General features: G+C 42.7%; 54 protein-coding genes and 2 pseudogenes (1 of these 56 running past the window's edge). 20 read left to right on the top strand and 36 right to left on the bottom strand.

Annotation, left to right across the window (positions count from 1 at the left end; all coding sequences use genetic code 11):
- Positions 1 to 448 precede the first annotated feature (448 nt).
- Positions 449 to 1,075: pseudogene (locus CA600_RS04095) on the bottom strand (hemolysin family protein); the annotation flags it as partial.
- 441 nt (positions 1,076 to 1,516) lie between these two features.
- Here CA600_RS04095 and CA600_RS04100 point away from each other — a divergent pair.
- The 4 genes from CA600_RS04100 (at position 1,517) to asnB (CA600_RS04115) (ending at position 8,174) form a co-directional block, all read left to right on the top strand.
- Complete coding sequence (locus CA600_RS04100) at positions 1,517 to 3,520, top strand: peptidoglycan D,D-transpeptidase FtsI family protein (RefSeq protein ID WP_094869057.1); 2,004 nt, start codon at positions 1,517 to 1,519, stop codon at positions 3,518 to 3,520.
- Positions 3,521 to 3,723: 203 nt separating this feature from the next.
- Positions 3,724 to 4,776 (top strand): C39 family peptidase, encoded by a 1,053-nt coding sequence (locus tag CA600_RS04105; protein WP_256989721.1) that lies wholly within the window; start codon positions 3,724 to 3,726, stop codon positions 4,774 to 4,776.
- A 21-nt stretch (positions 4,777 to 4,797) separates the two neighbouring features.
- Positions 4,798 to 6,117 carry a D-alanyl-D-alanine carboxypeptidase family protein gene (locus CA600_RS04110; RefSeq protein ID WP_094869058.1) on the top strand — a complete coding sequence of 440 codons (1,320 nt, stop codon included), beginning with the start codon at positions 4,798 to 4,800 and terminating at the stop codon, positions 6,115 to 6,117.
- Between the two features lie 188 nt (positions 6,118 to 6,305).
- Positions 6,306 to 8,174 (top strand): asparagine synthase (glutamine-hydrolyzing), encoded by a 1,869-nt coding sequence (gene asnB, locus CA600_RS04115; protein WP_094869059.1) that lies wholly within the window; start codon positions 6,306 to 6,308, stop codon positions 8,172 to 8,174.
- A 12-nt stretch (positions 8,175 to 8,186) separates the two neighbouring features.
- Here asnB (CA600_RS04115) and CA600_RS04120 read toward each other — a convergent pair whose 3' ends face one another.
- The gene (locus CA600_RS04120; protein ID WP_094869060.1) at positions 8,187 to 9,590 is read right to left on the bottom strand and encodes a sensor histidine kinase; all 1,404 of its coding nucleotides are present in this window, start codon (positions 9,588 to 9,590) and stop codon (positions 8,187 to 8,189) included.
- Positions 9,577 to 10,335 carry a response regulator transcription factor gene (locus CA600_RS04125; RefSeq protein WP_256989722.1) on the bottom strand — a complete coding sequence of 253 codons (759 nt, stop codon included), beginning with the start codon at positions 10,333 to 10,335 and terminating at the stop codon, positions 9,577 to 9,579. Before CA600_RS04125 ends, CA600_RS04120 begins: the two co-directional genes overlap by 14 nt.
- A 211-nt stretch (positions 10,336 to 10,546) precedes the next feature.
- Between CA600_RS04125 and CA600_RS04130 the strand changes: the two genes are divergently transcribed.
- The 8 genes and pseudogenes from CA600_RS04130 to CA600_RS04160 form a co-directional block, all read left to right on the top strand.
- The gene (locus CA600_RS04130) at positions 10,547 to 11,911 is read left to right on the top strand and encodes an MATE family efflux transporter (protein ID WP_256989732.1); all 1,365 of its coding nucleotides are present in this window, start codon (positions 10,547 to 10,549) and stop codon (positions 11,909 to 11,911) included.
- A gap of 28 nt (positions 11,912 to 11,939) precedes the next feature.
- Positions 11,940 to 12,584, top strand: coding sequence for a TVP38/TMEM64 family protein (locus CA600_RS04135; protein WP_179281523.1), 645 nt, complete (start codon positions 11,940 to 11,942; stop codon positions 12,582 to 12,584).
- A gap of 57 nt (positions 12,585 to 12,641) precedes the next feature.
- Positions 12,642 to 13,640 carry a tagatose 1,6-diphosphate aldolase gene (locus tag CA600_RS04140; protein WP_256989733.1) on the top strand — a complete coding sequence of 333 codons (999 nt, stop codon included), beginning with the start codon at positions 12,642 to 12,644 and terminating at the stop codon, positions 13,638 to 13,640.
- 121 nt (positions 13,641 to 13,761) lie between these two features.
- Positions 13,762 to 14,112 (top strand): TraX family protein, encoded by a 351-nt coding sequence (locus tag CA600_RS31505; RefSeq protein WP_218832583.1) that lies wholly within the window; start codon positions 13,762 to 13,764, stop codon positions 14,110 to 14,112.
- On the top strand, positions 14,027 to 14,482 hold the full coding sequence (locus CA600_RS31510; protein ID WP_256989723.1) for a conjugal transfer protein TraX: 456 nt from the start codon (positions 14,027 to 14,029) through the stop codon (positions 14,480 to 14,482). Before CA600_RS31505 ends, CA600_RS31510 begins: the two co-directional genes overlap by 86 nt.
- A gap of 109 nt (positions 14,483 to 14,591) precedes the next feature.
- A complete protein-coding gene (locus CA600_RS04150; protein WP_094869063.1) occupies positions 14,592 to 15,689 on the top strand; it encodes a hypothetical protein in 1,098 nt (365 codons plus the stop codon).
- A gap of 119 nt (positions 15,690 to 15,808) precedes the next feature.
- On the top strand, positions 15,809 to 16,120 hold the full coding sequence (locus CA600_RS04155; protein WP_094869064.1) for a metal-sensing transcriptional repressor: 312 nt from the start codon (positions 15,809 to 15,811) through the stop codon (positions 16,118 to 16,120).
- 221 nt (positions 16,121 to 16,341) lie between these two features.
- Positions 16,342 to 16,683, top strand: a pseudogene (locus CA600_RS04160) (tyrosine-type recombinase/integrase); the annotation flags it as partial.
- A gap of 804 nt (positions 16,684 to 17,487) precedes the next feature.
- Here the strand turns inward: CA600_RS04160 and CA600_RS32155 are convergent.
- The 13 genes from CA600_RS32155 to CA600_RS04220 form a co-directional block, all read right to left on the bottom strand.
- A complete protein-coding gene (locus tag CA600_RS32155) occupies positions 17,488 to 17,646 on the bottom strand; it encodes a putative immunity protein (protein ID WP_373455874.1) in 159 nt (52 codons plus the stop codon).
- Positions 17,642 to 17,860: a hypothetical protein gene (locus CA600_RS31515; RefSeq protein ID WP_218832756.1), complete on the bottom strand. Its 219-nt coding sequence runs from the start codon at positions 17,858 to 17,860 to the stop codon at positions 17,642 to 17,644. Before CA600_RS31515 ends, CA600_RS32155 begins: the two co-directional genes overlap by 5 nt.
- Positions 17,861 to 17,875: 15 nt before the next feature.
- Positions 17,876 to 19,753, bottom strand: coding sequence for an asparagine synthase (glutamine-hydrolyzing) (asnB, locus tag CA600_RS04170; protein ID WP_094869065.1), 1,878 nt, complete (start codon positions 19,751 to 19,753; stop codon positions 17,876 to 17,878).
- A 145-nt stretch (positions 19,754 to 19,898) separates the two neighbouring features.
- Positions 19,899 to 20,834 (bottom strand): alpha/beta fold hydrolase, encoded by a 936-nt coding sequence (locus tag CA600_RS04175; protein WP_094869066.1) that lies wholly within the window; start codon positions 20,832 to 20,834, stop codon positions 19,899 to 19,901.
- Between the two features lie 280 nt (positions 20,835 to 21,114).
- Positions 21,115 to 21,339 (bottom strand): DUF896 domain-containing protein, encoded by a 225-nt coding sequence (locus CA600_RS04180; protein WP_042188496.1) that lies wholly within the window; start codon positions 21,337 to 21,339, stop codon positions 21,115 to 21,117.
- Between the two features lie 62 nt (positions 21,340 to 21,401).
- Complete coding sequence (locus CA600_RS04185; protein WP_256989724.1) at positions 21,402 to 21,818, bottom strand: MarR family winged helix-turn-helix transcriptional regulator; 417 nt, start codon at positions 21,816 to 21,818, stop codon at positions 21,402 to 21,404.
- Positions 21,819 to 21,964: 146 nt separating this feature from the next.
- A complete protein-coding gene (locus CA600_RS04190; protein WP_094869067.1) occupies positions 21,965 to 23,062 on the bottom strand; it encodes a sensor histidine kinase in 1,098 nt (365 codons plus the stop codon).
- Between the two features lie 83 nt (positions 23,063 to 23,145).
- Positions 23,146 to 23,784 (bottom strand): ABC-2 transporter permease, encoded by a 639-nt coding sequence (locus CA600_RS04195; protein ID WP_094869068.1) that lies wholly within the window; start codon positions 23,782 to 23,784, stop codon positions 23,146 to 23,148.
- A 17-nt stretch (positions 23,785 to 23,801) separates the two neighbouring features.
- A complete protein-coding gene (locus CA600_RS04200) occupies positions 23,802 to 24,437 on the bottom strand; it encodes an ABC-2 transporter permease (RefSeq protein WP_094869069.1) in 636 nt (211 codons plus the stop codon).
- Positions 24,430 to 25,299 (bottom strand): ABC transporter ATP-binding protein, encoded by an 870-nt coding sequence (locus CA600_RS04205; RefSeq protein WP_094869070.1) that lies wholly within the window; start codon positions 25,297 to 25,299, stop codon positions 24,430 to 24,432. Before CA600_RS04205 ends, CA600_RS04200 begins: the two co-directional genes overlap by 8 nt.
- Entirely contained in the window at positions 25,296 to 25,676 is a 381-nt protein-coding gene (locus tag CA600_RS04210; RefSeq protein WP_094869071.1) for a GntR family transcriptional regulator, read from the bottom strand. The genes CA600_RS04205 and CA600_RS04210 overlap by 4 nt, the downstream gene beginning before the upstream one ends.
- A 161-nt stretch (positions 25,677 to 25,837) precedes the next feature.
- Positions 25,838 to 26,515: a succinylglutamate desuccinylase/aspartoacylase domain-containing protein gene (locus CA600_RS04215; protein ID WP_094869171.1), complete on the bottom strand. Its 678-nt coding sequence runs from the start codon at positions 26,513 to 26,515 to the stop codon at positions 25,838 to 25,840.
- A gap of 133 nt (positions 26,516 to 26,648) precedes the next feature.
- Positions 26,649 to 27,947, bottom strand: a complete 1,299-nt coding sequence (locus tag CA600_RS04220) for an alpha-glucosidase/alpha-galactosidase (RefSeq protein ID WP_094869072.1) — start codon at positions 27,945 to 27,947, stop codon at positions 26,649 to 26,651.
- 254 nt (positions 27,948 to 28,201) lie between these two features.
- On the opposite strand from CA600_RS04220, the gene CA600_RS04225 reads away from it, so the two are divergent.
- Complete coding sequence (locus tag CA600_RS04225; RefSeq protein ID WP_094869073.1) at positions 28,202 to 29,065, top strand: AraC family transcriptional regulator; 864 nt, start codon at positions 28,202 to 28,204, stop codon at positions 29,063 to 29,065.
- 11 nt (positions 29,066 to 29,076) lie between these two features.
- On the opposite strand, the gene CA600_RS31695 is transcribed toward CA600_RS04225, so the two are convergent.
- From CA600_RS31695 to CA600_RS04235, 3 genes are read right to left on the bottom strand one after another with little or no spacing between them, the layout of a single operon-like run.
- Entirely contained in the window at positions 29,077 to 29,208 is a 132-nt protein-coding gene (locus tag CA600_RS31695) for a GrpB family protein (RefSeq protein WP_256989725.1), read from the bottom strand.
- A 14-nt stretch (positions 29,209 to 29,222) separates the two neighbouring features.
- Positions 29,223 to 29,378, bottom strand: coding sequence for a GrpB family protein (locus tag CA600_RS31700; RefSeq protein ID WP_256989726.1), 156 nt, complete (start codon positions 29,376 to 29,378; stop codon positions 29,223 to 29,225).
- Positions 29,375 to 30,598 (bottom strand): MFS transporter, encoded by a 1,224-nt coding sequence (locus tag CA600_RS04235; RefSeq protein WP_094869074.1) that lies wholly within the window; start codon positions 30,596 to 30,598, stop codon positions 29,375 to 29,377. Before CA600_RS04235 ends, CA600_RS31700 begins: the two co-directional genes overlap by 4 nt.
- A gap of 177 nt (positions 30,599 to 30,775) precedes the next feature.
- Here CA600_RS04235 and CA600_RS04240 point away from each other — a divergent pair, with 177 nt between their 5' ends.
- A complete protein-coding gene (locus CA600_RS04240) occupies positions 30,776 to 31,555 on the top strand; it encodes a GNAT family N-acetyltransferase (RefSeq protein WP_094869075.1) in 780 nt (259 codons plus the stop codon).
- Between the two features lie 24 nt (positions 31,556 to 31,579).
- Positions 31,580 to 31,897 carry a DUF4190 domain-containing protein gene (locus CA600_RS04245; protein WP_094869076.1) on the top strand — a complete coding sequence of 106 codons (318 nt, stop codon included), beginning with the start codon at positions 31,580 to 31,582 and terminating at the stop codon, positions 31,895 to 31,897.
- A 72-nt stretch (positions 31,898 to 31,969) separates the two neighbouring features.
- Here the strand turns inward: CA600_RS04245 and CA600_RS04250 are convergent, their stop codons facing one another.
- The 13 genes from CA600_RS04250 to CA600_RS04310 all read right to left on the bottom strand — a co-directional run bounded on the left by CA600_RS04250 (position 31,970) and on the right by CA600_RS04310 (position 49,987).
- Positions 31,970 to 33,154, bottom strand: coding sequence for a response regulator (locus CA600_RS04250; protein WP_094869077.1), 1,185 nt, complete (start codon positions 33,152 to 33,154; stop codon positions 31,970 to 31,972).
- Positions 33,135 to 34,916: a cache domain-containing sensor histidine kinase gene (locus tag CA600_RS04255; protein WP_094869078.1), complete on the bottom strand. Its 1,782-nt coding sequence runs from the start codon at positions 34,914 to 34,916 to the stop codon at positions 33,135 to 33,137. Before CA600_RS04255 ends, CA600_RS04250 begins: the two co-directional genes overlap by 20 nt.
- 77 nt (positions 34,917 to 34,993) lie before the next feature.
- On the bottom strand, positions 34,994 to 35,917 hold the full coding sequence (locus tag CA600_RS04260; protein WP_256989727.1) for a carbohydrate ABC transporter permease: 924 nt from the start codon (positions 35,915 to 35,917) through the stop codon (positions 34,994 to 34,996).
- Between the two features lie 17 nt (positions 35,918 to 35,934).
- Entirely contained in the window at positions 35,935 to 36,825 is an 891-nt protein-coding gene (locus CA600_RS04265; protein WP_094869079.1) for a carbohydrate ABC transporter permease, read from the bottom strand.
- A 76-nt stretch (positions 36,826 to 36,901) separates the two neighbouring features.
- Entirely contained in the window at positions 36,902 to 38,275 is a 1,374-nt protein-coding gene (locus CA600_RS04270; protein ID WP_094869080.1) for an extracellular solute-binding protein, read from the bottom strand.
- Between the two features lie 180 nt (positions 38,276 to 38,455).
- Positions 38,456 to 39,646, bottom strand: coding sequence for a Ger(x)C family spore germination protein (locus CA600_RS04275; RefSeq protein ID WP_094869081.1), 1,191 nt, complete (start codon positions 39,644 to 39,646; stop codon positions 38,456 to 38,458).
- Complete coding sequence (locus CA600_RS04280) at positions 39,639 to 40,742, bottom strand: GerAB/ArcD/ProY family transporter (RefSeq protein ID WP_094869082.1); 1,104 nt, start codon at positions 40,740 to 40,742, stop codon at positions 39,639 to 39,641. Before CA600_RS04280 ends, CA600_RS04275 begins: the two co-directional genes overlap by 8 nt.
- A gap of 35 nt (positions 40,743 to 40,777) precedes the next feature.
- Positions 40,778 to 42,469: a spore germination protein gene (locus CA600_RS04285; protein WP_094869083.1), complete on the bottom strand. Its 1,692-nt coding sequence runs from the start codon at positions 42,467 to 42,469 to the stop codon at positions 40,778 to 40,780.
- A gap of 179 nt (positions 42,470 to 42,648) precedes the next feature.
- Positions 42,649 to 44,847, bottom strand: a complete 2,199-nt coding sequence (locus CA600_RS04290) for a DEAD/DEAH box helicase (RefSeq protein WP_094869084.1) — start codon at positions 44,845 to 44,847, stop codon at positions 42,649 to 42,651.
- Positions 44,844 to 46,163, bottom strand: coding sequence for an ATP-binding protein (locus CA600_RS04295; protein WP_094869085.1), 1,320 nt, complete (start codon positions 46,161 to 46,163; stop codon positions 44,844 to 44,846). Before CA600_RS04295 ends, CA600_RS04290 begins: the two co-directional genes overlap by 4 nt.
- Positions 46,164 to 46,178: 15 nt before the next feature.
- Positions 46,179 to 47,783: a TerB N-terminal domain-containing protein gene (locus tag CA600_RS04300; protein ID WP_094869086.1), complete on the bottom strand. Its 1,605-nt coding sequence runs from the start codon at positions 47,781 to 47,783 to the stop codon at positions 46,179 to 46,181.
- Positions 47,784 to 47,925: 142 nt separating this feature from the next.
- A complete protein-coding gene (locus CA600_RS04305; protein WP_179281530.1) occupies positions 47,926 to 49,128 on the bottom strand; it encodes an MFS transporter in 1,203 nt (400 codons plus the stop codon).
- Between the two features lie 91 nt (positions 49,129 to 49,219).
- Complete coding sequence (locus CA600_RS04310) at positions 49,220 to 49,987, bottom strand: DUF1836 domain-containing protein (RefSeq protein WP_094869088.1); 768 nt, start codon at positions 49,985 to 49,987, stop codon at positions 49,220 to 49,222.
- A gap of 113 nt (positions 49,988 to 50,100) precedes the next feature.
- On the opposite strand from CA600_RS04310, the gene CA600_RS04315 reads away from it, so the two are divergent.
- A complete protein-coding gene (locus CA600_RS04315) occupies positions 50,101 to 51,426 on the top strand; it encodes a hemolysin family protein (protein ID WP_094869089.1) in 1,326 nt (441 codons plus the stop codon).
- 30 nt (positions 51,427 to 51,456) lie between these two features.
- On the opposite strand, the gene CA600_RS04320 is transcribed toward CA600_RS04315, so the two are convergent.
- The 3 genes from CA600_RS04320 to CA600_RS04330 are packed head-to-tail and all read right to left on the bottom strand — an operon-like array spanning position 51,457 to position 52,828.
- A complete protein-coding gene (locus CA600_RS04320) occupies positions 51,457 to 51,996 on the bottom strand; it encodes a GNAT family N-acetyltransferase (protein WP_094869090.1) in 540 nt (179 codons plus the stop codon).
- 24 nt (positions 51,997 to 52,020) lie between these two features.
- The gene (locus tag CA600_RS04325; protein ID WP_094869091.1) at positions 52,021 to 52,449 is read right to left on the bottom strand and encodes a GNAT family N-acetyltransferase; all 429 of its coding nucleotides are present in this window, start codon (positions 52,447 to 52,449) and stop codon (positions 52,021 to 52,023) included.
- A gap of 25 nt (positions 52,450 to 52,474) precedes the next feature.
- On the bottom strand, positions 52,475 to 52,828 hold the full coding sequence (locus CA600_RS04330) for a VOC family protein (protein ID WP_094869173.1): 354 nt from the start codon (positions 52,826 to 52,828) through the stop codon (positions 52,475 to 52,477).
- A 161-nt stretch (positions 52,829 to 52,989) separates the two neighbouring features.
- Here CA600_RS04330 and CA600_RS04335 point away from each other — a divergent pair, with 161 nt between their 5' ends.
- Positions 52,990 to 54,336: a TrkH family potassium uptake protein gene (locus tag CA600_RS04335; protein ID WP_094869092.1), complete on the top strand. Its 1,347-nt coding sequence runs from the start codon at positions 52,990 to 52,992 to the stop codon at positions 54,334 to 54,336.
- 61 nt (positions 54,337 to 54,397) lie between these two features.
- Here the strand turns inward: CA600_RS04335 and CA600_RS04340 are convergent, their stop codons facing one another.
- Entirely contained in the window at positions 54,398 to 54,673 is a 276-nt protein-coding gene (locus tag CA600_RS04340) for a hypothetical protein (RefSeq protein ID WP_094869093.1), read from the bottom strand.
- A 177-nt stretch (positions 54,674 to 54,850) separates the two neighbouring features.
- Between CA600_RS04340 and CA600_RS04345 the strand changes: the two genes are divergently transcribed.
- The 3 genes from CA600_RS04345 to CA600_RS04355 form a co-directional block, all read left to right on the top strand.
- Positions 54,851 to 56,083: an aminopeptidase gene (locus CA600_RS04345; protein WP_094869094.1), complete on the top strand. Its 1,233-nt coding sequence runs from the start codon at positions 54,851 to 54,853 to the stop codon at positions 56,081 to 56,083.
- A gap of 50 nt (positions 56,084 to 56,133) precedes the next feature.
- Positions 56,134 to 57,363, top strand: a complete 1,230-nt coding sequence (locus tag CA600_RS04350; RefSeq protein WP_094869095.1) for an aminopeptidase — start codon at positions 56,134 to 56,136, stop codon at positions 57,361 to 57,363.
- Positions 57,364 to 57,585: 222 nt separating this feature from the next.
- Positions 57,586 to 57,671 carry the 5' portion of a hypothetical protein gene (locus tag CA600_RS04355; protein ID WP_042128123.1) on the top strand. The gene runs 97 nt beyond the window's last position, so the window shows 86 of its 183 coding nt (coding positions 1-86); it begins with the start codon at positions 57,586 to 57,588; its stop codon lies beyond the right edge, outside the window.

Genomic DNA, 57,671 nt, shown 5'->3' on the forward strand with positions numbered 1-57,671 from the left:
GTTCCACGCGTACCCATCCCGAACACGACCTTTTTAGCCTTCCACCGCCGGTGGTACTTGGCGAAAGGACTTGAGACTAGATCGACGCCAAGCTAATCTAAAGCATCTCCTTAAGGTGATGCTTTTTTGTTTTAATGTTCGAAGTAAGGTGAAAAGTACAAATCATAATGTTGTCATCTACTATAAAACCTAGAAAGTGTCTGAAGACAAGAAATTGGCCTCTTTGCCGATTTGATATTAAGCAAAATAGGATGTGATAAAGTATTTAGAAAGTTTAGTCGTTTTTTTTCAGTCTGTTATGACAGAGGCAGAGAATTTAGAGGCTGTCATTGTTACCTTAAAGAAATTGACCTTTGAAAGTGAGAGTAGAATTTATCTAGTCTGTGGGAGCTACGGTGGTTTTGTTTCTACGATTGTGGGAGCCAGAAGAAGAGATAAGATTAAGGAAGTGGTTTTGATATTCCAGCTTAGTTTCATTCAGCTCACCGCCTTCGAAACTTTGGGCCATAATGATCCGCACTTCTTCTTCCGAGTAATGCTCTTCATGCCCGACAGGTTTGACTCCAAACAGACGAAGAATTACCCGCGATGTTCCATTCAACGCCACAATAAAAGGATGCATGATTTTGCCGAACCAATACAGCGGAGGTGAGAGAAGCAGCGTCAGCTTCTCGGCGAACTGGATGGCAAGCGTCTTCGGCGCCATCTCCCCGACAACCACATGTAGAAAGGTAACAAAAATAAATGCAATCGCATAGGACGCTACGGAAGCGCTCGCTTCGGATAAATTAAATAAATCGAAAACCGGATACAAAATACGTTCTACTGTGGGCTTGCCAATAGCTCCAAGTCCTAGAGCTGTAACTGTAATCCCGAGCTGACACGCGGATAGATAATAATCCAGATCACCGACGACTTTTTTAGCAATAATAGCCTTTTTATTTCCTTCATCAATCAATTGTTCTATCCGTGACATTCGGATTTTAACGGCAGCAAATTCCGATGCTACAAAAAAAGCTGTCAATACAATTAACACTGCAAGAATAAATAAATTCATGATCGTTATTAAGTCCAATCCTTCCCATCTCAAAGAGGGACTCACCTCCAAATTGTAGTCAGATTACACTTCTTAATCCGCTAATGGGTTTAACAAAAGTACCGTCTGAGGCGGATCAATTCAGGAGCACAATCCATTTGCAAAATCGCCTTCCCATTATTGTTCAGCCCCCCCTCGAAATATATACGAAGGAGTATAACATAAAAGCACTTAAACCATCCAGTTGTACGTCATGGTTTGGTAAGTCGGGTGATCTCTCACTCTTCTCTTATTCCCCCAAGAAAAGATGTTGTAATACTTTCTTCACAAGATCTTCAAATCCATCTCCTACTATTGTAAATAGAGGTTAGTTATTTAGGCCAACTAAGGAGGTGGAAAGATAGTTTTACTATGGACTTTAAGAGCTGTCCTGACCTCACCTAAGCTTCATGAAACTCTATACTATAGTGAGGAAATGTGATGACAAAGTTTAATTTCAGCATAAAGAAAAATTCAAATCCCAAGAATCATCTGCATCTACGTATTAATATTTTCTTTTTTGGCGTATTCATAATCTTTTCAATTCTACTCATTCAATTGACAGTTCTACAATTTGTGGAAGGACCTGTAATGGCTGAGCAAGAGAATATCAGTGTAACAAGGACGGCTCCTTTACTCCCTGTTCGTGGGACGATATATGATTCTACTGGGCAAACGAAGCTGGCTTATTCTGAACCCTCGTACTCCTTGTATATTACTTTATTTAAGAACTATAGTGAACAGAGCGGAGGGTCACCAAACCCTAATCGAAAAGAGATTTTGGAGTTAGCAGAGAAACTGAGTAAAGTCTTCCAGCAGTTAAAAAATATAAACACCGCTGATTATAGTGTAGAACAAATTATCGAAGCTATGGACTTAGAGTATAAACAGGCCCTTGGCTATACTCCCAGACTCATAAAAAGCGGACTTTCGAATCAAGAAGTAGCTTATTTTATGGAGAATAAAATGGAATATCCCGGTGTGTCAGTCGTAGAAGAGACGATCAGAAAATACGACCCGGATACAATAGCCGTTCAGGCGATCGGATATCTGAAATCCTTCAAAACATCAAAGACCACTGTCAAGTATAAAGAACTCGATAGATTGAATGCCGAACAAACGGATCCTGGACTGATCTACTCTGAACTCGAAGATGTAGGCGTATCAGGACTGGAAATGCAGTATCAGGATTTGCTGCGCGGAAAAAATGGTTTTAAGCAAATTGCTATTAATGCCGTTAATTTGCCGGAAGAGGGTTCGCTGCCTGTTACACAACCGCCGATCAAAGGATACGATCTCGTCTCCACTCTTAATAAAACAGTTCAATTGAAGACTGAACAAGCTATCATAGATCAGTTGCAATGGTTGCAGCGAACGCCCGTATCCGGGAAGCTCCACCCCAACGCGAAGACGGGCTATGCAGTTGCCATGGAGGTGGAAACCGGAAACATAATCGCTATGGCAAGTATGCCAGATTATGATCCTAATGCCCCTTGGGATTATGAGAAGATCAAGTATATTTATCGCAATGGAACAGTGGAGTCTTTTCCACCAAATGATTCAGGACAGCATCCTGAATCCACTGTGCTCCTAGGTTCAACGATAAAACCGCTCAGTGTTCTAATCGGACTTAATGAAGGCTTAATCACACCAGGTACTACGTATATGGATCAAGGATATGCTGAATTCGGTAGGGATAATTCAAGAGTCCGTAATTCGGGAGGCAAAGCTTTTGGCTTGTTGACTCCTGTAACTGCAATTAAGAATTCATCCAATGCATTTATGGTTGACTTAATTGGCGAACAATTGTGGAGGAAATACGCAGATCAGTCAGTGGAAGTCTGGGATAAATATATGAAAGAATTCGGTCTAGGAGTGGAAACCGGGGTAGATTTGCCGCGAGAGTTTAGAGGACGAATTGAATATAACCAGAAAAACCAATCTCAGCTTTCAAGTATGGCTTTCGCTTCGTTCGGGCAGCAGGGTAAATATACAGCGTTGCAACTTGCACAATATACAGTGATGCTTGCCAACAAAGGTAAACGAATGGAGCCTCATCTCGTTAAAGAAATCCGAGATACTAACGGAAGTGTCATTCAAACCATTGAGCCGAAAATCTTAAACGAGGTTTCGTACGAAGATGAGTTATGGCAAACGATTCACCGTGGAATGGCTACGAATGTAGACAGCGCATTTCAAGGGTTTCCTTATGATTTCGCCAGAAAGACCGGAACATCCCAACAAACGATTTATAAGAATGGTCAAGCTATAAATGTGGAGAACGGAGTTTTCATCGCCTTTGCACCAAGAGAAAATCCGAAGCTTGTAGTTGCTGTTGTCGTTCCTGAAGGTGGTTACGGTTCACAAAGTGCAGCTCCCATTGCACGGAAAATTTTTGATGCTTATGATGCGGTGTTCGGATTAACTATGTCGCCACAAAGTTGACCAGTGATCTGAAAGACCTCAAGATAAGAACACAAATGCAGACTCTTTATGAAAACCGCGTAAATCGCGGTTTTTTTATTACTAAAAATCACTCGGGCTCCCCCCGGAAAAGATGTTGTAATAATTCCTTCACAATATCTACAAAGTCCATCGTTACCCTTAGAGATGTACGCTCATTACACTGCAAAGATAGGTGGTTTTGATTGCCAAAACAAAATAAGAACAAGGCTTGGTTACAGCATTTCATGTTAGTGTTAATCGTCTTAATCGCAGTTATCGTAACTGAACGTTTGCTTCAACCCAAAGAGCTTGTTATGCCGCAAAGCGAATCTTCATATGTGAATGAATTAGAGAAAGAAGCAGACAACACTTTTGCTGTGTATAGCGGGTCTACATTTGTAAACAGCTATACTACGCTAGGAGAAGCTATTAATTATGCTGAATCCACTCGATTAGCATCAGTCCGAGAAAAGGGATCTAATGCTTTACTGTGGAACAATTACCGTCCGTATTTGGTATACCAGAGTGAAATACTTGTGGCTGATTTTTCAGAATACGCAGAGGCTGTACAGTTCGCCAGAGGTAATCTGGGAACTCGTGTGTACCATGTCAGCAGTGAAAAGACAATATGGACCCTACAACCATTGCCGGCTCAGGTCCAGCCCCTTGATGCCGTACTAGTTAACCAAATGCCGGAGCTGCCGCGGGGTTGTGAGGTGACGAGTCTTGCGATGCTACTAAAACATGCTGGAATCGAGGCGGATAAAATGATACTTGCAAAACAAATTCGCAAAGATCCGACACCGTATTCCAAGATTAATGGTTCAGTTACATTTGGCAATCCTTACGATGGCTTTGTCGGCGATATGTACTCCTATGATAATCCGGGATACGGCGTCTACCACGGGCCGATTAAAGATCTGGCTGAGATGTATTTGCCTGGGCAGATCATTGATATGACTGGCAGCAGCTTTGACGATATGCTGGTTACTCTCACTCAAGGGAAGCCTGTGTGGGTTATAGCCAATACTTATTTCACTTCGTTGCCTATTGAGATGTTTGAAGAGTGGGATACCCCAAGTGGTCCAATCAAGATTACCTACAAAGAGCATTCCGTGCTCCTAACGGGCTATGATGAACGCTACATTTACTTCAATGACCCTTTGACCGAAGTGATTAACCGTAAAGTGAAGATCAACTCGTTTCGTGAAGCATGGGAGCAAATGGGCAGACAAGCCATTACTTATTCGAATTGAGACTAAAGGAGTGTACATCAAGTGTTAACCTCAAAAATTAAAACATACGTGATCCCAGCTCTAGTGTTTGTCAGCTTATGGGCAGCCTTTTACACAGGACCCTACGCCGTTGTATCAGCTAACGCCCATACACCCGCACCTGTCCGAAGTCTATCGCTACAGGCCAAATCGGCCATCCTTCTTGAAGTAGAGACAGGACAGATCTTATACCAGGCGAACGCAGATATCGCCTATCCGCCAGCCAGCATGTCTAAGATGATGACGGAGTACATCGTGCTTTCCGAAATCAAGGGCGGACGGTTAAACTGGGAGGATCAGGTGGCCGTTTCAAAAAGAGCCCAGGATACTGTGGGATCCAAGGTGTTTCTAGCGGAAGGCGATACACATACCGTTAGAGAATTGTTTACGGCAAAGGCAGTGGGGTCGGCTAATGATGCGTCAATCGCACTGGCTGAACATATTGCCGGCAGTGAAGAAGCCTTCGCCATGAGAATGAACGTTACTGCAAAAGAACTTCAGTTAACCAATGCCCACTTTATTAATGCCACCGGTTTAGGCAGGGGGGATATGAGCGAAGAATACCGTCCCACAGAAATTGAAGGTGAGACCGTGATGTCCGCACGTGATGCCGCCTATCTGGCATTGGCCATACAGCGCGAGCATCCCGATTTTTTCGAAATCTCCAGCCTTCCTTCATACCAGTTCAAGGCACGTGATGCCCAGCCGATCATTAACTACAACTGGATGCTGGAGGGGAATTCTTCCATAACCTCACTTAAAAACTATGCTTACGAGGGTCTGGACGGTATGAAGACAGGTTACACAGATCAAGCGGGTTATTGTTTTACGGGCACCGCCGAGCGGAATGGTATGCGGCTAATTAGCGTTGTCATGGGAACAGCTTCTGAGTCCATGCGTTTTGTTCAGACTCGGAAACTGCTCGATTATGGATTTGGCCAGTTCGAACGAAAGACGATTCTTGCAGAGAGAACGGTTCTGGAAGGGTTAGAAACCGTAAAAGTATTTAAAGCCAAGGAAAAAGAAGTAGGTCTGGAGACAGAGGAGGACCTAACTCTGATGACCATTAAAGGAACAAACCCTAAATTAACAATAACTGCCGAATTCGTAGATGAAATTGTAAGAACAGCTCCTATTCCAGATGGAACAGTTCTTGGGAAAGCAACAATTACGTATATAGATGAAACAGGTCAAGAGATCAAGTCAGAGATGAATTTGTTGTCTAAAAACCAAGTGGATAAAGCAAGCTGGTTCACTTTGATACTCCGTTCAATCGGAAATTTCTTCAATAACCTAAAGGATTCTTTAATGAATTTATTCTAAATCGGTGTTGTATTCAATAAGAGGATTTCAGCTCTCATTACGTGGTGCTGGAGATCCTCTTTTTTTTATGTCCCGTCCGTGAAGAAATTGTGGAGAATCGTAAGCACAAATGTAATCAAACCATCACGGTTTGTTCAAATACACTCCCTAAAATAAAGAAGAGATAACAAGTTAAGGAGTGCTAATTTATGTGTGGAATTACCGCTGTATATAATCGAAATCAAGTGCCTGTACAAGCCCAGATGCTCAGGCAGATGATAGAAATCATCAATCACCGCGGGCCTAACGACTCCGGTATTCATTTAAATGGGCACGTAGGTCTTGGTTTTCGAAGACTAAGCATCCTTGACCTGGAGCACGGCGCACAGCCGATGCACAATGAACCGGGCGAAATATCCCTTATTTTTAACGGAGAAATTTACAACTACCGGGAGCTGCGTGAATCACTACAGAGAGAGGGACATCACTTTCATACAGAGAGCGATACCGAGGTTATTCTCAGGCTGTATGAAGCCGAGGGTGAACACTTCGTCAAGCGGCTGCGAGGAATGTTTGGACTGGTCATCTGGGATCAGAGACAGCAAATGTTGCTGGTAGCCCGTGACCCTTTCGGAATCAAACCTATTTATTATTCTGAAACACCCAGTGGGTTCATGATTTCCTCAGAAATCAAATCCCTCCTGGCATCAGGTAAGATCGACAGAGAAGTGGATGGGCAAGCCTTCTCCCATTATCTGACCTTTCAGTACGTTCCGGAACCGGCCACTATGTTTAAAGGCATTAATAAGTTGATGGCTGGAAATATGCTTGTTATTAAGCAAGATCAAATATTCATAAAACCTTATTTCAAGGCATCATTTTATGCAGAGGATATTGTTACTTTTCCGGAGTTGGTAGAGGAGACGCGCGCTGTGCTGATGGATTCTGTTCAGATTCACCGGAACAGCGATGTGCCCAGAGGTGCCTTTCTGTCAGGAGGTATTGACTCCAGCAGCTTGGTGGGGATGCTCCAGCGTCTGGAGCCTACCCGAACCTTCTCCGTAGGTTTTGATGTTCCTGGATATAGTGAACTGGAGCTTGCCCGTAAGACGGCAGCGCATCTGGGTACAGAACATTATGAAGTATCGGTAAGCGCTCAAAGCTACCTTGAGGCGCTTCCGCGTATGATTTGGCATATGGATGAACCGGTTGCCGATCCTTCAGCGGCGGGTATTTACTTTGTTTCCGAGCTGGCCAGCAGGTATGTCAAAGTGGTTTTTTCCGGCGAAGGAGCAGACGAATTTTTCGGCGGCTACAATATCTACCGGGAGCCGTTATCCCTTAGAATGTTTAACTATATGCCAGCCGCAATGCGAAAGCTTGCCGGTGCAATTTCGAAGGGAATGCCGGCAGGAATGAAAGGAAAGAGCTTTTTAGAGAGGGGAAGTTTGGAGCTGCAGGAACGCTTCTATGGTAATGCAAAAATATTCCACGATGCTGAAAAGGGAGCAATAATGCCCGATAATCTAGCAAGAACTTTCCAGCGTGCACAAGAAGTGACCTTGCCGCTATATGAAGCTGCTGCTCATTATGACGACATTACTAAGATGCAGCATATTGATATTCATACCTGGCTGCGGGGAAATATCTTAATGAAAGCAGATAAGATGTCGATGGCACATTCTATTGAGCTTCGGGTTCCCTTTGTGGATCCTCGGGTTTTTGATCTCGCATCCCGTATCCCAAGCAAATACAAAGTGAATAAAACAACTACCAAGCTGCTTCTACGGGAAGCAATGAAGGATTTCGTACCTCCGGATGTGCAGAGCCGTAAGAAACTAGGCTTTCCGGTTCCCATCCGCATTTGGCTCAAAAATGAATGGTACCCTTGGGCTAAAGAGGTTATCGGCTCTGCTGATGATATTCCATGGATAACTACAAAACAAGCGTTGGGTATGCTCGAAGATCATCGGGCAGGCAAAGTGGATGCCAGCCGCAAGCTATGGACAATTTTGGTGTTCATCTTATGGCATCAGATGTATATTACTGCTCCAACGACTGTACCTGCTCTGCACTAAAAGAGGTCCGTTTCACGAAATAAGCGGGATGAGCACCTTAAAAGTGGTCCCTGATCCTTCTGTGCTATCCACAGTAATTTGTCCCTGATGCAGCATTACAATTTCTCGTGAGATAGCCAGACCCAGTCCTGTACCACCGGTCGTTCGCGATCTTGATTTTTCAACACGATAAAGGCGTTGCCAAATATGTGGTAGTTCATCCGCAGGAATTCCGATGCCTGTATCCTTGACCATAATAACAGCCTGACCATTACTGGTGCTAGTAGAAACCGTGATTCGCCCGCCGGAAGGGGTATACTTTCGCGCATTTTCAAGCAAGTTAATCACGACTTGCTGAAGGCGCCGTTCATCTCCCTTTACATAGACAGGTGATGAGGAGGGCTGATAATCAAGTTCTATTCCATGCTGTTGTATGGAATCCGACATAAGTTCCAAAGCATTTTGCATGACTTTGTCTACGGACGTTCGATCAATAACCAGTTTAAATGATCCTTGTTCCATGTTTGCTAGTTCGAATAAGTCCTGAACGAGTCTTTGTAACTGAATACTCTGGGTGTAGAGAAGCTGTAAGTACCGCTCCTGATCCTCCTGGTTCTGTACCAATCCATTCTTCAACACCTCTGAGTAGCCTTTCATATACGTTAGCGGTGTGCGAAGCTCATGGGAGATATCTGCTAAAAATTGTCTTCGCTGCTGTTCATAGTGTTGAATATTAGAGGACATCCGATTAATAGCATGGGATAATTGTGCAATTTCATCAGAACCACGAGGCTCCAGTTTCCAATCATAGATGCCTTCAGAAATCCGTTTTGTTATTTTGATCATTCTCAGCAACGGCTGCACCAGCTTCCGGGATACCAGAAGGATAATCAATGCCGATAGGACAAGCACAACTGCAGCGACGCCTATAAATGTATTGTTTAATGTCTTAATCGCTGTTTGAATGGGGACGGTAGGACTGAACATAAAGACTCTGCCAATCGTCTCTCCACTGGAAACAATGTCTGCTTCGGTCACAAAGTTAGGCTCATTCTTCCAATCAGAGTTTAACACCGGGCCATGAAAATCAGCACTCGTGCCATGGATGATGATTCCTTGCAAGTACTCAGGGGGGAGAGAGGCAGTCCCCTCCGAAGAGCCCAGTAAAGCGTTATCCCGGTCCAGTATCAGCAGGAGATTGTCCGTCTTGCTTTCTGTGAGCAGCACATGGTTAATTGTCGTCATATCAAAATGCTCACTTAACACAGCAGCATAACTTTGATTTCGGTGGATCTGTTCGTTCAGCACATCATCTGTGTAGAAGCGGATAAATAACATATAGAGCACACTTTCAATGCAAAAGAGCAGTACCATAAACATTATGACAAGTACAGAGCCAAGTTTCAGAGGAATGCTATTTAATTTAATTTTTCTCATTACAAATATATCCCGTACCCCAGATGGTCTTGATGACGTCATGCCCGGGGATTCCGGCCTGAGATAGCTTCTCCCTTAAATTTTTGATGTGCGTATCGACGGTCCGATCGTCGTTGATGGATCTCGTCTTCCACAGCAGCTCGAGGATATCTTCCCGCTGAAAGATTCGTTCTTTATGGCTCAGAAACAGCTTTAGGATCGAGTATTCCTTTGGGGTCAAAGCAATCTCCATGTCTTGATAGAACACCTGGTGAGTCTTCAAATTCATCTTCAGATCACGGAAGGTTAACTCTGATTTGGCGGGTAAAGTGGAGATTGACTGTACAGGCTTGACTATCATGTGATTCTGCTGCTGTACAAATTCCTGTCTGCGGAAAATAGATTCCATACGGGCGATAAGCTCTTGATGCTCAAAGGGCTTGGTTAAATAATCATCGGCACCGATTTTCAGGCCGACGACTTTATCTACCGTCTCTTCGCGGGCGGTTAGCATGATAATAGGAACGGTTGAAATTTGGCGGATTGCCTTGCATACATCAAACCCATCCATAATCGGCATCATGAGGTCCAGGATCACCAGATCGAAATCTGCTACAGTAATTCGTGACAATGCTTCTTTACCGCCGGCTGCGGATTCGGTGGAATAACCTTCAGCATGCAGATAAAGCTGCAGTAGCTCACGCATAGGAGCTTCATCGTCGATAATTAGTATTTTTTTATGATTTTTGCGGATAAATACGGACACGGCTTGAACCTCCTTTGTTTCTAGTGTACCCTGCATTTTCGAAGAATTTGTGAAGATAATCCTTGTAATCATCATATTTAGTTTTTTTAGAAGCACAAATAATCTAAATATTGTACCACATCACCTTTTGAAAGAATTTCTCTTGACAACAACCCCCCCGGGGGGTTAGTTTTTTGGTATGTATTTATTCCAGAGAGCTTAGAAAGGAACGATTGATGTGGCTAGGATAATAGAAATAACAGACACTACACCAAAAGAAAAAATTAAAATCATTTTGGCGCTCGGTGTACCTGCGATGATTGAAAATCTGCTTCAAACGGTGGTGGGATTTGTGGATACATTGTTTGTATCCAGAATCGGGCTAAATGAGGTTACGGCTGTCGGCGTTTCCAACACGATTTTGAATGTTTACATTGCTATTTTTCTCGCCATCGGTGTCGGAACTTCCTCCATGATAGCCAAACGTGTTGGCGCCGGGAAGATGAAAGAAGCTAAACAAGTTGCTCGTCAATCTACGTGGCTAGCTGTGTATGCCGGAATTTCATTTGGAATTATAACCTTATTTTTCGCTGAGCCGCTACTACGCATTATGGGAGCCGAGCCAGAAGTACTCAACAGCGGCGTCACTTATTTTCGTATTGTTGCCGTACCTTCCATATTTATTTCCTTAATGACTGTGTTCGGCAGTATCTTGCGTTCAGCTGGTGATACCAAAACCCCGATGAAGGTGGGGATCTGGGTAAATGTAATCCACATCGCTCTTGATTACATCCTGATCTTCGGACTAGCCGGCATTCCGGGGATGGGGATTGCCGGAGCGGCGTTAGCCACAGTTCTGGTTCGGATTCTTGGTTCCATTGCACTGTTCCATTACATCCGGAAGTCACAGCTGTCTTTCTCGCTGTTCAAAAAAGACCACAACGAGTTCACTAAACCGCTTCTCAAACTCTCAGGACCAGCAGCTGCAGAACGTCTCATCATGCGTCTGGGACAAGTTTTATACATGGGCCTTATCGTCAGAATCGGAACTGAGGTTTATGCTGCACATACCATTGCCGGTAATATCGAAGTTTTTTCATATATGCCGGGCTATGGGCTGGCCATTGCAGCCACCACCTTAGTTGGACAATACCTGGGAGCAAACCGACACCGGGATGCCTACCAGTTTGGTATATATACTACCGCTGTTGCCGTGGTATTTATGAGCTTCGTCGGTGTTCTCCTGTTTGTATTTGCCCCCTTTGCGGCAGCGTGGTTTACCGGGGATCAATCTGTCATTGAAATGGTGACAACCGCACTTCGAATCGATGCCTTCGCGCAGCCGTTCCTGGCTGTCGGACTCGTCCTTGCAGGTGCACTGCAGGGTGCGGGTGACACCAAGAGCCCCATGTATAGCACCGCCATCGGCATGTGGCTGATCCGGGTCATCGGAGTATACATCTTAGGCATTCAGCTGGATTTGGGCATTGCAGGCATCTGGTTGTCAATCGCTATTGATTTGGCGATTCGTGCAGTATTTTTATTTTTCCGTTTCCGGAAAAAGATTGCTGCGTTTGAAAATGAGGCCGCACATTAAAGCGAGGAGGGGAGGAAGAAAGGAGCGAATGTTTACCCGAAAGATGGCTGCCGTGATCTTCTATCTGGCCTTGCTCGGTTTGATTTACGTCCTGAGGGATGAGCTGCTTCCTTGGCTGGAAAATCTGGATTCTGGAAGCTGGCCCATCATCCTGTTCATCTGTGCAGTGCTCGGAATGGTTCCCGTCATCCCCTTTGCGCTGGTATCTGGCATCCTAGGCATCAAATACGGGCTATGGGGAGGAAGCGGGATGAGTGTGGCAGCATCGACTCTGGCTGCTGTTATTACCTATTGGATTTTTGCCAAAGGAGGTGGGGGGTATCAAAGCCAAAGTTCCAAAACCAAATTGAAGATATGGAATGAGCATATCCAGCAGCGCGCTTTTCTGTTCGTTCTTATCGGGCGGATGCTGCCTTTCATCCCAGCTGCGCTTATCAACGGATATGCAGGCTGGTTTAAACTTCCGTTCGTTCCGTATGTAACCGCAACTGTCCTGGGCAAAATCCCAACGATGCTTGTTTTCGCCTATGTTGGCGTTTCTGCGGTCTCGGGTTCGCAGTATTGGTCACCCGTGCTGCTGATATATGCTGTTTTTTTAGGTGTCGTGTATCTGATATATAGCCGATTATTTCCGAATGCCACGAGCGTTCAACGCTTAGAAAACGAGCAATAAGGTATGTAAATTTAATGCAATCAAAATTTCAAAATCGATGGAGGAACAATCATAACAATTAAGCTTTCAAAAGGTGAATTTGACCGTTTGCTCAAACTCTCCAACGACAATGGATATATTGCTGCTACCGCTATTGATCAAAGAGGCTCCTTATCCAAATCTTTAAGCAAAGCATTGGGAAAGGAAGCATCCTATGAGCAGGTCGCCGAGTTCAAACAGCTGGTTTCCGAAGAGCTTACACCTTATTCGACTGCTATTTTGCTGGACCCTGAGTTTGGCTGGCCAGCAGCAGAAGCCCGTGATGCAGACTGCGGGCTTCTGCTCGCTTATGAGGAAACCGGATATGATGTGACACAAATGGGCCGACTGCCAGATTTATTGCCCCGATCTTCAGCTCTGCGGTATGTCGAGAAGGGAGTAGATGCCGTTAAAATCCTGATGTATTACGATCCGGATGATCTAGAGGAAATCAACGACATTAAACATGTCTTCATCGAACGTGTCGGTGCGGAATGTGCCGCAAATGACATTCCCTTCTTTTTTGAAGCCGTAACATACAGTGACAGCATACCGGACTCAGGAAGCGCCGAGTTTGCCAAAGTCAAACCGGATAAAGTTAAGAAGTATATGCAGGAATTCTCCAAACCGCGTTATAAAATTGATGTGCTGAAGGTTGAAGTTCCGGTAAATATGAAATATGTATCCGGCACGGCAGCCAATACCGGCCATGAGCATGAAGCGGTATATACAAGGCAAGAAGCACTACAGCACTTTAAAGATACAGCAACAATTTCACCTATTCCGTTTATTTATCTAAGTGCGGGAGTCACGAATGAAATATTTCTAGAGACCTTGAAATTTGCCGGGGAAGCGGAAGTCCCTTTTTCAGGAGTACTGTGCGGTCGGGCTACATGGCAGGACGGTATAGAAATATACGGCAAGGAGGGGGTTGAAGCATTACGCAAATGGCTTCAAGAGGAAGGCAAACAGCGAATGATCAAGCTTGATAATATTCTGCGGCAAGTGACCACACCATGGTGGCAGAAACATCCTTGATTGATTTTACCGTCACCCATTAATCTGCTTTGAACCCCGGCAGGTCGTGCAGCAGGCATAGCCTTTCCGCCTGCCGGGTATTATATGGCTTCACGAAACAAGGGAAATGGAGCAGCAAATCATGCAGACAGCAGATGTCTCAGCTATTAAAGTTGTAAATTCGAATACACTTAAGATTATTGCTATATTATCCATGTTCATCGATCACCTATCGGTATGGCTGGTTCCCTCAGGAACCTCACTGGATATTCTGCTTCACACTATTGGCAGACTTGCCGCCCCCATTATTTGTTACCTGATTGCAGAGGGCTTCGCGCATACTTCCAACTTAAAGAAAATTTATGATACGGCTTTTTCTTTTTTCCTTAGTCTCTCATTTTCCATTTGTGCTCTTCTTCGGTCTATCCTGGTGGCAAGGGACCAGTGTGATCTGGGATTTGCTCATGGGGCTGATTGCACTGTCTATCTGTAAAAATCCCAAGATCCCCTTATGGGGACAGATCTCTTCGGTTGCGGTATGCTGCCTGCTCGCATGGACGGCAGATTGGAATTACATCGGAGTCTTATGGGTCGTGTGTTTTGGTTTGTTCAGAACACGCTTCAGTCTGCAAATGTTTGGCTTTGCACTAATTGGAACTTCCCTTTACATTATTCCAGGCCTTTCGGCATCAGGTTCAACGAGCATCTTCCGTTTCGGCATTCTGCTGGCGATTCCGCTCTTTGCTTTGTACAACGGAACCCGCGGCCGAAAATCCAATCTGATCAAGTATGGATTCTATATATTTTACCCGCTCCATCTAATAGTGCTGTATCTGTTTCGTTATATTTTATTTGAATCATAGATTAAGGAGAACGCTGCATGAAGTGGCTTAGAATAATTAATCATAGGTTCCTAACCTTGACTATATTTACAGCTGTAGTGCTGTAACGCTATCCGCTTGTACCGGCAAGATGAACCCGAATCCGCAAGTAGTAAATAGTCCTGCGCCCACGTTATCTGAGCAAGAAGTCCTGCCTGAACAGCCGCAAGCAACGAGAAGCGAAGAACCCTCGACAGGACTAGTGTACGACGGTAATTTGGAGCTGCCTGTAATTGGTGCTACAGGGTATGCCTCAGTAAGAATGGAGTTGAAAAATTCAGCCGACGTTAATTCCATTACGGTAGCAATAATTGAACCTAGAAGTGCCTTCCAGATTTTAAAGGAAGAGGGGGCATGGTGGCTGGTACAACATCAGGATGTTACCGGCTGGCTGCCGCATGTTTACTGTTTCATTAATCTTCCCGATGTTATTCCGTCTATGATTTATGACAACACCAATACGTATGCTTCACAGTTCAAATCTTCCGGAAAAGCGATTCCCGGTATCACCGATCAGAAACTGTATTCCGGGAAAAGTTACAATAATCGGCTGGCAAAAGAGGAGTTCATCGATCCTGTTCTGTATCAAATGTCAAAAAAAATATACTCCGCACAGCGCATGGCTTTATCTGATGGAAACTCGCTGAAAATTTATGAGGTTTTCCGCCCATATACTGTACAGAAAGATGTTGCCTCTGCATTAAAAGCTCTGGCTGAATCAGATCCTGAAGTGATGGAGGGGATCAATACGCCACCGTGGGGAATAACCTGGTTTATTGTTGATGGAGTATCCAATCACCAAATGGGGTACGGAATGGACGTGAGTTTAGTAGAAATCCAATCAGAGGAGCAAGTAAGGATCGGTGACTACCTTTCCTTGCAAGTTACGGATTATATTGAGTACGTCATGCCAACCTACATACATGAGTTGAGTGGAAGCTCAGCTATATTCACTGCTGCAGTGACTTCAAAAACGCCGGACGCTTGGAGAGGATCGACTTATGCCGATACGATGACAGACCCTGCTAAACAGCTGCAGAAATATTGCACGTCCGCGGGTTTGACTCCGTTGGCCTCGGAATGGTGGCACTTTAACGATCTTGAGGCCAGGGACAGTATCGCAGATCAAAGCGGCGATGGGGAATTTATTATAACGGATATTTACAGTACAGCACCTTTTGCGGAATAATTTGTTGTTGCCCCTCTGGATGATTGGACAGCCAGCCTAGACAGCGGTACTATTAAATTGTGTCATATGTATAGGGAGAGGTTCATTCAAAAAGGATTTAGCTAGGGAGGTAAGTACGCATGTCTGATGAGCATATTAACCATGGGAATAGTCATGAACATAATCATGAGCATAAGTACCGGAAAGATATTATTAACCGTTTGGCAAAAGTCGAGGGGCATTTGCGGTCAGTTAAAGAAATGGCGATCAATGGACGCCAGTGTCCCGATATCCTGCTGCAGATTGCGGCCGTGCAAAAAGCACTGGATGGAGCAGCAAAGCTGCTCTTAAAAGACCATCTGGAGAATTGTGTGGTTGATGCCGTGCATCATGGCGACGAAGCACAGGTGATTGCAGAACTGAATGCTGCGATAAATAGTTACATCCGGTAAAGCTTGTTGATGCCCCTTCTTGTGCCAGTATAGAAGGGGCTTTTTAATAATGTGTAATGGAGTGTATCCCATAAATATTAAATGGTTAATAAAATTTTAAATTATAGATATAAGGTGCATAGAGTGCTCAAATCAACCAAAAAAAAGTCAAGGTTGTTTTTAAAACTTCTGATTATAAGAACTTGTTAATTAGAAATGATCATCGGAATTAAAAAATGAATGATTTAAACAATTATCTTGCAATTAGAGAATCACGGTATAAACCAGATAAATCAGCTCCATTCCTATTTATAGCTGCACCAGTTGGACGGAAGGGTACTAATCGCCGCTTAAATCAAAGATCTATTGAAAAGCTTGTTGAAAAATATGCAATTGCCTTTGGAAAGCCGGCTCTATCGGTGCATGCATTAAGACACTCATTTGCAACTCGATATCATAAGGAGAATAATGATGTACCTAGATTAAAGAATCAACTGGGGCATTCATCTATTCAAACTACTATGATTTACACTCATTTAACTGATGAAGAGATGCGAATTGCAGTTAATAAAATGGATCAATAACAAATATTAAAAGGTGTTATGGATAACTAGCTGTATAAATAATGACACAAATGTGCCTACTTGCTTGGAGTAAATGACACTAAACCACCTACTTGTTTGGTGGGGTGACACAAAACCGCCTACTTACTTGGAGGAATGACACAAAATCATCTACTTGCTTGGTGGAGCTGACAAAATAGATTGATCAAATCATATTTGATTTTATTAACCTCCAAACTTTTTAACTAAAAGAGCTTAAAGTAGGGGGTTTTGTGTCAAAAAGGTAGGGAGTTTTGTGTCGCATTAGATCAACATATTGAAGATCAGTCTTTCTTAGTTATATGATAAAAAGGAGGGTGATCTCATGGACAACGGTACATATTCTTGTCATTCATCGGTACACATTCTTGTCATCCGTCAACAACAGCAGACAATAAGAACCAAACAGGGCGTTTTCCAACTCATAGACATATGTACAAAATACGGGTTTTGTGATGAAGTAGTATATACATTAATGGAGTAAGCCAATTTGATCTATAAATACTGCTTATCAGCTGTCCATTAATGGTTATCGATACAACGTTCAAATGAACGTCCCTTGTATGAACATTATCTTCATCTTTTCTTTTTTATAGAGATCAATTTGTCGCTAACGAGTATTAAACTTTAAAGTGTATCAGAATCTCGGATTTAACTCTGTGTGGTTATATTTATATGTTTATTGTTGGTTGTTCTTTAAGTACCTCTTAAATAAAAAAGCTAATTATTACCATTAATCAACTTATACCAATATCTTCACACATGTTCGGTCTTATAGCTTTAATTTTAAAACAATTCTTCAGCTATCCTTAATTGTCTTTCCCGTTCTTTAGTGGCAGCCTCGGCCACTAAAGAATAATTGGATACATTTACCATTTTAACGGCATAGTCACTGCTTTCTATAGTATGTCCTCTCATATGTCCAGTTAGAACGCTCGGGTCAATTTATAAGATGTTGATCCAGATGATCCAGATGTTCAACAGCAACGCTCAAAGCCCATTTGGCCAGGAACTTCTGTGGTAATTTTTCAAGTGTCTCTTCAAGTTGATTTCTTAATTCATTATTGCCTACAATCTTTATCTTAGGACTACTGTAAGTAAATCCGTTAGTTTCCTTTATTTGCTGCTCATGTTTACATGCATATTCCTCAATGTTCAAGCGATCACTCCCCCATTACAGCACGGCACTCTTTAATTGCTTCAGATCTTCTTTCATAAAAAGTGTGTACCACACTGAAAAAATGTAAATTAGCCAGATTCTACGCGAATAATCACCTTTATTACTCCGATGCTGGATAAACATTTCTTCGATGATATTCATATTGAATATTTCTTCAATACCACTATAGCGTATTTGCTCAAACATTATATCTGAAATCGGGGTCTTAAGCCAATCACGAATCGGTACGGGAAATCCTAATTTGGGGCGATTCACAATTGCGTCCGGAACAATTCCTTCCATAGCTTTACGCAAAGCAAGTTTTGTTGTGTTTTTGCCAATCCGATTGGCGACTGGAATTTTACTGGCCGTTTCAAAAACCTCTTTATCTAAAAACGGGACTCTTAATTCCAATGAATGTGCCATAGAGAGCTTATCTGCTTTTGACAAAATATCGCCAGGTAACCAAAAGTTCATATCAATAAACTGCATTCTTGTCGTAGGATCAAGGTGCACTGTCTTATCATAAAAAGGCTTAACGATATCGGTCGGATGTAAAAAGCTATTTTGAGCGTGTACCGATTCGTGAAGCAAATTCATCTTTCCGCTTTTATTAAAGATATTAGCATTACCGAAAAAGCGTTCCTCTAAAGGTGTCAGCCCCCGAAGTAAATAATTTTTTCCATAAAAATGATAAGGATATACGGTTAAAGATTTTCGTAACGTATCCTTTATGAAGTTAGGCATCCATGTAATGGGTCTTAATGCATCCGGCTCTCTATAGATTCGGTATCCTCCGAATAATTCATCAGCGCCTTCCCCCGATAGGACAACCGTGACATGCTCTTTGGCAAGCTGATTAAGATGATAGAGCGCAATAGCGGAAGGGTCCGCAACAGGCTCATCTAGATGCCATACCGTTTTCGGTATACTCTCAAAAAAGTCTTCTGTAGATAAAATGTGAAAATAATGATCCGTCCCCAGTTTGGCTGCCGTTTGATTTGCAATGATAGTTTCATTGTTCACCCCTTCAAATCCAATCGAAAAAGTCTTTGTTGATTCTTCTGCTTTCATCATTGCAGCTATAGCTGTGGAGTCAATTCCACTGGACAAAAAACACCCTCTATTCACATCACTTTGTAAATGAAGATTTACAGACTCTTTCAATTTCCATTGAATTTCTTCCGCATAGTCTGCTAAGGATCGTTTTACCGGATGAAAATGGGGTTCCCAATATTTCTCGATCTTCATTTCACCATTCGGGTTAACAAAAATACGCTCTGCAGGGCCTAATTTATGAATATGTTCAAACATCGTATCGGGTTGCGGTACATACTGAAAAGTTAAGTAGCTAAATAAGCTTTGATACTGAAGCTTTCTAGGCACTCCTTGCACGGCAAGAATGCTTTTGATTTCTGAAGCAAATAAAAGATTATTCTCATCTTTGTAATAATAAAAAGGCTTAATACCAAAATGATCTCTAGCAGCAAAAAGCGTTTGTTCCTTACGATCCCAAATCGCAAAACTAAACATTCCACGTAGATGATGAACACAGTCCTTGCCGTATTCCTCAAATAAATGCAAAATAACCTCTGTATCTGATTGTGTTTGAAAATGATGTCCCTTTAGCTTTAGCTGATCTCTTAGTGTTTTATAATTATAGATCTCACCATTAAAAACAATCCACAGGGACTGATCTTCATTCGTCATCGGCTGATTCCCATCACGTAGGTCTATAATGGACAACCTCCGAAAACCGAGTCCAATGCGAGAATCAAGCCATACTCCCTCATGATTAGGACCTCGATGATTCATTGCACCTGTCATTTGTTTTAAGGTTTCTTCTTGCGGGGGGTGTCCATTACATTTTAATATTCCTGCTATTCCGCACATGCTATGTTAGTCCTTCCTATAATAAAGATTAAGGTTTAGAGTGCCCACAAATGCGTTGATCAATCATTTTTTGTTGCTTATCATTCATATAAAAAAACGCCGAAGGATTCACTAAACGAATCGTTCGACGCTTTCTCATTTATGCTTATTTGGTTTCATTCATGAAGCTTCTGAAATTCTGGACGATTTCTTTTGATCGGGTATGGTGTAAATAATGATCGCCTTCAAGCAGAATCATCTTCCCCTGTAAGGAATCTTTAATCTGATCTTCATGTAAAGCTTCCCAGCCCTCAACATCCGTAGTATCTTTCACTAAGAAGAAAAGTACAGGAAGATCTTTAGGAAACTTCAATGTTTCGGTAGCTTTAAAATTACTAGGGAAATGCTCTGCTTCGTTAATGATGTTTGGGTTCATCATGTTTTTAAGCGTAATCATTCTATTTTGTTCTTTCGTTTTATCATCCACATTTGGTGAGAGGATTTGGTTAGGATCGATTTTAACCAGCAATCTGAAGAATCCTGATTGTTTAAGTGATTTTAAGGCTGCAGTTGGAAGCGCCTCGCCTGCTCCTTGTGCCGGTACACTGCTGTCGATCCCCACGAATGCACTGACTTCGTTTTTGTATTTGTTCACATAGTCCAGACCATAAATTCCAGAAATAGAATGCCCCATCAGAATATAACGGTCTATTTTTAATTGTTGTAAAGCTTCATGAAGTTCACTCACTATATTATCGACCGTTCGTTCTTTTTCAGTGATATCACTTAACCCATACCCAAATGGCTCAATTACTACCACTTTGTAGAATGGAGATAGCTCGTCAACTAGCGGTTTAAAATCAATTCCTGGGGCTGCCGTTCCGAAACCTGGTAGTAACACTACCGTTTCTTCGCCTTGACCTTGAATCATGACATTCATGTTTTTTCCGTCTACAGGTATTAGCTGGCCGTAGGATTCAATTTTGCCTTTCTCTAATTTGTTGCTGACCACATTAACTGTAAATACAGTGGCTAGAAATACTACGATTAGTACGATAATAACTACTACTACTTTAAGTAACAAGAACAATGCTTTTTTCATCTGTCATCTCCCGCTCCCCATATGTTTATATCTTATCTTCTGTCCATTTCATTCTAACCATCCAGTCTTAGATCCTGTGTAACACAAGATTAATTCAGTCTTAATTCTCAACCACAACTAAAGAAATAGAATTAAGCTTCCGTTAAGATAACTTTTATAAATATGATTCCACTTTCGTCCAATTGATATCATAAAAAAACACCTTTAGATATTCGCTGATTAAGCCTTAGGGCTATTCAACGATATTCTAAAGGTGCTCATCCATTTTATTAACTATAAATTAGTTCAAAGTTTCTTTACGCGACAACCGAATCTTTTCAGGCGTAACATCATTTCCCTCAGGATCTACAATCGTCACTCCCGACAGACTGTTACGAACTTGTCCACGAATTTCACGTAGGTAATCTTCACGCAAAGCGATCTGCTCCACCCATTCACTTTTTGTCAGGCCTTCTTCACGTTCTTTCCTGGCTAGTTCATTAATACGAGTTAAACTGGTAATCATCTATGTTCCTCTTTTCTAAGTGTTGGTTAGCTTGCTAATGGATGTGCTGAGCTATGCCAGATTCAAGATAAATTATCCGCCATCTGTTTCATAAGCCTTCTTAATAATAAACGTTCTTCGGGTAAAATTCCTGTTAATAATTTATCCAGTTGCTTATTCCATATACGTTCCACAGGTTCACAAAGATTACGTCCGGCTGAAGTAAGATACACTCGGCTTACTCTGCCATCTTCAGGATCTCTTTTTCGAACAACAAACCCATGACTCTCAAGTGATTTCACCATGTTCGTAATCGTTGGCGGCTCACAATTCAGACTTTCGCTTAACTGGATCTGGGTCATTCCATCTGATCTCCATAACCGGCATAATAACTGTTCTTGGCCCACATGAAGATTAAATTCTCTAAGCAATGCTGCATAATCTCTACGCATTTCCGCAGAAATTCTGTCCAGTAGTTCTCTTATCTCATCTTCAATCACAGCTTGTTCCTCCGGACCACCTTACAAATTAATTAGCAAGCTAATTATATCATGTTTTTAAGAGGATTTCAAAGGTTGACGATCTTTAGATATCATCCACCAACGAATCCTCTTTAGGTTGGTACTTCATCATATAGAAATGGTCTTCAATTACTGTTTCTCGGGAGTCTCACTTCAAAGATTGTCCGCACCACACTGCTTTGCGCAGATACGGTTCCATGATGCTGCTCTACTATATTTTTAGTAATAAACAAGCCAAGTCCCGTACTTCCAGTTGGATGTGTTCGTGCACGATCACCCGTGTAAAACATATCAAAAATACGTGGCAACTCTTCCGGCTCAATACAATTCCCATAGTTAATCACTTCTACGACTACCTCGTTAGCGTCCAAGTAACCGTGAATATCAATAAATTGACCATCGCTTCCGTATCGGGCCGCATTCATAAGAAGGTTCTCAAATACACGTGCTAACAATTCCCCGTCGCCATATATCATCAGAGGTTGTGTCATATCCATTCTGGAGATTAGACCATTTTTCTCAAAGACTGGATATAATTCTTCATTTAATTGTAAAAGAAGCTCACTGAGATCAATCGAGGATTTCTCAAGCTTAAGCTTGCCATAGTTCATTCTTGTAATTTCAAACAGCTCATCGATCAATTTTTCTAAACGTTGAGATTTGGTATAAGCAATCGTCGTGTAATGCCTGGTCTGTTCAGGCGTTAATTGATTGTCTTTCAAAATAAAATCCAAATAGCCAATAACCGAGGTTAGGGGTGTACGCAAATCATGCGCCAGGTTCAACACGAGTTGATCTTTACTGCTCTCGGCAATATCTCCCCGCTCAATGGCCTCTTGCATATTCTCTATGGCTAGATTGAGATCATGACCAATGATTCCAAATTCATCTTTGGAAGGGATATCTACTCGTTCAGAGAAATCACCTGATGCTAGCTGATGAATCCCCTTTGATATTTCTTTGAAGTATTTTGCATACGGCTTAGTGAATAAGAAGAAAAATAGAATGGCGAGTGGTATAAAGATAATTAAAAATGTATTCACATCTCCAATATCTCTTATTACATAGCGAACTTGGGTAAGTGGATTCTCAAACTTCACCTCAGAGTGATAATATCGCTGGAGCGCCTTATAGATTAAAAAGGTTATCCCACCGGATACTAGCATACTGGCCATCAGCAGCATAATCATTTTTGTACGAAAACTATAAATCATTTTAGGCATTGGATGTATACCCTTCCCCTACAGTATTTATCTTTGTAGTGATAATGGTATATGAATTCAATCTAAATCTCAAATTATTAAAATCACAGATCCTTTTTCTCGAAAATCCGCAATGAAATGAGATAAGAACAGCTGAGTAAAAACACGTAAGCGAGTCCTAGTATGATATAAGGAATAAAGCTAGATTTCACGCCATAGCTCTGCCAGTTCTCTAGGTCAGGAAACCATTGAAGCAAACTACCGATCACATTCGGACCAACCATTATAATCATCATAAAAACGAGATTAACCACTTGCGTTCCTTTAGCACCTAACCAGTAATGAATCGGTAAATAAAGCATAGCAAGGAGAGGGAAAATAGATATCGCAATACCAACCTCTTGCCAAAAATAAGGGGTTACCTCTTTACCTGTCATAATAATCAGGAGATAGGTAAAAGCAGTTGCTGCCAGCCCAACAAGCGCATATGGAAGGATTGAGAAGTATTTGGCACGGACAAGCTCTTGTCTCCGTACAGGGAGATTAACGAGAAACCGTTGCGTCATCTGCTGAGTATCCATAGAACAGGAGCTTATCAATAACAGCATGGGTGGCATCACCGTAAATAAACTGAAGCTATGATAGTTCGAGTAAGCTATAAAAATAAAGAAAGGGATTAGCAGCATCAGAAATTTACGCAGAAGAATGAAGTCTTTTTGAATAAGATAAAATGAATGATACACTATAAGTCCTCCTTAGCTTATAACTCTTCCCTGCTGAACAATCGTAGTGAAATCTTATATGAGAAGTACAAGATGAATAGATAAACGATCCCTATCAATCCTATCTGCACCAGATGATCTTGCAGCTTTAAATGGGTTATTTTTGAGAAAACTGATGAATTGGTGAGTGAAGCTCCAGCACTTATCGTGGTTATCGTTACAACTACATTAAAAAAGGTATTGAAGTAAAAGTTTTTGTAACCAAGCCAATAATGAATCGGCAGATAAATAGACGCAGTCAAAGGAATCATAAGTAACGTTAAAGATACCCCTATCCAATACACTGGACTAATGGAATAGCCAAATGAAAAAGAAATTAGAAACAAAACTAATGAGCAAACCAAACCGATGAAAATATAAGGAATCAGTGATAAGTATTTAGCCAAGACAATCTCTTGCCGACTTACTGGCAATCCTATAACAAACTTTGTGTTGTTATTCTGTGCATCCATTGAACAGGAGTATACGAGCAACAGTAAGGATTGAAAGGCAGCAAACATACTGGAGCTATCCTTTTGCACATAGGCAACAAACAAAATACTCAAGAGAAATAAAGGGATAAAATTCCGCAGGAGAATAATGTCTTTCCGAATCAACAGCAAGAGATTAAACATACAAAGCGTTTCCCTTTACCGTAAAATACATAATTTCTTCCAGAGTAGGTGTCTCGCATATAGCATGATCTCTAAAGAATCGTTCACCCTCAGAGCGATTGTTCAGAAGACCCTCGAAACCAACTTCCGTCTCTCTAAGCCCGATGAACCATTTTCGCACATCCCGATCAAGCAGTTCCTTGTTGCCTTTTACCAGCATATATTTATTAGGTAGTGATTCTTTCATCTCATTAAAAACTAACCGCCCCTCATTCACAAAAACAATATAATCCGCTATCCGGTCTAAATCAGTCGTGTTATGCGTGGAGAAAAGAATAGATTTCTTCTCATCCTGGATATGCTCACTAAGTAAATCAAGCAGTTCTCTCCGGAATATGGGATCAAGACCTGCAGTAGGTTCGTCCATGATGAGCAGATCTGCACCATGCGATAAGGCAATAGCGAGCGAATACTTCATCTTCATTCCTTTGGAGAGCTCTTTAATCTTTTTCCGCGGGGAAAGCTTAAACATCTCTATGTATTTCCTATAAGTCTCTTTATCCCACTGGCTATAAAAGGGAGCAATCATCTTACTCATCTGATCGATGGTTAATGGATCGTAAAAATAGTTCTCATCGGAAACATACCCAATTCGATCTTTGTACTTTGCATTCTTTATGGATGTTTCTTTGCCAAAAATCTCGATACTTCCTTGGTCGGGTTGTACCATACCCATCATCATTTTAATTAAAGTTGTTTTCCCTGCCCCATTGGGTCCTATTAACCCCGTTATATACCCTTCCTTGATACCGAACGTAAGTTCACATAGGCTAAAATGGCCATATTTTTTAGATATTTGATTCAATTGAATGACATCGTTCATTCTGTCTCCTCCTCATACAGCAATTTCAACATCTCACTGAACTCAGCAAAATCAATCCCCAACAGCTTACTCTCGTCAATAATCTCCTTCATCTTGTTCTCCATGATCCGTAGCCGTTGCTCACGAATAAACTCCTGATCTGCACCAGAAACAAAGGAACCTTTTCCCACAATGGAATTAATAAGGCCTTCTCTCTCCAGTTCTTCGTAAGCTCGTTTTGTTGTAATTACGCTAATCTGCAGCTCTTTGGCTAACAGTCGAATAGAAGGTAAAGGCGTACCTGAAACTAACTCTCCTTGTAGGATCATCTGGCGGATCTGACTTACAATCTGTGCATAGATGGGTTCACCGGAAGTGTTGGATATCAATATGTTCATGAACGCGTGCCCTCACTCCTAGTTTATGTGTATTCAATGTATATATGTAATATATACACTATACCCATCGTTGTCAATGATCTTTTAAATCCACACAAAACAAGCCGATTCCTATTGAACTTAGGGTCAGCTTGCTTGGCATACAGCATATCTAATTATCATCACATCAATCCAGCACTTCTTAAAAAGCGACTAACAATGTCTATCTGATAACGAATACGAAGGTCACGATCAAGACTCCAGCAGGTTTCCACAGTAAATGCCTTCGCTCCTATGATACGGGAGACGGCCGCACGTGACGACCCGGGGCGCTCTCGTAAACGGATATTAAAATGATAAGAAGTATTTACGATTGTACGGTTAATGTCTTTTATGATACGCCTAGCCGTAACCGTACCTTGGCTCCCAGGCTTAATGATAATAGACTGACCAAGGCGTTTAGGATTTCTTTGAGACAAACCGTTCGCTTCATGGAGATCAAGGTACCAGCTGGGGCGATAACGTCTTATTAATTGAAGCAAGGCTACGGATAACGGATGTTTGGCAGATCCATTCCGAGTACGTGGAAACGTCCGGTTCAAATCCGGTACACCCCGAATTCGTTTGCGATAAGCTTTTTGATTCATGAGAGGCACAATAATAAGCGTACCACGGTAAATATTTAATTCTCCTTGTCTTAAGTGATTCACGATGTTTTTCGCCGCACGAATGCTTGCCGTTTCATTCCCGTGTATGCCGGACACCACCATAAACACAGGACCTGGGAGCCCGCCTCTGATCACGTAATAAGGAGTGGCATGGGTTGTAGACGATGCTAAAGTATAATTCTCAACGATCATCATGCTTCACCTCCGCATTTAGGTGTCCATATATGTGTATTCTTTAAGACCCCAGTTGTCCTAGACAGATAAGCAAAAAAAGCCTGATTTCTCAGGCTTTTTTTGTGTTTATACAATGAAAGATTAGACCGCATTATTTATACGCGGGCAACCAGTCTCCATGGGCTGTGATCAGCTCATCACACATATTCGTAATGTCATCCATCGACAGTTCGGCGGCAGTGTGCGGATCGAGCATAGCTGCGTGATAAATATGCTCTCTCTTATGAGTAATCGCTGCTTCAATTGTTAACAATTGTGTATTAATGTTCGTACGATTCAGTGCAGCACACTGCGGAGGCAGATCTCCCACAAAGGTTGGAGTCACGCCACTGCGGTCTACAAGGCACGGAACTTCTACACATGCTTCTTTCGGAAGATTGGTGATAAGACCTGTATTCATAACATTACCACCTATTTTAAAAGGTACATTCGTTTCGATGGCTTCCATAATGTAGGACGCATATTCATGCGAACGTTCATGTACAAGCTCTTTGTTATTTACTAATTCTTCACGCATTTGCTGCCACCGTTCAATTTGTTCTACACAGCGGCGGGGGTACTCGTCGAGTGGAATTTGAAACCGTTCTATGAGTTCAGGATAATTACGTTTGATAAAAAAAGGATGATACTCTGCGTTATGTTCTGAAGACTCCGTAATATAGTAACCAAATTTAAGCATCATTTCATAACGAACCATATCCCCATGATGTTCTTTCTGCTTCTCGGCAGCGCGGCGTTTGATTTCCGGATATAAGTCCTCTCCATCCTTCGTAACCTCGAGTAGCCAAGCCATATGGTTAATACCGGCGATCTTAGCCTGTACACCTGTCTGATCCATTCCCAGATGCTCGAATAAGCCTGGAATACAATGCTGTACGCTATGACATAATCCTACGGTCTTCACACCACCATAAGTGTTCATCACATTCGTCAATACGGCCATTGGATTCGTATAGTTCATAAAGAGTGCATCTGGACAAACCTCTCTCACTTCTGCTGCAAAATCAAGCATGACAGGAATCGTACGTAAGTTGCGGAAAATGCCACCGATACCAACCGTGTCCGCAATCGTCTGACGTAAGCCATATTTCTTCGGAATTTCAAAGTCTGTAATGGTACAAGGATCGTACCCCCCGACCTGGATCGCATTAATCACATACTTAGCTCCAAGTAAAGCTTCCTTGCGATCCGTATAAGATTTCACGATACAAGTACTGCCACTACTTGCTTTTATATTACTCAACATATTCTCAGAATCTTTTAGGCGCTGAAGATCAATATCATATAGGGCAAGCTCAAAGCCTTGAAGGGCTGGAGTTCTCATGCAATCTCCTAAAACGTTCTTTGCAAATACAGTACTTCCCGCTCCGATAAATGTAATTTTGGACATGTGAAATATTCCTCCTTAAATAGTGAGCTCTACGGTCCCGACATCGTTAACGACACAGAAAATATCCATAAATTTTCCTTATAAACACTTGAATATCAGAGGGTATCCGTCTCTCTCTTCACTATTCACTATAAATGAGAGCGATCTCAATGAGTATGGATAAATACAATTCATATATGGATGTTTGTTGCATTTATGTGGTACGTCCTATAATCTATATGTAATTCAAATCACGTATAGGAGGTCAGAAGCAAATGGCTTCAGAGCATTATCATTTCACAGCAGGGTTTAATCTTGCTCCAGATGAAATCGACCTGACTGTATTGTTCAGCGGAGAAGGTAAACCGGTCCCAGGACATAAGATGGGGCCTTCTGTTCACGATTACTACCTTATACATACCGTAATGGATGGTAAGGGAGTGTTTCAGAGTGAAAGTAACTCTCAGGTATGTGGTGCAGGAGATACCTTTGTTATATTCCCAGGGGCATTATTCAGCTATCAGGCAGACATGGAACAGCCTTGGACTTATGTATGGGTAGCCTTGCAAGGAGAAGCCGTTCAGCAGCTATTTAAAGAAGTGGGGATTACACCGGACAAGCCGTTAATACACTTAGATAATCTTTTAGAGATACATAACTTGTATGAACATATTCGTTTTTCCTTCCAGCAGTCTGCTTATCCAAGGTTGGAAAGTTTGGAGGCTTCTGGGTGGATGCGCCTTTTGGTGCACAAATTCGGCCTTGCGAACATAGGTTCGCTAACCCCTAATTCCGCACATTTACCGGATGTTATCGACCGCCAGATCAATCAAGCGATCCGCTGGATCTCTCTCCAATTTCATCAACAGATCAGTATCGACCACATGGCATCCTCGCTTGGTTATCATAGGGCTCACCTCTCTAAGGCCTTTAAGCAAAAGATCGGAATGTCACCCAAGCAATATTTGTTAAAGGTTCGCATGGATAAAGCAAAGGAACTGCTTGGAGGAACGCTCACCATCGACCAGGTATCCTCTTCGGTCGGTTTCAATGATGCGTTATATTTCTCCAAGCAGTTCCGTAAGTGGAGCGGTATGTCCCCCAGTGAATATCGAAGCCATCTTCGATCGGGCATATGATTGCTTATGGGTTATTTCATGGTTTTTGATAAAATCGAGGTGACAAACGTTGTCTTTCCTTCACAGTAAGCATCCCTATCGTAGCGGTGTTGTTCCGCCAGACGCTGTTTGACTTCTGCATATGCTTGACGCGTTACCGCCATTTGAACGGAGATAGTCAGCCTTCAATGGAAGTACTCCCCACATGCTCTATCGTAACAATGAGGTCGCCAACATAAGATAACAACTGAACTCTAATTCTATTGAATTCTACCTTCCACTTGGGGTCATACGGGACAACTTTTACCATTTCCGCCTTCAGATTGATGCTCATGCACCTCCTGCGTTTAATGCCTTCTTCTCAATTCCTCTATAGACTATCCATATGCATATAGCGGCCACAATTAGCATTCCACCCATCAGACAGACGCCATTCCAGCCCCAATGCTGCCATGCAAAGCTTCCAAGTGTTGATCCAATTGCGCCACCTGTAAAAGTGCTGACCATAAACACAGTATTTATTCGGCTGCGGGCCGCCGGCTCAAGTGCATAGATCCGTGTTTGGTTACTAACCTGTGACCCTTGTACGCCAAGATCCAGAATAATAACACCGGCAATCAGGCTCCAGATTGTAAATCCAGCTAAACCGAAGAAGCCATAAGCAATCAATGTCAGCAACAGTAGTATACCTACTATCTTTTTCGGTGCGATCCTGTCAGCTAACCTCCCGATAAATGGAGCACCCGCAGCACCTGCTACACCGATCAACCCAAACAAGCCTGTGATAGAGCTACTATAGTGGTAAGGTTCACCTTCTAAAAAGAAAGCCAGTGAAGTCCAGAACACGCTGAAACCACCAAACATACAAGCCCCAATCAGTGATGCTTCACGAAGCGTCGAATATCTGCGAATCAAATTCCCCATTGATTTCAGTAGATCCGTATAGGATGAATTATTTTCTGGTTTCGTCTTTGGAATTAGTTGGTATAAGATAAGGGATAACAATAGCATTATAACTGCAGCAATCCAGTACATCGCTCTCCAGCCGAACATATCTCCTATAATTCCGGATATCGTTCTTGCCAGCAAAATACCAAAAAACAGCCCGCTCATTACGGTTCCAATAACCTTACCTCGTTCTTCTGGCAGAGCAAGCTCTGCGGAGAGAGGAATGATAACCTGCGGCACCACCGTAGTTATGCCAATAGCAAAACTGGCAATATACATCCAAATAAGGTTCTGAGCTGTAGCAAAACCAACGAGTGATAATGATACGGCAATAAGAAGTCCGGATATTAGTGTTCTTCGTTCACGAATGTCGCCCAACGGAACAAACAATAACATCCCAAGCGCATAACCGATCTGAGTAAGCATCGATACATATCCTACTGCGTTAGAGGATGCATGGAAGGTTCGTCCAATATCGGCCAGAAGGGGCTGATTGTAATACATATTTGCCACGCTTAATCCTGATGCAATAGCTAATATAAGTATGAATTGCTTAGTTAGGCCTCCTCCTACACGAACTGCAGCGGGTGTGATAGATTGTGTCATGAAATTTCTGTGCCTCCGATTACGTATGCTGCATCAAACAGCAAGCTTTATTTTCCTAATACATTATAGCAGTCACTGTCAAGCTTACGTATTTCTGCGATATAATAATCATCCAAATATATATGATCTACATAAGTACAATTTATATTTGATTCTATTTAGCGAGGAGTTAATAACATGCACCAGAATGACCGAATTATGACCAAATTGCGCAAGGAACCATTGAAGAATGTCAGTTTATTAAAAATGCTAACCTCATTCCAGAAAGTCATGGAGTCTCATCTTGTGGAGCAAGGAAGTCAATGGGGTGTTTTATTGCTTCTTCCTGCCTCAGCCTACGCATATGATCATAGAGTATATCCTCAAGCGGATTACATCGTATTTATGGATTACAGCAGCCCAGATGTATTTCCGGCTCTGTTTCAATTGCTGCCTCCGCAAGCAAAATTTGTTTTTAAACTGCAAGACGTGAACTACACAGAGGCCTTATCATCACAATTTTCAATGGAGAAAGTCCGGGGGTTCTACTCATACAGTACAGTTGAGGGTCAAATCTTTCCGAAGGACGAAGAAGTTGTTATCAGTCATATGGTTGACGACAGATTAATTCCGCTATGGGCCGCTAATCATTACACGAAAGATGAAATAGAAGACTATTTTCAAAATGGTGCTTTTTCCGTGTCAATTTTCCTAGACGGCAATCCGGTCAGTACCTGCCTAGCGTTCCGTAATGAAGAAACCATCTGGGAAATCGGCGCTCTACATACATTAGAATCCTCACAAAGAAACGGGTATGCGAAAAAGGTGGTCCAAACCGCCATACAAGAAACGTTAGAACGAGGGTTTATTCCACGCTATCATGTGCTTGAAACAAATCAAGCGTCCATCAGACTAGCTGAATCTATTGGACTCATTCCTTGTGTGCAGCTTGAACACTGGATTAACTACATCCAATAACACGCTTGATAGGAGGTGATTTGAATGAGTTATGTGCCGAACGAGAATCAAAACTATTATCCTCCCCCGCCCCCACCAACACCGATGAATGGCAAATCAATTGCTGGTTTCGTTTTAGGAGTACTTTCCATAATTGTTCCTTATATCGGATTTTTGTTAGGGATTGTAGCGGTTATTCTGTCTGCCCTATCCCTTAAAGAAATACGGATTCGGTATGAGCAAGGAAGAGGCTTAGCTATTGCGGGTCTGGTATGCGGGATTGTCGGCACTCTACTTTACGCCATATTAATTTTATTTTTCGTTATTTTTATATATGCAGCAGCAAATTACCCCCATTACTGATCCACAGAAGAAAAGGATCTCTATAGCCACCCTAATGGCTGCAGAGATCCTTTTTCCAATCCTATGAACCATTCAGTAGGTTCCATTATTAAGCTGCTGGCGATACTCCGTCGGAGTTACTAGGAACCGCTTGCGGAACATCTGTGTAAAATGCCGCATGTCCTGATATCCAATACGTTCGGCGATTTCTGCCACCTTAAGCTTCGAGTTTACAAGCAGTAGCTTTGCTTGTTCCAAACGTAAGGATGTCACGTATTCCTTATAGCCTTGACCCGTCTTCTGTTTAAATAATTGACTGAAGTAAACCGGATTCAGAAATACAACGGAGGCAATCTTTTCTAAAGTAAGGTCTTCGAAATAGTGTTCTTTTACATATTGCAATGCGATGTCGATGGCTTTTTCGCCACTACCTTTCGCTGGCGTTAAATCCAACACTTGAGAATTCACTGCCTCTCTTAAGCTCGTTACGATCTGAGGTACAGTATTTATATCGTAGCTAAGTCCGGAATGGATCATTTGGAAGGGTGTTTTTAAATATTGCTTCAAATAGGTACGCCCATCTTCCAGAAAAGTTTCTAATCGTGCTTCTTCTCTTAAGGTGATTAATCCCAGCAGACTCTGGCGGTCATAGCTGACTACAAACCCGCTCCCATCCCGATCTATCAGCTCAGTTAACACATTTTCTACAATAAAATGTTCTATCCGAATGTTTTTATCACCCGCATCCATTTGGAGCAAAATCAAATAGAAACATTGATGATCTTCTATTAATTGGCTGATGTCTAAATTACCGAGATTAAAACCAGAAGCGAGCCTCTGAAATACACCTTCTCTTAAATATTTGAGACTTGACCTTAATCGGTCTTCATCTTTAATAAATTTATGATCCTGCTCTATTTCTAGCGATAAGTTACTAATAATCTCAAGTAGCTTGCTTTTACCGATCGGCTTAAGTAGATAATCTCTCGCTCCAAGACGAACAGCCTCCTGTGCATAGGCAAACTCACTGTGTGCAGAGATGACTACCCATTTGACATAAGGATACCGCCGCTTAGAAATCCTCATGAACTCTAGGCCATTCATACCGGGCATAAGAATATCAGTTAAGACCATATGGATGGATTGTTCCTCCATAATCTTGACTGCTTCTTCTGTGGACGCAGCTACATGTACACAATAATCTGGATAGATACTTCTTATAGTGCGCTTAATGCCTTCTCGGATCACTCGTTCATCATCAGCTATGAGAATGTTCAAGACTATGCTCTCCTTCCTGCGGAATCGGCAGCATGATAGCAACCTCGGTTCCTTCTCCAGGTAAGCTTCGAATCACAAGACCATAGGATTCTCCGAACATATGCTGGAGCCGCCGGTGCAGATTTTGAAGACCTATCCCCATTTTCCCATTTTCTTTCGTTGTTGGCCGATCTAAGGATCCCACTAGCGCATTCAGCTTTTCTGCATCCATACCTTTGCCATTATCTTGAACAACGATGTTCAGTACTCCAGCTTCTTCAATTACACTCACCTTCAGAATACCTTGACGGTCGAGCGATTCCAAGCCATGTTTTACAGCATTTTCAATAACCGGTTGTACAGTCATCTTGGGAAGGCGAACCTCAAGCCATCGTTCATCTATATTGATCTCAATCCGTAGACGACCTTCCAGTCGGATAGAAATTATATTTAGATAGTGTCCAATTTGTTCCAGTTCTTCTCGTAATGTGACTTCTACGTCAACTTCCCAATGACTACTGTACCGGAACATCGAAGATAGCGAGAGAACAAGTTCACCCAGTTGCTCATTCCCTTCCTCATCCAGCATCCAATAAATCATATCCAAAGTATTGTATAGAAAATGTGGGTTCACTTGAGATTGCAAGGCATGAAGCTCAGCATTCTTCTCACTGACGGAAGAAAGTTTCACCCGCTCGATCAGTTCTTCGATTCGGCGAACCATCCGATTAAACGAAGCAACAAGAATATTAATCTCTTGATAAGAAGAAACATTCACCATTCCCCGAAAATTTCCGATCTCCACTTGCTTCATCTCTCGAATCACCTTTTTAAGCGGCAAAGAAATCGTTCGTGAAACCATAGAAGCTATTAAAGTAGAGACGAGCACAAGAATCGAAAATACAATGAACAGATAACGTTTCATCTCTACCAACTCTACATTTAGGTCGCGATTAGGAGTGATACTAAGCACCCACCAACCAGAGAAGGACAGTTTAGAAGCGACAAGCAGACGATTGGCTGTCTGTTCGACCACAACATTCTGGGAGTTCTGTAAAGACGGGAGCTGAGTTAAATCAGGTTCCTGATCTTCGGCAGAGGATACGAATCGTCCATCCTGCGACATTAAATACACCTGGCTATGCTCACCCAGCTTCACATTATCTAGCGCATCCAGAACAGGCTTCGGATTCGTCTCGTACAGAACAATGCCAATCGGTTTGTGTTCATTGAGATCGTAAATCTGACGGCCAAAGGCAAACACAGGACTATCCTCTACTTGATCGATAAGAGAATGTTCATAGACGCCGAGCCAGACCATTTTACCGGAGGAAGCTTGCAGCTGATGGTACCAATCTTCCTTCATATAATCGGGATCAACCACATTCATATAATTTCCGTAATTATAAATCTTACCTTTATCTGTAATGACATGAATACCTACGAGATCATCCCGAGAATAAAATATAGCTCCTAGAATATTGGTAATTGTCTGTTCATTGATGTAAGCTACCGCCGGCTCAGTGCTTGTCTCATTAATCAAACGTATCAGTTCAAAGTTATTGCTGAGTGATTTAGAGAGACTATCATACCCTTTGTACAATAAGCTGAATAGATCCGCCGTCTGGGCGACATTCTTCTGCGACAAATCACTTATTTTCTCATGAAACTGTACGGTTGTCCGGTTGTAATAGAGCAGACTCACAATTAATAGAATGCTAGACATACAAAAAAGAAACAGCAAAAACAATCGATGGTGGATGGAATGAAAGCTGTTTCTCAAAAAGGCTTCCCTCCTCAAACTCATCTGTCCTGCTGCTTCTTCATTATAATTCCATTATTGTAATTTGCAATATAGAGTTATCCTTTTACTGCTCCCGCCACCATTCCTTTTGTAATCTGATTAGATAAGAAGAAATAGATTAAAATGACGGGTAACGCACCCATCACTAGAAATGCACCGATATTTCCATAGTTTACAGAATACTGACTAACGAATGTGTACACGCCAAAGGGCAAGGTCTTCAATTTCTCGGAGGAAATGAAGGTGGCCGCTAAGATATACTCATTCCAAATGTTGATGAACGTTAGAATACACACAGTCATTACCGGTGGCACGGATACAGGAAGAATGATCGCGCGGAAGATCCGATATACGCTCGCCCCATCTATAAAGGCCGATTCTTCGATTTCATGCGGAATGCTCTTCATAAAGCCACTTAATATAAACACCGCTATAGGAGTAGAAAAAGCTACATAAGGTAATATGAGCGATAAATGCGTATTCAGAATATGCATATTTTTGAAAATGATCATCAGTGGTAGCAAAGTGGCCTGCATGGGAATCATCATCCCCATTAAGAAAATCGTCATGACCAAGTTGCCGTAACGCCAACGGAATCGAGAAATCGCGTAAGCTACCATGGAGCTAAGCAGGATAACGAAGATCATCGTTACACCAGTAACCAATACACTATTTGATAAATACTTTAGGTAACTACCTGACTTATAAGCCTCGCTATAGTTATGCCACTGAAATACTTTAGGAAATGAGAAAAAACGTCCTCCCAAAATCTCCTCATTGGTCTTCAAGGAATAAAGCATTAGCCATAGAAGAGGATATAGCTGGGTAACGACAGGAATCGCAAAGAGAAGATACACGAGTCCTTTCTTGAAATATAAGAACGTATGAGTTCCACTTAATACATTATCCTTATATTTCTCGCTTAAACGCTTACCGTCCTTGTAAGGACGCTTTGGGCGTTTATGCTTGACATTCCGCATGATCGCGCACTCCTTTGCTAACTGAATTTTTTCTCAAGCTTATTAAAGATCGTATTTATGCTAGCAGTAAACACTAGGCACAGTATGACCAAGAAAGAAGCGATAGCGCTACCATAGCCATATTTAAAGGATAAGAATGAACTGTTGTACATATGTGTGGAGATAACATCTGTAGCATGAGCGGGTCCACCGGCTGTCATGACCATTACGAGATCAAAAGCCTGCAAAGACCCTATAAAGGCGAGTACGATAGATATTTTAAAGATTGGAATAATCAGCGGAAAAGTAATGTATCGATCGGCTTTGAATCCGTCAGCCCCATCAATCTTTGCCGCTTCATACAGCTCATCCGGAATATTCTGAACACCGGTATATTGAATCAGCAAATGGTAGCCGAAATATTGCCATAGAGAAACTGCATAAAGAGCGAACATCGCAATTTTAGGTTCTGTGATCCAATTGTGAGTCCAGCTATCCAGCCCAAGAGAGATCAGGACACCGTTCAACATCCCTCCCATGGATACCGGGTCATAAATCGTTTTCCAGAGCTGTCCAATGATAACCACCGACAAAATAACCGGCGTAAAGTAAATAGAAACTAAAGTGTTTCCTTTTCTCACGTACCGGTTTAGAAGGACAGCCATCAACAAACAAAATGGAATTTCCACCATGGAAGCCACAGCATAGAGTAATGTTCTCCTTACAGAGGGCCAAAATACCGGATCATGAAAAAACATATCTTTGAAATTAGCAAGTCCAGCAAACTTCGCAGTCGTAATTCCGTCCCATTTTAGCAATCCTGTATAAAAGGATACTAGAATAGGAGCAAACACCAAGCACACATACAAAAGCAGGCAAGGTAACACGAAGACGGCGATTGTGCGCGCTGGAACCTTTAGTACCTTCATTATTTCCGCCCCCTAGAATGTAAACACGATGCGAAGAAGCGTTTAAGCACCCTCGCATCGCGTTTTGGAAACCTTCTTATTTATTTGCTTCAAATGCGGTTTGATGTTCTTTAGCTACTTGAGCGGAATCCACTTTTTGAACAAAAAGATTTTGGATACTGCTGAGATGGACTTGTGCCGTAGCTGGGTTCATAGTGTTGTCAAAGGCCAAGTCGCCACCTTTAACCTGATTGAATAATCCTGAAACGTTGATCGCCAGATCAGAGTAACCTGCGGCTTTCAGGTCTCCATCCACTTTTTGACCAATCCCTACAGCATTTTTGAGTTCAAATTGCTTTTTAGGATAGTTGAGTGTAAAGAAGTTTAAGAAGTCTTTGGTTTCTTGTAAATGCTCACTGTTCGCAGAAATTGCAAAGGCGCTACCTGGTGCGAGCATGAATTCATTTGGATCACCTTTACCATTCACACTTGGGAATTGGAAGGCTCCTGCTTTACCAGCCACTGAGGATGCGTCAATTGCACCTGTTTCCCAAGAACCGATAACCCACATAGCAGCTTTACCGGATTTAAAGATATTACCACCTGCGTTAGCATCGATGGAAGTAGCTCCATCTGGAAATGCACCTGCTTGCACGAGATCTTGGAAACGGTCAACAGCTTCTATGAAAGCAGGATCTTCAAATGTTTTTTTGCCATCCAGCACATCTTGAAGGAAACCAGGTCCCCCATTGGTGCGAAGCAGGATATTCATGAACAAGAATGAACCCGTCCAGGAATCTTTTTCACCGATCGCGATTGGCGTAATGCCCTTTGCTTTCAAGGTTTTTACATCTTGGAGTAATTCATCGAATGTTTTAGGAGTGTCTGTGATTCCCGCTTGTTCGAAAAGTTCTTTATTATAATAGACTACCTCGATGTTATTACCATCTGGCAGCGCATAAACATTGCCATCGAAGCTGTAGTAATCAAGCAGACCGGATTGATAAGTGTCTTTCAGTCCATTTTGATCCAGCATATCATTCAGGGGAGCAAACAGCTTAGCATCAACGAAGGGTTTCATTTGTGCAGCCGGGTTAACAATCGTAATATCAGGAACTTCTTTGGAAGCAGCTTGTGTCTTCAGTTTGACTTTTTGTTGGTCTGTATTCAAAGTATCTAGTTCGATGTGAATGTTAGGGTTTTCTTTTTCATATTGGTCAACTAATTCATGAAGCATTTTATAAGCAGGTGTTGCTGGATCCGGATAAATATTTTGAAAAGTAATCGTGACCTTCTTACCGCTTTCGGTTTTAGTAGTTCCGGCATCTGGAGCATTCGTAGCTGTATTCCCTTTCGACTCTGTAGCGCCTTTACTCTCATTGTTGTTTGAATTTCCACACGCTGCCATACTTAAAACCAAAGCTGCTGATAACGCAATTGTTGAAGTTGCCTTCATTTTTTTGCTGACCATTGTTTGACGCCCCCTATTTTCGTTATAGGCTAATTATTGTACTGTTAAGCGCTTTCAACAAGGTGTCAAATTTAAGATAAATGGTTTGTTTTTTCTAGAAAAATACAATATATGTCCGAACATAACGAAACACCCGCTAATTCGGGTGCTTCCATGAACCATATTTTCGACGTGAGGCGATCATTTAGATGTGGAACCAAAATCGGTGATTTTAAGTTTTATATCAAAGGTCAATGGCATCCGCGTAAATTCATCGTCCCAATGATCCTTCATCTGTTTCCAAATATGCGGCTTTTCAATGCTGAGCCAATCACCGAATCCAGCTACATCCACTTTGTAAGTGGACTGCATTTTGTAGATAAGTCCATTGATATGTTGGGTTAGTTTCTCTTCAAATATCTTCTCTAGTTCTTTAAAATAAGCTACACTCGAGGAATCCTCATCCACATTCCAATTCTCAATTAGACGTCCAGTGGACTCAATCGCAACATGAAATGACATCCCCTTATCATCGCTCTTATTCAGTGTAATCTTGCTCTTCACTGATTTAATCTCATAAGTAATGGAGTCGTTCGACCGATCATAGGCTTTGATGCTCCCGCTCTTAATATCGCCTTTGATCCAGGAAATACTCTCCACATCATGTTGGTCAAGGTTGCCGATCCAATGCCCTGTCTCTCCCTTGATAATACCGGCCCCGGAGAATTCCACCTCACCTTGTGCTTCCACAACGTTTTGCAACACAAAACTTCGCTTAGAGTACATCAGAGCATCTAGATTGGACAATGTTATCCCCTTCATAACTTTACTGGTTCTGAAGTTGTTTTGGACCATCTCTTCAAGTCGAATGGAAGGAATCTCCTCCGAGTTCGTCTTAAGCGTATCGGACGCACGCCCTTGGCTTAGAAATATTAGACAGCTCGGGCGGATATCGTTATCTCGCAGCACAAAATCCATTAAACGTCTGATCTTCACTTGTTGCACAAGATTATCAGCCATTACGATAACCTTGAGATGATGGCCGATAATCGGACGGTTCTGACGAATGGTGAATTGGCGGAATACTTCAAGCAGAGAATCCCCAGTCTCAGAAACATTGTTAAAATGGGTTCTGGCTGTTTCTCCATCTTTACCGGTATTTCCAATTGTTCTTTCAGGTATAATTTGTACAGTTGCCGTAACTTTATTTTGCTTTTGGTAGCTTCCCCCACGTTCCTCGAATTCCCGTTCGAGTGCATCAGGTTCTCCCTTATCAAGCGCCAATCCTGTATAAACACTTAGATCTTCAATCTCTTTACTGCTCCAACAGCCAGGCTGTGTAATTAAAATAATGGATACTATTAGTAAGTGTATAGCTCTCTGCCTAAACATTCTGCTTAAGTCCTTTCTTCCTGATCAGTAATACAATCGACAATAACAATGGCAACAATACAAAGATCAGCACGCCCATATAGCCAATGGAATCACCAAGACTGAAGACGTCATTAATGCGTTGAGGGATCATCGTACAGATGAAGATGATGGGCATTAAGGCGAACATCACCGGATGAATCTTCAGATTGAACACCTGTGAGATTCCAAGTGAAGCATTAAAGAAAAAGCTGCAAAAATTACAAAACATCCGCATCAACCAAATGACCAGCAGCGGGAATTCAAATCGTTCAAAAAAGAAACCAGAAATTTCAAAGCTCCGTACCAAATCTATCGTAGGCCAGGTACTTGTGATTACTGAATTGATGGACAAGCCGCCAATCACCATCACAATCGTAACCAGATACAGCACCAGCGGAATGCATAATCCGACCAACATCCCCTTGACTGCTTCCTGCGGATGCTGCATAAAGGCCGTCATCGTCATCACAACCTCACAACCAGTAAAGATCAGGATGCTCGACTTCATCCCCCGGAAGACCGGCATGATGCCTTCACTTAGAAAAGGACGTAAATGATGAATATCAAATATTCTGGAGCTTAAAATAAAACAAATGATCAGGATAAAGATACTGATTGGAAATACAATCTGAAACACGCGGGCTATGGAATTAATCCCACCATACACCAAATACGTACCCACCCAGATAAATGGCATCACGATCGCCCAGATCGGAGTGCCTTCCAGAAGAAAGAACAATGTTACTTCCGCCAGTACGCGGATTTCGAAGCCAGCAATGACAATAAAGTAAAGAATCAATAGTGAACTCAGCACACTACCTGGGAGATTTCCCACTATTTTTTTAGAATACTGAAAGACCGTTTTTCCCGGAAATTGTTGGCTAAGCTTCACCATCACCAAGATTACCAAAAACACGACGATACCACCCAGCGCTACTGAAAGCCAAGCATCGGGAGTCTGCACAGCCTTGACAACACTTTTTGGCATAGTTAAAATGCCAGCACCCAACATGGAATTAGTCAATACAATGGCAGCTTGTGAGGTTGTGATCTTGTCATCCGTACGTTTGAACACTGCGCTCCCCCCTCTGCTCCTGCTAGATACATTCTCTAGGACTTGCGAATTTTCTTCTGGGTCTTCAGCATCTCCGGTCTTCGCTTCATGATAGATAACGGCGCACGGACGAACAAATCCTTCCAATCACTTACCCGGAAAGGCGAGATTGGGGTGACGTAAGGAACCCCGAAGCTTGAAAGTCGAGTCAGATGACTGCAAATTAGCAGAAAAAAAAGGATGGTACCGTACATACCCAGGACCGCCGCAAATAACATACCTACGAATCGTAAGATCCGCAAGGTAATCCCAGCACTGTACATCGGTATGGAAAACGAAGAGATCGCTGTCACGGCAACGACAATTACCAGAAAGGGACTTACAATACCGGCTTGTACCGCGGCATCTCCAATGATCAGTCCTCCGACAATCCCCATTGCCGGTCCTATGGGCTTTGGTAGACGAATTCCAGCTTCACGCAAGATTTCAATAGAAATCTCCAGAATCAATACTTCAATTAATGAAGGGAAGGGTACACCTTGGCGTGTTTCGATAATGGAAATCGCTAGCTGCGTAGGAATCAGCCCCGGATGAAAGGAGATAAAGGAAATATACAGAGCTGGGGCTAACAGAGCCAGAAATGCTGCGCCAAACCGTAGCACCCGCAAAAGTGTACCTGGAAACCAACGCTCATAGTAGTCCTCAGGTGACTGCAATAGCATACTGAACGTAACTGGAACAATGAGGGCAAACGGTGTGCCATCCAGCAGGATAGCGATTCTCCCCTCTAATAAGGAGGCAATCACACGATCGGGTCTTTCTGTATTCTGTGTTTGTTGAAACGGGCTTAAATAATCATCTTCGATTAACTGTTCCACATAACCAGATTCCAGAATGAAATCCATATCAATTTTGGAGATCCGGTCTTTCACTTCCTGTAGCAGATCTGGATTTACAATGTTTTTCATATAAGCGATAACCAGGTTCTTCTTGATTTCGCTACCCACTTCAAACCTTTGCATTTCCAGATGCTTATTGAGCCCTTGGCGGCGAAGCATAGAGGTATTCTCACTGAGCACTTCGGTAAATCCAATCCTTGGTCCCCGCAGTAAAGCTTCTGAAGTCGGCTCAGTAATAGAGCGCACTGCTCCATGTGGAAAGCCAACCAGCAGCATCTCACGCATGCCTTCTACAATCAGTGCGGTGTATCCAAACAGGACTGACTCCTGCAGATGATCCAAATCTCTAGTTTCGTTTAGCTGAGCCAGCGGTAGCATATTCTGTTTCATATAGGTGTATATTCCTTCGGAAGCCTGCATTTCATTGGCAAACATCAGATTCTGTAGCACCTGTTGGTTGATTAGCAGTTCATTCTGCATGCCCTCAACATAGACCAAAGCGGCACGTGCCTGAATACCTTTGACTGTGAATTCACGAAAACACACATCACTATTTCCTTCTAATGCCGTTCTTATCGCTGCTAAATCGTCATCATAGTCTTGAGTAAACCCTGTAGACTTAGAAGGCGGGTGATCGGCTTCAGTTTCCTGTTGATTTGCTGCATGATTGTCCGAATTCTTCGGTTCAGCATCCTGAGATTTAGCCCCTGAATTCTTGGAGCGTCCGCTTCCAACATAGAAATATAGATGCTTGTAAAGATAATAAACCGCTATGGGAAAGAGCAACGTTATCGCCGCCTGTATAAAAACTGTCCAATCGGGAATATAAGAGACTATTTTAGACCACATCGCAATCATCCTCTTAATAGGAATCTTCTAGATACTATTCTCCGCCTGCCCTATTTTTATGCAGCTTTTGGAATAGGAGGAAACTCTAGATTGGCGTAAAGACATACATGTTGCTGTGCGTCCGAACATAAAGAGACGCCCGCATAAGCGGGCGTCTCGATTAAAAATGTTTAAAATAGTTATTGTGGTTGCCGCCATTGTTTTAGCACTTCAAGCAACCCCGGAACATCTAATCCATCCAAAGAAAAAGCTTTGCGCAGCAGCTCATGCGGGATGAACTCGTCGTATTTCCCGAGATAAGGCGCCTCATCTGGTGATAACAAGGATAAAGGGTCACTTGCAGCCATGCTTTCAGCGATAATTTCTGCTTCCAGCGTATCTGCATCTGTTTTGCCTGCAACCACCATATAATAAGGTTCCATCGGTACGATAGATCTAAGTCCCTGTGAGCTCTTTAAATTGTTCTTGAGAAGGCGCTCTAGTGTGCGGAATTGCCGACTACCCGCCCACGGTAAGATAAACATCGAATCTCCACCTGCCGGCATAACGGAACGTTCAAGCATTCCACTTTCCTTCGCTAAACGGCGTGCTCGTTCAAGCCGCGCAGCCGCACTCGGAGCAAGATACGGATACAAGGATGTTGCGCCTAACACTTCACGAATCTTCATCATAATGCGTGTATGCACATCCCCACCCGCTCCAAGCCACAACGTATCCACTTTTCCGCGTGAGGTTTTTACATAAACAGCTTTATGGCGATTATCGACCTCTTCTACCTTCCAGAGCTTCCCTGCCAGAGTAAAACAGTAACCCGGTGGTGGTACCGTTGTGATCGAACCGATCTCTTCCGTCCCGTTATAGACAACATGCTCTTCATCGTCTTTGAAGACTGCATAGAAGCGGAAGTTGTTCACGATCTTCTCCCCTGCCATCCCGATAATCAGGCTGCCTTCATCCATCTTCTCGATTTGTCCCATACCCAGCATATAAGTCATGAAAGTATCGTAGTCCACAGGATCAATGCTATTGAAGGAAGGTAAGCTAAGTACAGCCTCTTTTAATTCCTCCGGCTCCGCCTCCCCCATACTTTTCAATATGCTCATCGTCTGATGGTATAGCAGACCAACGGGCAACTGGCGCACCACCAGTGGTTCAACCCACTTCTCGCGCACATAGAGCTCTATCACCGCAATCGCTCGAAGCAATGTCCAAGGCATCCGTGCCGGAAGCTGCGCTTCCTCATCCTCTTCCTCGGGCGTGACAAAGATCATCTCGGATGCGGCGTCCCCGCGCCTGCCCGAGCGACCGAGCCGCTGCACAAAGCTTGCGCAGCTATAAGGAGCGCCGACCTGGAGCACCCGCTCCAGCTCTCCCAGATCAATGCCCAGCTCCAGCGTCAATGTCGCTGCCGCAACGGCAGGTCCGGAGCCTTGCCGCAGCGCGGCTTCCGTCTCTTCGCGGAGCATCGCGGAGATACTGCCATGGTGAACGTGAAAAACATCCCGTTCCCCACGCTTCGCGGCCGTTCTCCGCAGCTCAAGGGTCGCCGTCTCTGCATCCGAGCGGCTATTCGTGAAGATCAACGCTTTCTTAAGATGCGTATGATCGTAAATGAAATCGTAGTAAGACTGCTTCGCGCGTTCTAAATGCTCCGCCTGCACTTCATCCCGTGCATCCGGAAAAGAGAAATGCTCCACACTTAATCGGAGCTTACGCCCGCCCTGTGGAGCGGACACCTCTACGCTCTCCCGCGTACCAGCCGCCAGCCATTCCGTCACCGAAGCATAGTCGCTAAGCGTGGCCGATAGACCGATTCTGCGCGGATGACATCCCGCCATTCGTGAGATTCTCGCCAACTGACTTAAGACCTGAATCCCCCGATCAGCGCCCATGAAGGCATGAACCTCGTCTATAACAATAAAACGAAGATCATGGAACAGAGCTGGAATAGCATTCGGACGGTTCATCAATAGTCCCTCAAGCGATTCAGGAGTAATCTGCAGCACGCCGGAAGGATTCTGCACCAGTTTCGTCTTATCTGCTTGCGGGACATCCCCATGCCAGTGCCACACCGGAATATTGCCTTCACGTAGTAAATCGTTCAGCCGTGTAAATTGATCGTTAATCAAAGCTTTCAGCGGAGCGATATACAGAATACCGACCGAACCGGATGGACGTTCATACAGCTCAGTAAGCGCTGGAAAAAAAGCCGCCTCTGTCTTACCAGAAGCTGTACCCGAAGCAATCAGTAAGTGATTTGGCGTATCAAACAGCACACGACAGGCATCTACCTGGGCCTCGCGTAAGGTCTCCCATCGGTTCTTATAGATAAACTCTTTAATGAAGGGAGCCAGCCTGTAAAACGGATTATCACTCATAATTCAAACTCCGCGAGGAATCCATCTAACTCGTTTTGTTCAGTTTCAGCAGGTTTAGAGGCTCGTTCGCCCACTAGCTTCTCGAAAGAGATTTCCGGATGCTGGTGCAAGGTGTGTAACAGATCCATAAAATCACGCACCACTTCACGTGGAGTCAAGAGCTCGTCTGCCCCTAATCTGCCCACTGCTTCTTCCATAAAATGAACCAATTGTTCCTGTGTTAACTGTGCTTCGTAACCATAATGAAGGGCATGGATATCTCTAAGCTTTTGCAAAAGGATCAAAATTTCTTCATGTGAGAGCATGTCTAGTGCAATAACAGGCCCGGTATAATTGTTCAGACCTGCTGCGCCGTATCTTCCTGCTACTAATCTAGAACGCAGCGCTTCATAGCTAAATAATCCACGTCGACTATCTTCCACAAATTGCGGAGTCCCCCCTATAAAAATTCCCAGGCTCTCTGCCTTGCCCTGCATCGTATCATTGAACATCGTAAGCAGCTTTTCATAGTTACTCTGACGTGAGATGCTGTTGGTGATTTTGTAGAGATTGACGCCTTCGTCTATGAACAGCAGCATTCCCTTATAACCAATAGCAGAAGTGAATTCCGCCCACAGCTTCATATAATCATACCAATTATCATCATCAATAATCACGCCAACACCAAGTGCTTTTCGTGCTTCCGTTCGAGTGGCGAATTCACCTCTGAGCCAGCGAAGGGAATCCTGCTTCAGTTCATCGTCAGCGAGCTTATGGGCATTCCAATAAGAAGCCAGTACTTTGGCAAAATCAAATCCATGCACCAACCCGCGCATTTCGGAGGCTACAGCATAGATTCGTTTCTCAACTTCTTCTCCAAGCTGGGGGTGATCAGGGCCATATTCATTCTCTTGCATCACAGACTGCTGAAGCGTAATGATCCATTTTTGCAAAATAATCTCCAGAGCGCCTCCATCTGGACGCGTCCGGGTAGACAAGTGACTCATCAGCTCTCGATATGTAGCAAGACCTTGTCCTTTCGTTCCCACTAATCTTCGTTCAGGGGATAGATCCGCATCAGCTACTACAAAATCCCGATCCATCGCATAATTACGTATCATCTGCAAAAGAAAGCTTTTGCCGCTACCGAATTTGCCTGTAATCAGCTTAAAAGCAGCTCCACCCTCCGCAATGTTATCCATATCTCTCAATATCGCTTCAATCTCTGGCCGGCGACCAACGGCTATATGCTCTAGTCCGATACGCGGAACCACACCGGCTGTCAGTGAATTGACTAGCGCTGTCGTCATGCGTTTAGGTATTTTTAAAACATTCATCCAAAGTTCACCTCATTAAATATTAATCAGATAAATTTTATATTCTTCTGCAATTTCAACACCATCTATGATCAAATCACCTAGAATGTCCATTGCCATATCATTGATCTCATCAATCAAGAGCTCTGACATCGTGCCGTTTGCAGCCGCTAGCTTCTGTATGGCTTGTGTTCCATCCTCGTTCATAAGCGCAAAAAGAGCTTCGTGTTGGAGTGGACTTAAAGCTTTAGAGAACTTCTCCCACTCCGATCCTACGTTAGCAGATTGAATTTCTTCTATAGTTAATTCAGGCTCAAGAGACAGAAGCGGTACAATGATTTCATCTTCAATCTCTTCAAATTCTTCTTTTTCTACTACTTCTTCAAGCATGGATTCCTCATTAGTAATCTCAAAACCGCTATCCTCAGGCTCTTCCGGCTCAATCATTTCCTCAACCGTAAGCATGGTTCGTACAATCTCGGAATCACTCTGCAGCCTTTCAAGCTTCTCACGATCAATGACTACTGCCGGCCCCTTGTCTTCCTGTTTCTCTTTCTCAAATTCCCGCTTCAGAAAACGAGTGATAAGATCATCCATATCAGCATCCACGTTAACCCCTTTGAGCCGACCACGATAACCCAGCAGTTCCCGTAATTTATTCTCAGTCAAACGGAACAGCCTTGTAATCAAACTGCGAAGCGGTGGAGATTTACTGATACGAACAACCGGTATAAGTACAGAATAACCATATAGCGAAATATCATATACGGCGCTACGGAATAAATAACGCTCCCGCATAACTGATGGGCCTGGTGGGAACATTTCAACCAAATTCGAGCCGTGTTTCCGACTGACATAAGCGTTGATTAATGCCACTATCTGTGGAATATATCGTTCGAGGGCTTCTTTACCTTCCCCCATATAAAACTTCGATTTACTAATATCGTAGTCCGACATCGCTGTTAATACCGTAAAGGTTAACTGCTCAGGAGATACAGTAAGACATCTCTCTAACTCTAGCTCAGCCAGATCTCCAGCAAGGCCGCGTGAACGAGCAACGATTAGCGATAGTGGCACATCCAAATGATGAACAAACGAGAAGTCCGCGATCCAACCACCCAAATATTGATCCAGACGTTTATATTTTTCTCGATAAGCTTCCCAGATTTGACTGAGCTGTTTATAGCCATCATAAGGATCTTGCCAGCCTACACCATTAATAAGCTCATACACATGCAGAAAAATATATGAAAGATCCGTTTTCGGATATCTACCCTGTCTAACTTCATAGCGCCAATAAAAATACCATCTACTTTGCGTGCCTGTCATATGACCATACGTGGGCCAGTAGCTCTTAAAAGGAACAAAGAGTGCTGAATCCTCAGTTCTATGCTCCAATTCCTTCGCTCTAGTTACAAACTGGCTTTCTGTTGTTGTCACAGGTTCTGGGGTGTCCGTCTCCAGATCCCAAAGCTGAAGCTGTAGAGAAGGTTCTGACGACGCTTTAGACTTCCCTACATTTGCAGTAGATAACTTAGGCAGCACTGGTTCTGATGAATTTCGCGGGGGAATAGGAACATTTTGCTCCGTACTTTCCCAGACTAATTCCGTGAAATGAGGCTGCTTTCCATCCTTACTCATGTTCGATCGCTCCGTTCTTATAAAAGAAGGACTAATTTAAAAAAAACGGCCCTGTTCACAATTGTGAAGGAACCGTTTTGTTCTTATTAAATTTTAGCATTGTTGATAGATTAACATCAAGTATGTAATGAAGAATTATCCTTTACAGTAGCTCCGTTCCCTTTGTCTCTTTTCCTAGGAAGAGCACCGCTAACGCACCGATAATAATCGTTACAAAAAATAACATGAAGATCGAGCCAATTGCTATAGATTTACCTACCAGCACACCTACTAGTAAAGGAGCGATGATGCCACCAATCCGGCCAAAAGAAGTCGCTAAACCAGCACCTGTTGAACGAATAGATGTTGGATATAGCTCTGGTGTATATGCGTACATGCCACCCCATGCTCCAAGATTGAAGAACGACAAGCAAATACCAGCAGCCATCAGCATGCCTTCAGTCGTCGCATTTCCGAACCATGCCGCACTAACGGCAGTGAACAGCATATAGATGACCAGGACAAACTTACGTCCGAACTTCTCGATGAAGTAAGCGGCAGTAAAGTAACCTGGGAGCTGGGCGAGTGTCATGATTAGCACATACTCGAAGCTCTTAACTAAACTGAACCCTTTAAGTACCATAACTGTAGGAAGCCATAAAAACATGCCATAATACGAAAACACTACGGTAAACCATAAAATCCACAGCATAATCGTAGAACGGCGATACTCTGGTGACCATACAGTTGCGATACGTTTTTTCAAGGAGACAGGTGCCTTCTTAATCTCTGCAAACTTCGGTGAATCATCTATAGCGCGTCTTAAATATAAAGCATATAGAGCGGGAACAGCACCAATGCCGAATGCTACACGCCAGCCATAATCAGGAATGACGAAGAATGCAATTAACGCAGAAGCAATCCACCCAACCGCCCAAAAGCTCTCCAGCAGCACAACCGCGCGGCCTCTCTCACGGGCAGGCATACTCTCAGACACTAAAGTTGAGGCAACAGGCAGCTCCCCACCTAGTCCAAATCCAGCGATAAATCTAAGCACGCAGAGTATCCCGAAGCCTGTTGCAAAAGCCGATAACCCACTCGCAGCCGAGAAAATCAGGAGTGTCCATAGAAGGATCGGTTTACGTCCGAATCGATCTGCTAATATCCCTGCCGCCGCAGCGCCCACGGCCATGCCCACGGAGTTAATACTTGTTAATATGCCTATCTGCTCCGGTCCCAGATTCCAATCCTTGGCTAAAGCCGCTACAACAAAAGAAATCATCCCGACGTCCATCGCGTCGAACATCCAGCTTAAGCCTGCACTGAAGAGTAATTTCCTCTGCTTCGGATTCCGCAGCAGTGTCATTTGATTCACTTCTAAGCCCCCTTATATCCAACATATATCTTATGAAACTTACTTTTGATTGTTTCACTTATACATTTTAAAATTGAAGCGTTCAAAAATCAAGAAATAAAGCCGCATTAAAGTATTGTCTGGCAAGTGATTGAAAATAACAGGTCTGAACAGCTATCGTGGCGATCAGCAGTATGTTGCGCACAGATTCTCTCTGAGATCTTGTAAGATGCGTCAGCCGATTGATCACACGATCTGTAGAACTTCTAAGCAGGGATTCTTCTTTCCAGGAGAACTCCTTATGTAAAAGTTGATCTACTTTACATTGCGTCTGTATCGTGGGATTGCTCTTGATCTCTTCAAAAAGTCCAGCGTATGCGAAATACAGTTTTGCCGGTTCTATGAGATCATCATCGTCGCGATCTGGCTTTAAGAACATCAGTTGGAATAGCTGACGAATACTTTCGAAATTCAGGGCCGATTTGAGATCATCAATCATAAACAGAAGTGCTGCCTGATTGACTGAATACTTTTTTCCCTCTCTTGGAGAACCGAGGTACTCCTTAAAGTCGCGCTTCACCCAGTTTTGCATAGTAGTCACAGTCAACGTGGAATACTCTATAAGATGGCCTAATGAAGCAATTTCACCAAGTGAAAAGCCTTTAACATTATCGCCCTTAATGATCTTTTGTAAAATGGGTGGAACATCTGTAGATAAAAAAGCGGGTAACGAAGTCCCCTTTTGAATTTCATCAAGATGAAATTTGGTCCATGCCTCTTGGAGGATATTCAGCGGTTTCCGGTCTGATAATCCGGTCAATGAGAGCAGAAGACTGGACATCTCCACACGAGTCAATGCAAATGATTCCATATCTGTTTCCCTCCACCATTTGATATTTTTCTGAAAAGTTCGTAGAATAGTTCATAAGAACTCATAATATGAGTATAACCTATTTTAGGAACGAAAGGGATGGTAAAGATTATATGGGTATAGGACTTAGTTTGACGTTGGTGGCTATTTTGATTATTTTAACCGCTTTTTTTGTAGCAACGGAATTTGCATTGGTGAGACTTAGAGGTAGCCAGATCAGTCAAATGGTGATCGAGGGAAAGAAGAACGCGCTAGCTGTACAACGAGTGTCTGCTAATCTTGACGGGTACTTATCTGCTTGTCAGCTCGGGATTACAATCACTGCGCTGGGTATTGGTGCGTTAGCAGAGCCGGCGTTTGAGCAGCTGCTCCTTCCGGTATTCGACTGGGCTAACATTAGTTCAAGTGTGAGTCACCCTCTTGCGTTTTTATTCGCATTCGTCATTGCAACATTCCTACACGTCGTTGTCGGGGAACTTGCTCCGAAGACAGTAGCTATAAACATTCCGGAAAAAATCGGTCAAATTACATCACCGCTGATTATTTGGTTCTACAGAATTTTGTACCCACTCATTTGGTTTATGAATGGTTCCGCAAATCTGCTTGTTCGCCTTTTTGGGATGAAGCCTGCCAGTGAGCATGGAGACGCACATAGTGAAGATGAGATTCGTTTGATCTTATCCGAAAGCTATGAAAGTGGAAAAATCAATAAAGCTGAATATGGCTATGTAAACCGTATCTTTACTTTTGATGAGATGTTGGCCAAAGAAATCATGGTTCCAAGAACCGATATGGTATGTCTTTTCACCAATCATTCATTGAAAGAAAATTTCGAGATTATTCGTAAGGAGCAATATACTCGCTTCCCGGTTGCAGAAGGCAGCAAGGATAATATCATCGGAATGATTAATACCAAACAGCTTTATTTGCAATATGACAATAACCCAGATTTTGATTTCAAAGGCTTGATTCAGCCTGTCCTAACTGTATCTGAAGTAACACCTGTTAAGAATCTTTTAACCCGTATGCAATTGGAGCGGGTGCATATCGCCCTGCTGCTTGATGAGTATGGTGGAACATCTGGCCTCATCACGATAGAAGATATTTTGGAAGAAATCGTTGGTGAAATTCGAGATGAATTTGACGGTGATGAGCGCAGAGAAATTGAGAAACTAAGCGATACAAATTATCTGTTCGATGGTAAGGTATCTTTAATTGAGGTCAAGGAGCTTACCGGTCTTGATTTCGAACATGAGGAAGTGACAACGATTGGAGGCTGGTTATACAGTCATATCCCGGATCCGGCCGTTGGCAAAAGCATTGTACATGATAACGTAACCTTAATCATTCGTGAAATGAACAGATACCGTGTACGCAAGGTTGAGGTCATCATTGAGTCTACTGGTGATACTGAATCGTCAGAGCTTGAGAATTCATAAGCTTTTAATCATAAAAAAAGGATAGAGTTATCAGATTAAAATCTGATCCTCTGTCCTTTTTTCTTTTTTCAAAATCTTACTCATGTAATATTCATCTACCCATTGGCCATCGATCACAAGTGATTTTCTTTTCGTCCCTTCGATCTCAAACCCATTTTTGATATATAGCGCCACAGCCGGTTCATTATGTGTCATGACGGTTAGCTCCAGTCGAACAATTTCAGTATTCCTAGCCCAAACATCCATCTCTCGGAACAGACCTGCACCGATCCCCTTACCTTGATATTGTCTTAGGATGCCAATGACTATGTACGCATTATGGTGATTGCGTCTAACACTTCCACCTCTAACCGACATAAAACCTATCAATTGGTTATCAGCCTCTGCACCAATAAGGATTGAAGTATCGGCTGAAGCGAAGCTTTCGATCATCTCTTTGACCTGATTTAGACTGGATTGCCGTTCATCCGGTTCCAGTAACATGAATTTGGATTCCTGGTCTAACTGATGCTGAAGGCGAAGCAATTCACCTGCATCCTCCGGCACCAGCTCCCTCAATGTAACCCTCATATTCCCACTTCCCATCGTAAATAGCTATAAGTACTTTTTGAACAGCTTACTGGAGCTGCTATTGTATCCAAGATGTTCGTAAAATTGATGTGCATCCTCTCTACTGACTGCACTCGATAACATGATCTTAAGGGCACCCCTAGAGGTGGCTGCGTGCTCAGCATATCTCATTAATTTCGCTCCGTAACCTTTCCCTCTCACCTCTTGTGATATGATGACTCTTTCAATGACAGCAAAGGGTCGATCGTCACATAAAGCATCCATACACAGATGGAGATGGAGCGTCCCAACAATAGTCCCTTCTTCTTCGTACACATAAAGAAAACTATCCGTATTGTCAGCTATCCGCTTCAGTCGTTCCGGTGACACTTGTATAGCTGTTTGCTCAGGCAACAACATTCGATATAAATTTTCAATATACAATGCGTCTTCAGGAACAGCCTCTCTTATCATTAGTTTATTCCTTTCTTAATCATTCTTAACAACGACAGACCATGATAACATTACCATTCGGATCTTTAAAATTAAACCAATGATCATGCTCGATATCCGTAAGAATCTCTCCGCCATTTGCTTTCACATAATCGTAAGCAGCATCAATATCTTCGGTATTTAGATGAAAAGAGGGGATATTAAGAACAGACTCAGAGGTGTAAATTTTGCTGTCTAATACGATTTCTGGTCCCTGCATGGGGATGACGTATAAATGCCCGAATAATACTTCACCATCCAAAGGCAAACCAAGCAATTGGCAATACCATTCTTTTGATTTCTCAATATCCTTTACCGGAATAAAAACTGCACCAATCTGATTCAGAATCGGACTTATCACCATTAAGAAAGCCTCCTCTTTAAAGTTGCAGAATAGGGTGTTATTCTAGAATAATTCGATAAAATATGTCAATTACCTCCCTCCACTTAGGGAAGGTCTGGCAAGTTATGTTATAATTTTGTGAGCACTAATCTAATTTCACGTATGACAGGAGAATTGAAGTGGCTAATCTGAACTTCGGTGGATTGAAATTAACACCACCTAAAGTCTTATCACTAGGATTTGTAATACTTATCACTGCCGGAACCTTTTTACTTAGTTTGCCGGTAGCCTCCGTAGAAGGGCATATTTCTTTTATTGATGCATTATTCATGGCTACATCGGCAACCTGTGTTACAGGTTTGGCAGTCATTGATACGGGCACACAGTTAACAACTTTTGGACAAGTCGTTCTACTCGTATTATTTCAGTTTGGGGGATTGGGTTTTATTACGATGGCCACCTTGATTACTTTGGTCCTTAATAAACGAATATCCTTTAAAGAGCGAATTCTTATGCAAGAATCTATGAACCAGAATTCCATGCAAGGTATTGTCCAGTTAATCCGCAGAGTCCTGATCTATTCCCTTGTTATTCAGCTCACAGGTGCCATCTTGTTTGCCGGTAGGTTTATGATGGATATGCCTTTCGGAAAAGCTGTATATTATGGAATTTTTCACAGTATATCTATTTTTAATAATGCAGGCTTTGATTTATTCGGTGACATTCATGGACCCTTTAGTGGACTTACTCGTTTTGTAAATGATCCTATAGTGAATTTCACCTCAATGTTCCTCATCTTTCTAGGAGGGGTCGGTTTTATTGTCCTATCTGATGTTTTTGACTTTCCAAAACGCAAAAAGCTTACTCTACATTCTAAAGTTGTTCTTTCGACCTCTGGGATATTAATTGTCATTGGGGCTGCTCTATTTTTCTTACTAGAATTTAATTCTACGCTGAAGCCTTTGAGTGCAGGTGGAAAGATGATGGCTACATTTTTACAAGCGATAACACCACGTTCAGGTGGCGTCACTACGATTGAAATTCCACTTATGCGGGAATCTACGCAATTTCTAATGATTCTGCTAATGTTCATAGGGGCTGCGCCTGGATCTACTGGTGGGGGAATTAAGATTACTACGTTCGCTGTTCTAGTGGCTGCGGTTTCTGCAAGACTAAGGGGTAAAGAGGATATTGTAATGTTTCGTCATCGGATCGCCAAAGAAAATGTCTATAGAGCCGTGACGATGACATTAATGTCTCTAATGTTAGTGGTCATTGCTACGATGTTGTTATCCGTGACAGAAAAGGCTGACTTTCTTGCTGTACTCTTTGAATCCGTATCTGCATTCGGGACTTCTGGTCTCTCCACGGGACTTACTCCAGAATTGACTACGGCGGGTAAAGTGCTCGTTATTATTCTAATGTTTCTGGGTCGGACAGGTCCGCTTACTCTAGCTTATGCACTCAAGCCTAAGGGTAGTAAGGAACTTTACAGATATCCTGAAGGTAAGATTACAATTGGATAAGGCGAGATGTATCCAGCGGCAATGAATATTGCCGCTGGTAATCAATCAACACATGTATGTTTTACTCTTCAACGATCTCTTGTTTATCTAGTGCGGCATCCAGCAATTGATTGTATACATCGTCATCATTTTCAAGTAGCGCGTCAGTTTCTAAGAACTGATCTTCACTTCCAGGCTCACCAGCAAAGCTTAGGCTGTAATCCCATTCCGTTCCTCTTGTACTGAAAAAAGTAATCTCATATGGAGCCTTATGGTTTTCGAGAGTAAATATCGTCCTCCCTACATAGCTTTTATCCTCTTTACGGCTCATTTCAGCACTTACGATCTCTAAATTCATCCGCTAATCTTCCTTCCATTCATCAAATCATTTCCCCTTTCAGTATAGCATTGAAATGAATGTAATTCCTCAATTTACACTGTAAATTCCATGTAATTGACTTTTTTCATCCGGCGGTTAATAATTTAGTACAATACTTGTAAAGTACCAAACTATTAGTAATTGGAGGAAATATCGATGACTGATTTCGAGGCAAAGCTTAGTAAATATGCAGATTTAGCTGTGCAAATTGGGGTTAACGTTCAACCAGGGCAAATTCTGGTGGTGAATGCACCAATTCTTGCAGCTGATTTCGTTCGTATGATTACCGCCAAGGCATATGCGATTGGAGCAAGCTTAGTGAAGGTGAACTGGAGTGATGCGAGCATTACACGCCAGCAGTTTGAACATGCTGCTCCAGAAGTGTTCACTGAGCCTCCTACTTGGTACGCAGGTGAAATGACCGAACTCGCCGAGAAGGGTGCGGCTATTCTTAACGTGATTGCGGAAGATCCTGATGCACTTAAAGGTATTGATCCTGTACGCATTTCAAATTATCAAAAAGTACGGGGAGCCGCACTCACCAAATATCGTGAAATGCAAATGTCCGACAAAGTTAGCTGGAGTATTGTTGCTGTACCTTGTCAGGCTTGGGCGGATAAAGTATTCCCGGATGTTCCAGCTGAAGAACGTGTAAGTAAGCTTTGGGAAGCTATTTTCCACACCGTACGTCTTGATCGTGAAGATCCGGTAGCTGCATGGCAAGAACATCTCGACACCTTAGATCAAAAAGCAAATGTACTCAACGCAAAAAAATATAAGAAACTGCATTACATAGCACCTGGTACGGACTTAAGCATCGAGCTTCCAGTAGGTCATATTTGGGCACAAGGAGACAGCATTAATGCAAAAGGTCATTCTTTTGTAGCCAATATGCCTACCGAAGAAGTATTTACCGCCCCTCTAAAGACTGGTGTAAATGGTACCGTACGAAGCACCAAACCGCTTAGCCATGGCGGCAACATTATCGATGGATTCTCTATTACTTTTGAGAACGGACGAATTATTAGTGTTAGTGCAGAACAAGGACAAGAAGCACTAGAGCACCTCATTAGTATGGATGAAGGAGCAAAATACCTAGGTGAAGTTGCATTAGTTCCACATAAGTCCCCTATCTCAGAGTCCAATATTCTTTATTACAATACCTTGTTTGATGAGAATGCATCCAATCACCTAGCTATAGGTATGGCTTATGCTTTCTGTTTAGAAGGCGGTAAAGATATGGCTCCGGATGAACTTATTGCGCATGGATTAAATAATAGCGTCACCCATGTGGATTTCATGATCGGTTCTGCGGAGATGAATATTTACGGAATTACTGCTGATGGAACAGAAGAACCTGTATTTATTAATGGAAACTGGGCGTTCTAATAACTGCATATTTGAAATAAAGACTAGAGATATTGAAAGGAGTAGGAACTATGTTGGATTTCAAGCAAAAACTGGAGAATTATGCATTGCTGGCAGTAAAGATTGGGGTTAATATCCAACCTGGGCAGACCCTTGTTGTAAATGCCGATATCGTTTCCGCAGAACTGGTGCGTCTTGTAGTACGTAAAGCTTATGAAGCGGGTGCGAAGCTCGTCAAGGTTAATTATAGTGATGAGGTTGTTACACGTACTCGTTATGACCTCGCTCCATCCGATTCCTTTTTGGAACCGCCACAATGGCAAGCAGATGAATTGGAAGACCTGGCTAAAAAAGGTGCAGCATTTCTATCGATAACTTCAACGAATCCAGATCTATTGAGCGGTGTTGAGTCCAAAAGAATTGCGGATAATCAGCGGATCTCTGGACAGACGTTAGCTCCATATCGTGAGTTGTTAATGGGGAATCACGTAAGCTGGAGTATTGTAGCATTCCCATCAGCATCGTGGGCGGCAAAGGTATTCCCTGAAGCATCACCTGATCAGCAAATTGATTTGCTATGGGATGCTATCTTTAAAGCCACACGTGCGGATCAAGCTGACCCTATTCAAGCATGGAGTCAACATTTAGATGGTCTGAAAGCACGTTGTACTGCTTTGAATGATAATAAGTTCCGCAAGCTGCACTATACAGGACATGGAACCGATTTGACGATTGAGCTGCCAGAAGGACATATCTGGTGTCAAGCAGGAGCTGTCAATGGCAAAGGAGTCCCTTTCCTAGCCAACATCCCTACTGAAGAAGTATTTACTGCCCCACTGAAGTCTGGTGTGAATGGTAAGGTAAGCAGCACTAAGCCGCTTAGCTATGGGGGTAATCTTATTGACAATTTCACCCTCACCTTTGAAAACGGCAAAGTAACGGATTTCACCGCTGAAAAAGGTTCAGAAACGCTTGCTTCCCTTATTGCGTTAGATGAAGGCTCTGCTTATCTTGGAGAAGTCGCTTTGGTGCCTTTCCACTCTCCGATCTCCGAGAGCGGAATTCTATATTACACCACATTATATGATGAGAATGCCTCCTGCCATTTGGCATTAGGTGCAGCTTATGCCTTTACCCTTCAAGAAGGTACGACAATGACGAAAGAACAATTGCAGGAAAAAGGAATGAACCAAAGCCATACACATGTTGATTTTATGATGGGCTCACCTGAAATGAGCATTGATGGTATTAAGGATGATGGAACAACCGTACCTATCTTCCGTGATGGAGATTGGGCTTAAATTGTTCGCTTAAATTATTGAATAAATAAAATGCCAAACAACCTGCTTGGTTCCTCTTCCGGGGACAAAAGCAGGTTGTTTTTTATTGCAAACTAGAATATCCAGTAAATAAATAGTCCAAATTTGAATAAAAGTTCAATATTTGTTCACACTATTGTTGATTTCCGTTCACAAATATGTCACAATACAGTTAAGGATCTAATTTCCAAGGAGGGGATTATCATGTTGAGAGACCCAATATCCAATGAAATTGACAGCGTTGAAGAAGAACAGCTCGAAATTCAAGCACCGGTGGATTCAAGAATTGT

This window comes from Paenibacillus sp. VTT E-133280 (assembly GCF_002264385.1).
Taxonomy (GTDB): domain Bacteria; phylum Bacillota; class Bacilli; order Paenibacillales; family Paenibacillaceae; genus Paenibacillus_AQ; species Paenibacillus_AQ nitricinens.

Excerpts from the sequence above, each read along its gene's own strand:
- CA600_RS04100 (WP_094869057.1), top strand. The coding sequence starts at position 1,517 with ATGACAAAGTTTAATTTCAGCATAAAGAAAAATTCAAATCCCAAGAAT.
- asnB (WP_094869059.1), top strand. The coding sequence starts at position 6,306 with ATGTGTGGAATTACCGCTGTATATAATCGAAATCAAGTGCCTGTACAA.
- CA600_RS04120 (WP_094869060.1), bottom strand. The coding sequence starts at position 9,590 with ATGAGAAAAATTAAATTAAATAGCATTCCTCTGAAACTTGGCTCTGTA.
- CA600_RS04135 (WP_179281523.1), top strand. The coding sequence starts at position 11,940 with ATGTTTACCCGAAAGATGGCTGCCGTGATCTTCTATCTGGCCTTGCTC.
- CA600_RS31505 (WP_218832583.1), top strand. The coding sequence starts at position 13,762 with ATGCAGACAGCAGATGTCTCAGCTATTAAAGTTGTAAATTCGAATACA.
- CA600_RS04150 (WP_094869063.1), top strand. The coding sequence starts at position 14,592 with ATGAACCCGAATCCGCAAGTAGTAAATAGTCCTGCGCCCACGTTATCT.
- CA600_RS04155 (WP_094869064.1), top strand. The coding sequence starts at position 15,809 with ATGTCTGATGAGCATATTAACCATGGGAATAGTCATGAACATAATCAT.
- asnB (WP_094869065.1), bottom strand. The coding sequence starts at position 19,753 with ATGTGCGGAATAGCAGGAATATTAAAATGTAATGGACACCCCCCGCAA.
- CA600_RS04175 (WP_094869066.1), bottom strand. The coding sequence starts at position 20,834 with ATGAAAAAAGCATTGTTCTTGTTACTTAAAGTAGTAGTAGTTATTATC.
- CA600_RS04180 (WP_042188496.1), bottom strand. The coding sequence starts at position 21,339 with ATGATTACCAGTTTAACTCGTATTAATGAACTAGCCAGGAAAGAACGT.
- CA600_RS04190 (WP_094869067.1), bottom strand. The coding sequence starts at position 23,062 with ATGCCTAAAATGATTTATAGTTTTCGTACAAAAATGATTATGCTGCTG.
- CA600_RS04200 (WP_094869069.1), bottom strand. The coding sequence starts at position 24,437 with ATGTTTAATCTCTTGCTGTTGATTCGGAAAGACATTATTCTCCTGCGG.
- CA600_RS04205 (WP_094869070.1), bottom strand. The coding sequence starts at position 25,299 with ATGAACGATGTCATTCAATTGAATCAAATATCTAAAAAATATGGCCAT.
- CA600_RS04210 (WP_094869071.1), bottom strand. The coding sequence starts at position 25,676 with ATGAACATATTGATATCCAACACTTCCGGTGAACCCATCTATGCACAG.
- CA600_RS04215 (WP_094869171.1), bottom strand. The coding sequence starts at position 26,515 with ATGATCGTTGAGAATTATACTTTAGCATCGTCTACAACCCATGCCACT.
- CA600_RS04220 (WP_094869072.1), bottom strand. The coding sequence starts at position 27,947 with ATGTCCAAAATTACATTTATCGGAGCGGGAAGTACTGTATTTGCAAAG.
- CA600_RS04225 (WP_094869073.1), top strand. The coding sequence starts at position 28,202 with ATGGCTTCAGAGCATTATCATTTCACAGCAGGGTTTAATCTTGCTCCA.
- CA600_RS31695 (WP_256989725.1), bottom strand. The coding sequence starts at position 29,208 with ATGGCGGTAACGCGTCAAGCATATGCAGAAGTCAAACAGCGTCTGGCG.
- CA600_RS31700 (WP_256989726.1), bottom strand. The coding sequence starts at position 29,378 with ATGAGCATCAATCTGAAGGCGGAAATGGTAAAAGTTGTCCCGTATGAC.
- CA600_RS04235 (WP_094869074.1), bottom strand. The coding sequence starts at position 30,598 with ATGACACAATCTATCACACCCGCTGCAGTTCGTGTAGGAGGAGGCCTA.
- CA600_RS04240 (WP_094869075.1), top strand. The coding sequence starts at position 30,776 with ATGCACCAGAATGACCGAATTATGACCAAATTGCGCAAGGAACCATTG.
- CA600_RS04245 (WP_094869076.1), top strand. The coding sequence starts at position 31,580 with ATGAGTTATGTGCCGAACGAGAATCAAAACTATTATCCTCCCCCGCCC.
- CA600_RS04260 (WP_256989727.1), bottom strand. The coding sequence starts at position 35,917 with ATGCGGAATGTCAAGCATAAACGCCCAAAGCGTCCTTACAAGGACGGT.
- CA600_RS04265 (WP_094869079.1), bottom strand. The coding sequence starts at position 36,825 with ATGAAGGTACTAAAGGTTCCAGCGCGCACAATCGCCGTCTTCGTGTTA.
- CA600_RS04270 (WP_094869080.1), bottom strand. The coding sequence starts at position 38,275 with ATGGTCAGCAAAAAAATGAAGGCAACTTCAACAATTGCGTTATCAGCA.
- CA600_RS04275 (WP_094869081.1), bottom strand. The coding sequence starts at position 39,646 with ATGTTTAGGCAGAGAGCTATACACTTACTAATAGTATCCATTATTTTA.
- CA600_RS04285 (WP_094869083.1), bottom strand. The coding sequence starts at position 42,469 with ATGTGGTCTAAAATAGTCTCTTATATTCCCGATTGGACAGTTTTTATA.
- CA600_RS04290 (WP_094869084.1), bottom strand. The coding sequence starts at position 44,847 with ATGAGTGATAATCCGTTTTACAGGCTGGCTCCCTTCATTAAAGAGTTT.
- CA600_RS04295 (WP_094869085.1), bottom strand. The coding sequence starts at position 46,163 with ATGAATGTTTTAAAAATACCTAAACGCATGACGACAGCGCTAGTCAAT.
- CA600_RS04300 (WP_094869086.1), bottom strand. The coding sequence starts at position 47,783 with ATGAGTAAGGATGGAAAGCAGCCTCATTTCACGGAATTAGTCTGGGAA.
- CA600_RS04305 (WP_179281530.1), bottom strand. The coding sequence starts at position 49,128 with ATGACACTGCTGCGGAATCCGAAGCAGAGGAAATTACTCTTCAGTGCA.
- CA600_RS04310 (WP_094869088.1), bottom strand. The coding sequence starts at position 49,987 with ATGGAATCATTTGCATTGACTCGTGTGGAGATGTCCAGTCTTCTGCTC.
- CA600_RS04315 (WP_094869089.1), top strand. The coding sequence starts at position 50,101 with ATGGGTATAGGACTTAGTTTGACGTTGGTGGCTATTTTGATTATTTTA.
- CA600_RS04320 (WP_094869090.1), bottom strand. The coding sequence starts at position 51,996 with ATGAGGGTTACATTGAGGGAGCTGGTGCCGGAGGATGCAGGTGAATTG.
- CA600_RS04325 (WP_094869091.1), bottom strand. The coding sequence starts at position 52,449 with ATGATAAGAGAGGCTGTTCCTGAAGACGCATTGTATATTGAAAATTTA.
- CA600_RS04340 (WP_094869093.1), bottom strand. The coding sequence starts at position 54,673 with ATGAATTTAGAGATCGTAAGTGCTGAAATGAGCCGTAAAGAGGATAAA.
- CA600_RS04345 (WP_094869094.1), top strand. The coding sequence starts at position 54,851 with ATGACTGATTTCGAGGCAAAGCTTAGTAAATATGCAGATTTAGCTGTG.
- CA600_RS04350 (WP_094869095.1), top strand. The coding sequence starts at position 56,134 with ATGTTGGATTTCAAGCAAAAACTGGAGAATTATGCATTGCTGGCAGTA.